Origin of the sequence: Facklamia sp. P13069 (assembly GCF_050409405.1) — a bacterium.
In the GTDB taxonomy this organism is placed as follows: domain Bacteria; phylum Bacillota; class Bacilli; order Lactobacillales; family Aerococcaceae; genus Facklamia.
On sequence record NZ_JBNUPN010000016.1, the window covers coordinates 1 to 44,310 of the forward strand.

At 33.3% G+C, this 44,310-nt stretch carries 42 protein-coding genes, 1 other RNA gene and 3 pseudogenes; 8 read left to right on the forward strand and 38 right to left on the reverse strand.

Annotated elements, in window-relative coordinates; all coding sequences use genetic code 11:
- A pseudogene (locus ACQV2T_RS05870) lies at positions 1-267 on the forward strand (hypothetical protein); the annotation flags it as partial.
- Positions 268-820: 553 nt separating this feature from the next.
- Here ACQV2T_RS05870 and ACQV2T_RS05875 read toward each other — a convergent pair.
- Positions 821-991 (reverse strand): hypothetical protein, encoded by a 171-nt coding sequence (locus ACQV2T_RS05875; RefSeq protein WP_428893351.1) that lies wholly within the window; start codon positions 989-991, stop codon positions 821-823.
- Between the two features lie 908 nt (positions 992-1,899).
- Between ACQV2T_RS05875 and ACQV2T_RS05880 the strand changes: the two genes are divergently transcribed.
- The gene (locus ACQV2T_RS05880) at positions 1,900-2,283 is read left to right on the forward strand and encodes a hypothetical protein (RefSeq protein ID WP_428893352.1); all 384 of its coding nucleotides are present in this window, start codon (positions 1,900-1,902) and stop codon (positions 2,281-2,283) included.
- An 859-nt stretch (positions 2,284-3,142) separates the two neighbouring features.
- Here ACQV2T_RS05880 and ACQV2T_RS05885 read toward each other — a convergent pair.
- The 11 genes and pseudogenes from ACQV2T_RS05885 to ACQV2T_RS05935 all read right to left on the reverse strand — a co-directional run bounded on the left by ACQV2T_RS05885 (position 3,143) and on the right by ACQV2T_RS05935 (position 12,158).
- Positions 3,143-3,502, reverse strand: a complete 360-nt coding sequence (locus tag ACQV2T_RS05885) for a helix-turn-helix domain-containing protein (protein ID WP_428893353.1) — start codon at positions 3,500-3,502, stop codon at positions 3,143-3,145.
- Between the two features lie 317 nt (positions 3,503-3,819).
- Positions 3,820-4,158: a nucleotide pyrophosphohydrolase gene (locus tag ACQV2T_RS05890; protein WP_428893354.1), complete on the reverse strand. Its 339-nt coding sequence runs from the start codon at positions 4,156-4,158 to the stop codon at positions 3,820-3,822.
- Positions 4,151-5,917, reverse strand: a complete 1,767-nt coding sequence (locus ACQV2T_RS05895; protein WP_428893355.1) for a DUF2075 domain-containing protein — start codon at positions 5,915-5,917, stop codon at positions 4,151-4,153. Before ACQV2T_RS05895 ends, ACQV2T_RS05890 begins: the two co-directional genes overlap by 8 nt.
- 244 nt (positions 5,918-6,161) lie before the next feature.
- On the reverse strand, positions 6,162-6,362 hold the full coding sequence (locus ACQV2T_RS05900) for an N-6 DNA methylase (RefSeq protein ID WP_428874564.1): 201 nt from the start codon (positions 6,360-6,362) through the stop codon (positions 6,162-6,164).
- A gap of 40 nt (positions 6,363-6,402) precedes the next feature.
- Complete coding sequence (locus ACQV2T_RS05905) at positions 6,403-6,519, reverse strand: hypothetical protein (RefSeq protein WP_428874563.1); 117 nt, start codon at positions 6,517-6,519, stop codon at positions 6,403-6,405.
- A gap of 32 nt (positions 6,520-6,551) precedes the next feature.
- Positions 6,552-6,716: pseudogene (locus tag ACQV2T_RS05910) on the reverse strand (N-6 DNA methylase); the annotation flags it as partial.
- 66 nt (positions 6,717-6,782) lie between these two features.
- A complete protein-coding gene (locus ACQV2T_RS05915; RefSeq protein WP_428893356.1) occupies positions 6,783-8,378 on the reverse strand; it encodes an ATP-binding cassette domain-containing protein in 1,596 nt (531 codons plus the stop codon).
- Positions 8,379-8,528: 150 nt separating this feature from the next.
- Positions 8,529-8,801 carry a CD3324 family protein gene (locus tag ACQV2T_RS05920; RefSeq protein ID WP_428893357.1) on the reverse strand — a complete coding sequence of 91 codons (273 nt, stop codon included), beginning with the start codon at positions 8,799-8,801 and terminating at the stop codon, positions 8,529-8,531.
- Between the two features lie 409 nt (positions 8,802-9,210).
- Positions 9,211-9,735: a helix-turn-helix domain-containing protein gene (locus ACQV2T_RS05925; protein ID WP_428874578.1), complete on the reverse strand. Its 525-nt coding sequence runs from the start codon at positions 9,733-9,735 to the stop codon at positions 9,211-9,213.
- A 289-nt stretch (positions 9,736-10,024) separates the two neighbouring features.
- The gene (locus tag ACQV2T_RS05930) at positions 10,025-10,348 is read right to left on the reverse strand and encodes a hypothetical protein (RefSeq protein WP_428893358.1); all 324 of its coding nucleotides are present in this window, start codon (positions 10,346-10,348) and stop codon (positions 10,025-10,027) included.
- A 478-nt stretch (positions 10,349-10,826) separates the two neighbouring features.
- Positions 10,827-12,158, reverse strand: a complete 1,332-nt coding sequence (locus ACQV2T_RS05935; RefSeq protein WP_428893359.1) for a sodium-dependent transporter — start codon at positions 12,156-12,158, stop codon at positions 10,827-10,829.
- Positions 12,159-13,345: 1,187 nt separating this feature from the next.
- On the opposite strand from ACQV2T_RS05935, the gene ACQV2T_RS05940 reads away from it, so the two are divergent.
- From ACQV2T_RS05940 to ACQV2T_RS05950, 3 genes are all read left to right on the forward strand, one after another.
- A complete protein-coding gene (locus ACQV2T_RS05940; RefSeq protein ID WP_428874231.1) occupies positions 13,346-13,468 on the forward strand; it encodes a hypothetical protein in 123 nt (40 codons plus the stop codon).
- A gap of 64 nt (positions 13,469-13,532) precedes the next feature.
- Positions 13,533-15,893, forward strand: a complete 2,361-nt coding sequence (locus tag ACQV2T_RS05945; protein WP_428874233.1) for a ThiF family adenylyltransferase — start codon at positions 13,533-13,535, stop codon at positions 15,891-15,893.
- A gap of 37 nt (positions 15,894-15,930) precedes the next feature.
- Positions 15,931-17,160: an MFS transporter gene (locus tag ACQV2T_RS05950; RefSeq protein WP_428874234.1), complete on the forward strand. Its 1,230-nt coding sequence runs from the start codon at positions 15,931-15,933 to the stop codon at positions 17,158-17,160.
- 848 nt (positions 17,161-18,008) lie between these two features.
- On the opposite strand, the gene ACQV2T_RS05955 is transcribed toward ACQV2T_RS05950, so the two are convergent.
- The 9 genes and pseudogenes from ACQV2T_RS05955 to ACQV2T_RS05995 form a co-directional block, all read right to left on the reverse strand.
- Positions 18,009-18,218 (reverse strand): hypothetical protein, encoded by a 210-nt coding sequence (locus tag ACQV2T_RS05955; protein ID WP_428874235.1) that lies wholly within the window; start codon positions 18,216-18,218, stop codon positions 18,009-18,011.
- A 383-nt stretch (positions 18,219-18,601) separates the two neighbouring features.
- Positions 18,602-18,748 (reverse strand): annotated as a pseudogene (locus ACQV2T_RS05960) (transposase); the annotation flags it as partial.
- A gap of 260 nt (positions 18,749-19,008) precedes the next feature.
- Positions 19,009-19,389, reverse strand: a complete 381-nt coding sequence (locus tag ACQV2T_RS05965; RefSeq protein ID WP_428874236.1) for a helix-turn-helix domain-containing protein — start codon at positions 19,387-19,389, stop codon at positions 19,009-19,011.
- A 408-nt stretch (positions 19,390-19,797) separates the two neighbouring features.
- Positions 19,798-20,277: a cupin domain-containing protein gene (locus tag ACQV2T_RS05970; RefSeq protein WP_428874237.1), complete on the reverse strand. Its 480-nt coding sequence runs from the start codon at positions 20,275-20,277 to the stop codon at positions 19,798-19,800.
- A gap of 121 nt (positions 20,278-20,398) precedes the next feature.
- Positions 20,399-20,902, reverse strand: coding sequence for a GNAT family N-acetyltransferase (locus tag ACQV2T_RS05975; RefSeq protein WP_428876315.1), 504 nt, complete (start codon positions 20,900-20,902; stop codon positions 20,399-20,401).
- Positions 20,903-21,459: 557 nt separating this feature from the next.
- Complete coding sequence (locus ACQV2T_RS05980; RefSeq protein WP_428874239.1) at positions 21,460-22,830, reverse strand: aldehyde dehydrogenase; 1,371 nt, start codon at positions 22,828-22,830, stop codon at positions 21,460-21,462.
- Positions 22,831-22,847: 17 nt separating this feature from the next.
- Positions 22,848-24,041, reverse strand: coding sequence for an iron-containing alcohol dehydrogenase (locus tag ACQV2T_RS05985; protein ID WP_428874240.1), 1,194 nt, complete (start codon positions 24,039-24,041; stop codon positions 22,848-22,850).
- 11 nt (positions 24,042-24,052) lie between these two features.
- A complete protein-coding gene (locus ACQV2T_RS05990; protein WP_428874241.1) occupies positions 24,053-24,517 on the reverse strand; it encodes a hypothetical protein in 465 nt (154 codons plus the stop codon).
- Positions 24,518-24,550: 33 nt separating this feature from the next.
- Positions 24,551-25,123, reverse strand: a complete 573-nt coding sequence (locus tag ACQV2T_RS05995) for a TetR/AcrR family transcriptional regulator (protein ID WP_428876312.1) — start codon at positions 25,121-25,123, stop codon at positions 24,551-24,553.
- Positions 25,124-25,406: 283 nt separating this feature from the next.
- On the opposite strand from ACQV2T_RS05995, the gene ACQV2T_RS06000 reads away from it, so the two are divergent.
- The gene (locus ACQV2T_RS06000) at positions 25,407-25,571 is read left to right on the forward strand and encodes a hypothetical protein (protein WP_428874243.1); all 165 of its coding nucleotides are present in this window, start codon (positions 25,407-25,409) and stop codon (positions 25,569-25,571) included.
- Positions 25,572-25,978: 407 nt separating this feature from the next.
- On the opposite strand, the gene ssrA is transcribed toward ACQV2T_RS06000, so the two are convergent.
- From ssrA to alaS, 13 genes are all read right to left on the reverse strand, one after another.
- Positions 25,979-26,341: a transfer-messenger RNA gene (gene ssrA, locus ACQV2T_RS06005) on the reverse strand.
- Between the two features lie 91 nt (positions 26,342-26,432).
- Positions 26,433-27,035, reverse strand: a complete 603-nt coding sequence (locus tag ACQV2T_RS06010) for an ECF transporter S component (protein ID WP_428874244.1) — start codon at positions 27,033-27,035, stop codon at positions 26,433-26,435.
- A 15-nt stretch (positions 27,036-27,050) separates the two neighbouring features.
- Entirely contained in the window at positions 27,051-27,386 is a 336-nt protein-coding gene (locus tag ACQV2T_RS06015; RefSeq protein WP_428874245.1) for a HesB/YadR/YfhF family protein, read from the reverse strand.
- Positions 27,387-27,451: 65 nt separating this feature from the next.
- The gene (locus ACQV2T_RS06020) at positions 27,452-28,084 is read right to left on the reverse strand and encodes a response regulator (RefSeq protein ID WP_428874246.1); all 633 of its coding nucleotides are present in this window, start codon (positions 28,082-28,084) and stop codon (positions 27,452-27,454) included.
- Between the two features lie 25 nt (positions 28,085-28,109).
- A complete protein-coding gene (locus tag ACQV2T_RS06025; protein WP_428874247.1) occupies positions 28,110-29,171 on the reverse strand; it encodes a sensor histidine kinase in 1,062 nt (353 codons plus the stop codon).
- Positions 29,168-29,923: a cell wall-active antibiotics response protein LiaF gene (gene liaF, locus ACQV2T_RS06030; RefSeq protein WP_428893360.1), complete on the reverse strand. Its 756-nt coding sequence runs from the start codon at positions 29,921-29,923 to the stop codon at positions 29,168-29,170. The genes ACQV2T_RS06025 and liaF overlap by 4 nt, the downstream gene beginning before the upstream one ends.
- A gap of 156 nt (positions 29,924-30,079) precedes the next feature.
- Complete coding sequence (gene greA, locus ACQV2T_RS06035; protein ID WP_428874250.1) at positions 30,080-30,559, reverse strand: transcription elongation factor GreA; 480 nt, start codon at positions 30,557-30,559, stop codon at positions 30,080-30,082.
- Positions 30,560-30,578: 19 nt separating this feature from the next.
- The gene (udk, locus tag ACQV2T_RS06040) at positions 30,579-31,199 is read right to left on the reverse strand and encodes a uridine kinase (RefSeq protein WP_428893361.1); all 621 of its coding nucleotides are present in this window, start codon (positions 31,197-31,199) and stop codon (positions 30,579-30,581) included.
- A gap of 193 nt (positions 31,200-31,392) precedes the next feature.
- Entirely contained in the window at positions 31,393-32,583 is a 1,191-nt protein-coding gene (mltG, locus tag ACQV2T_RS06045) for an endolytic transglycosylase MltG (protein ID WP_428874252.1), read from the reverse strand.
- A gap of 167 nt (positions 32,584-32,750) precedes the next feature.
- A complete protein-coding gene (locus tag ACQV2T_RS06050) occupies positions 32,751-33,056 on the reverse strand; it encodes a DUF1292 domain-containing protein (RefSeq protein ID WP_428874253.1) in 306 nt (101 codons plus the stop codon).
- Positions 33,057-33,066: 10 nt separating this feature from the next.
- Entirely contained in the window at positions 33,067-33,501 is a 435-nt protein-coding gene (gene ruvX, locus ACQV2T_RS06055) for a Holliday junction resolvase RuvX (RefSeq protein ID WP_428874254.1), read from the reverse strand.
- Positions 33,502-33,504: 3 nt separating this feature from the next.
- A complete protein-coding gene (locus ACQV2T_RS06060) occupies positions 33,505-33,765 on the reverse strand; it encodes an IreB family regulatory phosphoprotein (RefSeq protein ID WP_428874262.1) in 261 nt (86 codons plus the stop codon).
- A 153-nt stretch (positions 33,766-33,918) separates the two neighbouring features.
- Positions 33,919-36,567, reverse strand: a complete 2,649-nt coding sequence (gene alaS, locus ACQV2T_RS06065; RefSeq protein ID WP_428893362.1) for an alanine--tRNA ligase — start codon at positions 36,565-36,567, stop codon at positions 33,919-33,921.
- A gap of 487 nt (positions 36,568-37,054) precedes the next feature.
- Between alaS and ACQV2T_RS06070 the strand changes: the two genes are divergently transcribed.
- Positions 37,055-37,363 carry a hypothetical protein gene (locus tag ACQV2T_RS06070; RefSeq protein ID WP_428874256.1) on the forward strand — a complete coding sequence of 103 codons (309 nt, stop codon included), beginning with the start codon at positions 37,055-37,057 and terminating at the stop codon, positions 37,361-37,363.
- 96 nt (positions 37,364-37,459) lie between these two features.
- Here ACQV2T_RS06070 and recD2 read toward each other — a convergent pair whose 3' ends face one another.
- From recD2 to ACQV2T_RS06090, 4 genes are all read right to left on the reverse strand, one after another.
- Positions 37,460-39,874, reverse strand: a complete 2,415-nt coding sequence (recD2, locus tag ACQV2T_RS06075) for an SF1B family DNA helicase RecD2 (RefSeq protein ID WP_428874257.1) — start codon at positions 39,872-39,874, stop codon at positions 37,460-37,462.
- A gap of 135 nt (positions 39,875-40,009) precedes the next feature.
- Entirely contained in the window at positions 40,010-41,152 is a 1,143-nt protein-coding gene (gene mnmA, locus ACQV2T_RS06080) for a tRNA 2-thiouridine(34) synthase MnmA (protein ID WP_428875423.1), read from the reverse strand.
- Between the two features lie 91 nt (positions 41,153-41,243).
- Complete coding sequence (locus tag ACQV2T_RS06085; RefSeq protein ID WP_428874259.1) at positions 41,244-41,582, reverse strand: cysteine desulfurase; 339 nt, start codon at positions 41,580-41,582, stop codon at positions 41,244-41,246.
- A 14-nt stretch (positions 41,583-41,596) separates the two neighbouring features.
- Positions 41,597-42,739: a cysteine desulfurase family protein gene (locus ACQV2T_RS06090; protein WP_428875424.1), complete on the reverse strand. Its 1,143-nt coding sequence runs from the start codon at positions 42,737-42,739 to the stop codon at positions 41,597-41,599.
- A 142-nt stretch (positions 42,740-42,881) separates the two neighbouring features.
- On the opposite strand from ACQV2T_RS06090, the gene ACQV2T_RS06095 reads away from it, so the two are divergent.
- On the forward strand, positions 42,882-44,153 hold the full coding sequence (locus ACQV2T_RS06095) for a replication-associated recombination protein A (RefSeq protein ID WP_428875425.1): 1,272 nt from the start codon (positions 42,882-42,884) through the stop codon (positions 44,151-44,153).
- The last annotated feature ends 157 nt before the right edge of the window (positions 44,154-44,310 follow it).

The window sequence follows — 44,310 nt, forward strand, 5'->3', positions numbered from 1 at the left end:
GAACGTCACTCACGCTTTGAGTGGCTGATTTTGATTAAGAATCAGACAAGTCAGGCCGTTCATCAAGCGATCACTCAACTCATGAACTCCCTAGGAGATAAAGCTGAGCGACTCTTTAAGACTCTTACAAGTGATAACGGTTTAGAGTTCAGTTCACTCACAAAAGCCGTCTCCTCTGTAACTGAGGTTTACTTCGCTCACCCTTACTCATCTTGGGAGCGAGAACTAAGATGTTCTAGGTGGCTAAGTTCTATTTGCAATTTATAAAAATTTTTCTATTTATAATAATTTCGTCTTTAGTTTTCTCCAAAAAAGACATGCTCAGTCTTGCTTTTTAGTCTTCCATTAAATTTTCATATCAATCCATATAAACCGAAATACTACTTAATAACTCCTTTAACTTATCACTTATTAAATTCAAAATGTTAATAAATTGAGTATTGCTCTCATTATTATTAAAATACTCAAACAATTCCTCACTAATAAAACCTATGTATTGTGGGATTTCATAAATAATATTGTTAACTTGACCTTGAATTATTACATTTTTATGTACCAATTTTTCATAATCAGATGATTTAAACAAAAAATCTCTGAGTCTATCTGAAATGAATATTATGCTACGTCATGACTTTATATTTCTGTTTTCTATAAAAGAAAAAATTGATTCACTAATATTTTATATAACTTTTCAATTTCTAAACAACTTACTAACTCTTGATTAACTGTTTCTAATAACACTCTAGTTTCTTTTTCCAATTTACTTATATTTTCAGAAAGTTCTTTCTCTAAATTTTCAAGTTTTCTATTGTGCTCTGCATTAATAATTTTTTAATTTAGCTTTGTTCAAAATCAAAAATGCAGATACTCCAAATACAACAGTAACTATTAATCCAATAACTGTCCACGTTTGATTAGGTAATTGTTGATTCTGATTAGTTAACTTGCCTACTACATTTTCAAGCATCTTTATTTTCTCTATATTCGTCATAACTTTCTCCAATAAATAAGCCGAAGAATGGCTCAAAGTCGCCCAGCTTTTTTAATAGTATTTTGTATTTTCACTAATCCACTCTTCAACTTATTTCAATGGAAACTTTCTTCTTTTACCAACTTAGATGTAAGGAAAACCAAATCGTTCCTCCTCTTTTAATTATTTACATTAACAAGAGCAAAACACTTCACACTTGTTATTAATTGTTATCATTAAAGCTGTCGTCCATTTTTGAGCAATAGCTATCTAAAATACAGTGAAAGACAATTTTGTCCGTTACTTCTCTAGGATGACCCAAATTTGTCCTACCCTTCAATAAACAAAAATACCGCTGTTCCGATTTATGGACAATGATATATATAATATTGATTTTAACTGAAATGATATTATTATATAATTAAATAAATTAGGAGGATTCAAATGGATAGAATAAAATATTGAGGATCAAGTGATTATGCAACTTATTATTATGCAAATAATTTAGAAGATCGAATTAACGCTCTACTGACCACTATATAACCTTCAATCATTGACATATTAGAAGCAGTTAATATCACCAAGTATCTTTTAGATAAAACAATTAACGCCCAATTAAAGCTCACTGTAAATGATTGTAAACCGAAACTTTTCAAACCTATCGATAAATACATAACTACTATGACTTCGAATAATATTGCAAATGATATTAAAAAATTATTCAGTGACGATGATAAAAATTCAAATATTTTCTATCACTCTGATTATTTTGAATTATTTGAAAAAAACAATTTCATAAGTTAATTAATGAGTTAGATTTTGAAAAATCGATTATAAATAACCATGTTCCGTTATATCTCTTATTAGAAACTAACTACTATAACAATTACTATCCAAACCTTACCAAGCGACTATTCTTATCCAATCCGGTGCATATCCAGCTATTAATTAATAAATATACAGATACAAAGCAGTCATATCATATCCCCCTCAATTGCACATCAAAAGAATTGTATTTTTTATGTACCCAATATATAGATAGTGAGGATAGTAATCTGAATTATGTAGATCTCATTTCCGATGGCATCAGTGAACTTAAAGAGTTTGAAATTGATGCTAAATTAAAGTTAAAGGCAAAAGAAAAGAGTTCAAATCAAAAAGCTCATCTCTTCTCAAATGGTGGCTTAAAATTAGAACTTCTCATCCACTCTTCTAAAAAACTAAAAGATCTTCCAGAAAATTGGACAAATAATACATTTACTAAACGAATTTTTATAGATAAAGATTGGTTGATTGATAATAATGATCTTTAATCTGTATTAAATTTTACTCTTTATTTAGATGACATTATGAGTAACAATATGATTTATCGATTCTGTAGCTTTTCCAACATTGAATCTTCTGTATTGGAAAGTATTTCAGGAATTAAAAGTTCAAGAAATTATCCTACGTATATGTACTTTCATTTTAAACAAACTATCCTTTTGACTTTACTGAAATTTATTCATAGCACCCTAAACAAAACACCTCAAAATAATTTCGAAAACATTTTTCAGGTTTTCTATTTGAATGCTGTTTAAACGAATATAATATAAAGTTTGTTCCATTCAAATTTGCTTCAAACCAAGAACCCTTCAACATAAAAACCAAAATTAATTTATCTAACGAAGAGACCTTAAGAAAACAATGGAAGTTGTTTGTAGAAGATTTTGAGATCAATCCGAAATTATTGGCTTTTGAAACTTCTCCTCGTATTGAGTCAATACCTAGTTTATTAAATAAAAAGTATATTTATCTAAATCCTAAAATAAAAAAATCCAAAGCATTGTTCACGCTTTATTCTCTAGTCAAAGTCATATTATTTACCTATCTAAAGAAAAACATGAAGATAGTTTCCTTAACTTGATTATTAAACATTCTGTCAATCTAACAGAATATCCAGAATACTATCATTCTCAAATCCTTAAATTAGTTCACGAAGACTTTATCTCATTAGATGATGAACAAAATATTTTCATTACTGATATTCAATTTTATAGAATAATAATTCTTCAATCATTGTATTCGTTTGAAGTAATCCACTTTTATAGAGGAATATTATCTAAAATAACCCCTAATAATATTCTAAAAATATTTCAAGATGAAATAGATATTATGATTGGAAAAGAATATCTAATTTCCGAATCCACTTTGTTTGTTCAAACCTGAGAAACCTTCTTTTTGATAAATTCGATTCCAATTACCTACCAGCGATCCGTTAGGCAAATCGAATTTTTCAGCAGCTTCTCGATAGCAACATTCATGTATTTGCCTATATTTTATGACAGACAACTTAAATTCGCCACTATATTCTATTTTATTGAGCTTTTTATTAAATCCTTCGAACCCATGGTTTTCATACATCTCTATCCAATTTCTAACTGTAGAAGATGGAATTCCATACTTTTCTGCAATTAAATCACGACCACCGGTCGTTCCATCAAGATATTCATTCACTATGTTGATTTTAAATCCTTTTGAATATTTAGACATAAAAAGAACCCCTAAATCCGGTCCGGATTTAGGGGTTCAGTACATAGTCTGCTGGCTAAAAAATTTACCCAAGAAAAATTTTAAATTGCTTAACTTCTATGGACTATTTTTATTAAAATAATGGAATAAATTTTACTTGTAGAATAAGTAGCCTATTTTTATATCCCATAGAATGATAAACCCATAACCTAGTTTTTATTCATTTTGGTTGAAAGATGACTAAATTTTGTAGCAATTTAAAAACCTGAAATTTATATGAAACTTTTATCTAATTCTAAAGAAATCATCTTTAACAATTATTAAAAATATTAAAAAGTTTACTCAATATCAATATCTGTATATTTTTTCTTAGTTCCTTTACTTTTAGACACGGGATATTTTTCGTCGTTTTTCTTTAACTTATTAATTATAATTTCTTTCATATCTAAATCTAAATTAGAGGCTAACATAATCGAATAAATTAATACATCAGCTAATTCGTCTTTTACAGCATCGAAATTCTTTTTTATTGTTTCCTCACTAGTATTCCATTGAAATAATTCAAGCAACTCCGAAGCTTCAATAGAGATAGATATGGCTAAATCTTTTTCGTTATGAAATTGTCGCCAATCCCTTTTATCTCTAAAATCATCAACTTCTTTTTTTAGTTTATCCATTTTCTAACTCTCCTTGTTGAGCCTTTAATAATACCTCTTGTAATTGGTCATCTACAGCATATAAATATAGCCCATGTATTCCTCTTGTTATTAATACATTTAACTCATTTTTCAATAAAAAATCTGCTAAGTACTCTTTACTTCCATCCTTTAATGTTCTTTGCTGTTTAGCTTTTCTATTTTGACTCGCTTCCCTATCAAAAATTATCTTTCCATCTCTATATTTTACTGAAGGACCAATGATCACGCCAACATAGTTCAAATCAAATCCTTGAACTGTGTATGTTGAGCCCGCCTCATTTATAGTGTGAGGTTGTTCAGCCCAAGAAACATCTTTATACTTTATACTTTTATTAGTTGGTTTTAACTGATAATTCCACGGAATTTCAAAGTTCTTGTCTTTTACCATCCAATATTCTTCATTCTCAGGTTTACGTTTATCGACATATTCCCAGTCAAATGTTGCAACTATTCTTGAAATGCCTTTTTCCTGATCTTTTGATTTTTCTTTAATCGCAGCATGCATTTTTTCAGTATCTTCAAAAATTTTAATTTCATAACCTTTATCATCATTAGGAATATTTAATACTATTTGATTATCAACTAGATTTCTAATCCAATCTACCGTTTGTTCTTCTGCATCGATTCTCATTTGATTTGTTAAAAAAATGTAATTATCATTTTTCTTAGACATTGATTTAATTTTTTCAAATTCATCTTTTTCCCAAAACTGTTCAGTTGTTAAGATTTGATTCGCATCAAATACTGCTATAACCACTCTTGCTCTTTTCAATAAATCATGTAATTGATTCTTACCTCTGTAAGCTTGTTTGCCTTGAGTCCACAGCAAGTGAGCTTCGTCTACTATCACAACATCAGCAGGTTCATTAATTTGAATATTATTGATGAAACGCGTTGGTTTTAAAACTGTTTCTAAGCTTTCATTTGATGTTAAATCTAATTTTTTGGCAATTTGTTTGTACACATTGATTAAAGCATCATGATTAACGAGCATATAGACTTCAACTTCTTCTTTGCTTTGGATTTTTTTAGCTAATTCCTTTTTCAAATCATAAAACAAATTACTCATTAAGACAGTCTTGCCCGATCCAGCTTCTCCAGATACTAGAATTAATTCTCCAATTTTATCGTCTTCTAAAGATTTAACTACCCTAGAATAAATTCTATTTTTAGCAGAAATTTGTTCAGACGTTAATTTATGAAAAGGAGAGGCCTTAAATAGTGCAGAATCTTCAATTATACTTTTTAATGGAAAAAGTGTTTTATTTTTATTTCTTAATTCTTTCCAAACTTCTGAAAAAATGTCTTCAAAGTACTCTGAGGTATAGTATTTATTTTGTTGATTAGTCCGTCTGTTATATATTTTATCTACTTCATCAATCGAGGATAAATAATGCATTAATTTGTTTTCTATATCTAAAGTTAAAGATTTATTAAAATATTCATGTCCGACCACAAACATTGAAGCCGAGTTAATATTTTCTAATTCAGCCAGTTCTTTATTGATTTCGTTACTAATTAAGTGTTGATTTGTTCTAACTATGATATTAGAAGTCTCTCCAATATATACACTATATATATCATTTTTTACTTTATTATTAATGATATAAACTGTCGGGTAATCTAATAAATATTTTCTTATATCTTTATTGAAATTTACTGAATTTTCTGCAAATCTTTTTAGTCCATCAGCTGTATATTCTATTTCATTTATAACTGGTTTAGATATTTTCGTCATTATGGTTCACTCCATCATCTTACATTAAAGAAAGCCAATTTTGTATGAATTAAATATGTTTACATGTTTTTATAGTTAGTATTCCTTTTAATTATAGTTAGTTCGCTCTTCTTATTCAAATGAGTTATAAATTAAATTTAAAAAAATACCAATTTATCATTTTATCTTCGTTCTGTTTGCCAATCCAAAAATGATTGGATTAATGAATTATCATCTACTGCTCATCGAGTGTACCATTTTAATTTTAAAAGATGACCATGACAGGAATACCCGTGTTCGTGAATAAACTGGCTGATAAACTAATCACCGTATCGATATAATTTTTCTCAACTAAGCGCTGACAGATTTCACCTTTTGTTCCTATATGGAATAAGACACCGTGGACAAGACAATGACCATCCTTTCTTCTTGTCCCAATGAAAGACTCTTTGGAGTAAGAAGACAAAGTCTCCTTTACTTGCGGGCGACTTCAAACCGTGGGTCACTCACTGGTAAGTAAAACGATTCCACCCCTTTACAGAATAGGGTGGATTCATAACAACAGCATCAAACTGAACTCCTTCATTGAGTCGTTCGGGGTCCTCGGGCCACTCTTCAGCCAATGTATCTCCATTTTTAATAGTATCTTTTCTGGATGAATTCCTTGTAAGAGTAAATTCATACGGGTCAAGTTATAACTAGTGGTGTTCTTTTTTTGCTCATAGTAAGCTAAATTTTTCTGTTGATGCGCATCTAAATGCTTAGCAACAGTTAACAGTAAAGAGCCAGAACGAGACAAACAGTCACAACTAAGTATCAACCTTTGTATGGCTAATAACAGGATTGAGCTGGTGATTTATTGGTCATTATAAATTCTTTATTTCCACTATATTATTTGTCCATCTTCTAGGTAAATTATCTTATCAAAAAATGTTTTATCTTTGAAACGATGATCTACCATGATTATTGTTTTATCTGATAGATTGTTTTTTATATAATGTAGGGTTTTTTCTAAATTCTCATCATCTAAAGAATTACTGAGTTCATCAAATATATATATTGGTGCTTTTCTCAAAAAGGTTCTAAGCAAGCCAATTCTTTTATTTTCTCCTCCCGAACTAAAAGTAACTGGGTCTTCCAGATTTTCTATTGATAAGACCTTATTCAATTCTAATTGATTTATTAATCGACCAAGGTCATCAGTCTCTACTTTGTCAACATACAACTCTAAATTTGCTAGTAATGAATCCGGTACTATTATACACTCTTGAGTTAATACGGAAAAATTATTTGTAACATCCAATTCATTGGTCACAGAATTACCATCAAAAAGAACCTCTCCTTTGGTAGGTTGAATCAAACCTAATATCATTCTTAAAATAGTAGACTTTCCTGATCCACTCTTACCTATAATAGCTACTTTATCCCCTCTCTTAATTTCAAAACTGATATTATCAAGTATTTTCTTCTCATTATCTAAAAAGGATACCTTTTGAAAAGTAATTTTATTTTTAAATGTAAGTTCTTTTCTATTAGAGTAAACTTCGTTCTTTGGAATTTTATCCAACCTCTTTAGAGAGACTATAACACGCCTCCATTCTTTAATTGCTTTTGAAAAATCAATTAGAGGATCAATTAATATTGAGTTATACATCATAATTGCTACCATACCACCTATAGTCATTTGGTTAAAATAAACTAAAATAGAAGTAATAATATAAAGTATCCCTATTGTACTCATAAAAATTATCGTATCAACAACATAAATTTTTTGTGTAAATCGAGTTTCTTCAAAATGATGTTTCTTGAATAAATCACTTTCTTCTTCTGTAAGTTTTTCAAATCTTTGCACTCTATTATTAGTTAGAATTTCTTCAAAATATAAATTTATATCATTAAATAATTTCCAGATTCGATCAGATGATATCCTTGATTCATCTATTAGCTGTTCATATCTCTTCATAAACCAATTATTTACGTATATAGAAATAAGTCCCACTAACAGTAAGACTAACATAATATACGGGCTAATTGAAAATACTAAAATAACACTTATAACAAATGAACTAATTGATCCTATCAAATCACTAAGTGGTTTTATAGATGAATCGGATACAATTTTTACATCTTCTAAAATTGAAGCACTTTGTGTTTCTGTTCTGTAAGTCTTTTGCTGTTGGAAGCTTAAATTCAAAAATCGTTTTAAGATGTCTTTTCGAAGTTGATTACTAAAATTTAAGCTTAATCCTTCCGCATAAACATTCTTATAAGCTTCAATAATTGCTGATAAAAAAAAGACTACTAGCAAGATAACGCCAGATAAAATAACCTGTTTTAAGTCAGTATTAATTGAATCAATCATATGTTCTACTAACTTGATAGGTGCCAAAGATAATAAAGCCATAACTACTGACAGTATGAGTATGTTTATAAAATTTTTAGGTTTTAATCTTATTATCAATGAGTGGAATTCTGGGTTCATATTATCTCCTTAAAAATTCTTGATCGCTTCTTTAGCTTATCTTAAATAACACGTATTTCACTATATAAAGTTTATGATTTAAAACCTTTTCAAACAATCTCGAGATTCATTTTAAAAAAAATTAAGCCACTAGAATCTAGTGGCCTAAAATCATTTGCTTCTTTCTTGACGAATTATTCTCCAAATACTTTTAGCTGACAAGTAGTACTTTTCTGCCAGTGCATCTACATTTTCTCCATTTTTATAGTCAAGATAAATATTATAATTTCTACGATCTATCTTTTTTCTTGTTTTATTTTTACTTCCCCATTGTGCTCTTGATTCTTTCTTTTTAGGAATATAAATTAATTTTCCTTCAGCATATTCTTGTATTTTAAGAAAGAGCTCTTTAGGAAAAACTTCATCTGCTTTTATGTAGTCCATAATGCCTCCATAACCCTTTTATTGAAAGCATTGACTATTATTTAGGGTCGCATAATATTTAACAGTCAATACTATGCGACTAATACTTGTCTTCTCATATCTTCCTCCTCTGATACTCTATTGTTTTTAACTAGATTTGTAAAATAAATCATCTAGAATTTTTAATTATCTTATTGCTAGCTATAATTATATACTAATCTTTCATTGTTTCTCTAGTATAGGGCTTGAAACCCAGTCACTATCGTTACTATTTGCAGTTATCATAATTATAACACGAGACCCGCTTGTAAAATCGTTCAGAAACATCAATACATCTATATACAACTCTACCATTTATCAAGCAGATTGTTATTACTTTAAACTGAATTAATTATTCTAAAGAATTTTAATTTAAATATTTAACATAATTTTATTTCTTCATATGGTTCACGAATAATTCATGTTTTTTTCGTCTTAAGCTAATCTCATGATTATTATCATAAAGGCCCGCAATCTCAAAAAATATCCCTATACTTGTCATTACCCCTGCTACAAAATCATCTATAGGATGATTAAAAATTATTGACAATACTCCAAATTGGTGATTAAGGATAACTAATAAAAGACATACTCCTCCAATAATAAAGTTTCTATTCAACTTATTCTTTTTAGCATCTTTTTCCTTTTCAGTATATTCAACTACTTTCAATAGAGTTTCTTTTGTTTCTTCATTCATATTCTCATTTTTCCTTTCTCCATCAATAATCTCTCTGAGATCTACATCATAGAAATCAGCTAAGAATAGTAACATGCTAATATCCGGAATGTTGCTGCCTGTCTCCCATCGAGAAATAGTTCTCTGGGATACATACAATCTATTAGCAAGCTGTTCTTGAGTAAGTTGTTTTTCATTTCTCAATTTCTTTAGAAAACAGCCTATCTTTTTTTGGTCCATATATTTTCCTCCTCTTAATGATATAATATCTGCTTTGACAATTAAAATAAACGACACAAAGTGAGTAAATACCATTTCTAAACGATCAGACATCAAATGTCTACATAATTAGACCCCTTTTGTTTCTCCAACAGTATTTATAAAAACTATTATTCATCGTCACTTTTGTCATTGTCATAATTATGATACGAGACTGATAGAAAAAATCTTCTAGCAACTCTAATAATTCTAGCTATTTATTTTCGCTTGATTTAAAAGGATGTTAACAACTACAGACTGGAATTTCCTTTTAAACCTTCTTTTTCTTATAAAGTAAACTTCCCAAAAAACTTCCAAGCACTGAAATAACGCCATAGATTAAAGAATAAATACTTGCACTCTCATTATAAAAAATAAATAGGGTAGGAATAAATAGCAAGACAACAAGCATTGGAAAAATCCAGTTAAATGAGTGCTTCATTCCATAGATTAGCGATGATATAAAACATGTCATTGGGACAGCCAATAGTAAAATCAACATCCCACTTCCTGTATTTTTAATGAAAAATGGCAAAAGATAAAAGGCAAAAGCTATTACGATCAAATATACCAGCATTTTTCTAACTTTTTCCATTTCCAACTCCTTCACAAATTCACATTTTTTTACTTCTTTACTTTATTAGAGCAATCTTATTCAATATTCACTCTAACAGCCCACCAACCAATCGTTTAATTTTAAAATAGAATGCTTGAAAACCGGTCATTCTCCTAATTATTGGCTATTATCATCATTATAACAAGACTCCTAGCAATCAGCTCATAAATAGAACACTATTTGATTATTCTGCAATTATTTTACCTATTCTACTTCAACAAAATACCAAATAATCCATTGATATTTCTTTATACAAAACAATTTAATACTACCCAAAACTTTGACAGTGATTAATTGTTTGAACTTAAAATGACTAAGAGATTGACTCAACTCTGTTTGCTCAACATTAATAATCTTAGACTAAGGATAGTCGTTTAGCTTAAATTTAATGCTTCTATGTCTTTTTTTAAATTATAGGATTATCCATATTAGCAACCATCTGAATGCACTAAACGATTTAACCGATCCCACCATAAAATATTCCCATAATATATATCAAAATCGTCAACCCTACAAAGACATATCTGCCCATTGGCTCAAACCATGGCCCCAGAGTCTTATTGTAGCCCAATTGTACTTGCTTTCTAGCAAAGTCCGGTCCACATACCCAATAAAACATAATTCCAGCCAACAAAGCGCCTAATGGAATCACATAGATACTCACAATATCCATCCAACTTTCTAAAATAGCGCCATTTTCAACAAATATTCCGATGGCTATCGCTATACTCGCTACGATTCCTACCGCTTTTGCTCTTGAAAGATGGAACTTTTCTTGAAGCGCTTCGATTGGAGCTTCAAATAAATTGATCAAGGAGCTGATCCCTGCAAACAGTACTGCAATAAAGAAAAGAATGGCAAATAAGTTACCGGCTGGCATTTGTTTAAAAATCGCTGGCATGGTGATAAAGATCAAAGGAGGGCCCGCGGTTGGGTTCATATTAAAAGCAAACACAGATGGAATAACAACGAGAGCAGCCAATATAGCTGCTATTAAATCACTTACTGCAATATAGGTCGCAGAAGTAACCACATCTTCCTTTTCACTTAAATAACTCCCATACACCAATGTTCCCGAACCAGCTAAGGACAAGGAGAAGAAAGCTTGGCCTAATGCATAGACCCATGTTTGTGGTTTTTTTAGCGCTTCCCATTCAGGTTGAAACAAATAGGCATACCCTAGACTTGCTCCCGGTAAGAAGATCACGCGAATACTTAAAAGCAGGAACATTATAAAAAATCCGGGCATGAGCACTTTATTTATTCTTTCAATCCCCTTTGAAATGCCCACTCGCATAATCCCAAAAGTTAGGATGAGTGCAGCTAGATGCCAGCCAATACTTCCAAAATTCCCAGCAATCTTTTCAAAATAAGCTGAACTATCTGCCGCTTGAATCATCGAACCTGAGATTGCCCCAAAGGTGAACCTTAAAATCCAGCCAATGACAACCGAGTAGCCAATCGCGATCCCTAAAGACCCGATGGTGGGAATTAAGCCAAGCCATTCGCCATACGGCTTGCCTCTTTTAGCCATCGCCTTCTTAAAGGCAGCCAGAGGACCTGCTTTCATCGCTCTTCCCAACGCGATCTCACCAATTACTCCCGTAAAACCAATGACAATCACAAAAAGAATATAGGGGATTAAAAAAGCCGCTCCTCCAAATTGACCGACACGATAAGGGAATAACCATATATTTCCCATCCCTACCGCTGAACCCACTGATGCTAGAATAAAACCTAGCCTACTTTGAAAACCATCTCTTTCTCCTATTATTTTTTTGTCTTTCAATTTTTTCACTCCTCGTTTCCTTTGTTTAGAAATGCTACTAGCTAATCCTTTAACCCTATTTTTCAGCGGAAATGGAGCTCATATCAATATAAAGACACAAAAAGACACTGCGTCATCAATTTTAAATTGATCTATGCAGTGTCTTTTAAACAACTATCTATTAAAAATCACACTGGCATAGGCTCCATTTATACATGAAAAATAAAGTGAGCCTAGCCTTCTTACTTCAGAAGTTAGACCACTCAACTATGCCAAGCCTGCCATGAATGAATGTTGAATTTCATTTGTGTGATTTCCTTTCTCTTTTTTTATTTAACTAATTATCTAATAGGCTTGATAGAAAGTCAAATGAGTATTTTTTATCCAAGTGATATCTTAGGTGAAAATGTAATTAGTCATGTAAAGTTCTAGGTAGTTTTATTTCTTGAAGTATTCTATCGTAGGAAGAAAAATGACATTTTTTTCTTTTAAAAATTTTAAAAGATTTAATGCACTTAAAAGCACGAACCTTGATATCATTTTCAATTAGAAACCCTTTTAAATATGTCTTTAATGAATTTGAGTTATAATTAATGTTAATTAAAATAAAAGTATTAAATTAGAGTTATAGAAACAGAAATACAGGAAGCGTTATGGTCAATTAATAGTTCAAATATTGATAAACTAAAGATTCTAATATCTTTACCCTTGCGGAGCTCCTTTAGTAAATGCTAAATTCTTTAATAAATAGCTGAAAAAAAATTATGAAAATATATCTCAGTGGTAATAGGGGAGCTTTTCAGCTTCTTTAAATACCTTTATTAAAGAATACATCCCAATAGAAATTATAATAGCATTTAATTCAGACCATATTTTTAAGAATACACCTTTCATCAAGAGAATTTAAACAAGTTTTCAGAATCTGCGGAGATAGTTGTGTATATTATTGTTTAGCTATCACATAACCAACCTTAAGACCAGATGTATTCGCAAGTTTGACTATATGTTCTAATACGTAAAGACAGCGAATTCTATATTATTAAGTGAGTAAATCACATAATAAATAAAAATTAAATAAAAACTTGACAAATGACTTTGGGAACATTATTATGAACGTATAGATTGTATGCGTTTTCTTATTTTGTTAGTTTCTTGTTATGTTATTTTATAAGTTAAGCATACAATCAAAAAAAGGAAGGAGAATTGTGATGAATGAAAGTAATTCAAAAGAACAAATTCAATTAGATTCAGAAAAAGAACAAATTTTGATTGAAAAGATTGAACAAAATTCTAGTACACCATCATGGTGCATCTGTTATAAAAAATGTTAGAAATATAGATTTTGAAATAGACTAAAGAAAGATTCTTTAGTCTATTTTTTAGGGGGGAAATAGTTTGTATTGCACAAATAAATATATAAACTTAACTATTACAGATGATAAAGAAATTACATATTTTGATGGTTTTGAAAAATCTATTAACTCTCAAAATAATGACATAATAATTCAAATATTAAAATGGTTTGAATTTCCACGTGATAAAAATGATCTTCCAATAATTAAAAATATACCTAATGAAAGAATAGAAAACTATTTAAAAGAGTTAATTAAATCTAATATCATTATAAATGATAAAAAAAATCTGACTAAACGGAATGAGTTCTTTTATGAAACATATTCAAGTACCTTAGATATCAAACATCTTGTAAACCGAAAAAGAATACTTATTATAGGATGCGGAACTATTGGGACTAATGTTGCAGTTTCTTTAGTTAAAATGGGTTTTAAGAATATTATATTAATTGATGACGACGTAATAACGCTCCATTCCCTAGACTCCCAAATTGTTTATACTGGATTAGATAAAGGAAAATTAAAAGGTGTAGTTTTAAAAAATCATCTTGAAAAAATTTCACAAACAGCCAAAATTAAATATATGAATTGTAAAATAGAAAATATTAGAAATTTATCAAATTTATTTATGGAAGAAAAGTTTGATATTATTATAGATTGCTTTGATGAAAAAAGCACAAATCTTCAATTGGACTTGATAGATTTTTCTAAAAATATGAATATTAATTATATAACAACAGGTTATTATCAAAATTTATTATTTGTTTGGGACATAGCAAGTGAATTCAATAAAGTTAAAAATTATTTTTTAGAAAATTCTTATGAATCTGAAAAAAGAAAAGTTTTTTCTTTAAATAAAGGGGTAATTGTAGATTCACAGATTATTTCTGGATTAATTACTAATCAAATATTAAACAGAATTATATATAACGATAATGATAATAAATTTTTGTGCTTTGATAAAAAAAATAATGTTTTAACAGATTATGGAAGATATATAAAGTCAGAGTATCAAAATTTTTTAGAACTATTAGAAAAAAAAATAAATGACTTAATATCTCAAAATGAAATAGAATTGTCTCTAAAAAAAATTAAACTAAATGAAAATATTGGATATAAGAAATATGATGTGATTCAATTTCTTAAATTTGTTGAATTAATTCAATATACTCAAAAATTTGAATTTGATATTAATAAGAATATTTCAAACACTTTAAATGTTTCAAATACATCAAAGAATTTTATGAAAAAAATGGATGTTTTCCAATCAATAACAAATCATATGTATCAATTATCTGATTGTTCTATTTCCGACAATTTACTTAGTGATATTGATTTAGTAAGTGTATATTCAATAAAAAAAATTCAGCATAATATTCATAACTTTATCTCAGAAAATAAAGATAAGTTTTTTCAAGTGTATAACACAAGAGATAGTAAAATTTCTAATGATTTCTATCTTATACAAGGTATATCCGAAAAAATATTTATCAAACTGAAGAAAGAAATAAAAAATATATCTAAAGATGAGTATTTTTTACTAAAATCACAAGTATTAAATAATAAGAGAGTAAATAAAAATAATATTAAAGAAAAAGATTTTTTTGATTTCAGGAGACAAGATAGTTATTACTTTGGTAGCAAGAACAAGGCTATCGATTTTATTTATCTCTTATTAAATTCTATTAGAAATGATTTGGGTGACAAATTTCTTAATGCGTATAAAAATAATGACATTATAGTTGATAATTATGCTGATGGTAGTGTTGGAAAATGTATTTATTTAACAAACACAAAGAAAACTCTAGTTTATTCTACATTTGACGGGACATATGAATCAGTTATAAGACTACTTCATGAAATTGGACATTTTTTTTCTAATGATGAAATGAAAACATCTTATTTTTATGAAGAACTTTCTATAATTAAAAATGAAATTTTAGCAGAATCTATATTTATTAATATTTTAAAAATTAAAAATATTGATAAATTCCCAACTGAATTAAATAAATTGCAAGAAGTAATTAGATATAAATTTGAAAGGGATTTACTATACATTTTAGATTTAGCCATATTTAAAGAAAGATTAGATTGTGAAACTAATTCAAAAAAACCTCTAACAACTGATATATATAAACAAGTATTTGATTCTTTGGATAATTTGGATCCAGAGTATGTAGAAATGAAAAATAGAGAATATTTTGTTTATAACTATTTAGCTAATTACAGTTTGTATTTACCAATAGAATTTATAATCAGTGATTTAATTGTATCCATTGTATCCATTAAGTATGGAGAAAAAATTTTTAAAGATATAGTTAATGGGGTAATCATTAGCAATGATTGGATAGAAAATGTTTTTTCAATTGAAAGTATTATAGATTTAATGAAAATTAGTTTTTAATAATGTATATATTAATAAATGATCGGAAGGTACTATATTGAAAAAAAATAGATTTAAACTAACGATACTACTCACACTAACCCAATTAGGTAGTGGAACTTTATCTTTTATACTATCCTTAAAGATACTGCAGCAAAATAAAAGCGCAACTGACTTTGGAATAGTAGTTATGGTTAGTGCTATATTTAGTATTTTAACATCTTTAATATCTGGTAAATATATTGATCGCTTCCCTAAAAAAAACATGATGATCGTTGCTCAATTTCTGAGTATAGTAGGATTAATCCTTTTTATTTTCGGAACAGGATTTAGCGACAAAATTAATTTATATTGGGTGATCGCTCTTTCAATAATCCTTCAAGTGAGTGATTCAATTTTTACCACTACTTTAATGACAAGTGCTGTCAATATTGTAAATAAGGAAGAAGAGTTAGATGAATTCAATTCAATTGTTGAATCAATAAATGGGATCTGTGCCTTAATAGCACCGTTTATTGCATCCTCTATCTTTATTTTCCTAAAAATAGATAGCTTCATATTTTTAGAAATATTTTTTGAGCTATTTGCCGTATTACTAATACTTAATTTACCGCTGCATGATTCCTTAATTGAAGAAAACTATGATGATCGTGATAGCGATTATAGTTTAAACTACGTACTAAAGTATGCTTGGAAAAATAAACTTATTCTAATACTAAGTTTAAGTATGTTAAGCATCAATTTACTTTTAGGATCACTTTCAATAGGCCTACCCTACTTAATATTGTCTTACTTTGAGAGTAAAACAATATTTATCGGTATCTTTCAAATAACATTACCAGTTGGAATGATGCTGGGAGCTATCATTTATCCTAAATTAAATTTTAAAAAACCCTTCTATAACCCAATTATAAAATCGTGGTTCCTATTAGCTCTATCTGTTATTCTACTAGGATTTACCATACTTATTTTTTCAAACCATTTTTGGGCATTATCAATTATATCCTTCATTCTTATTACTATCGCTGGTTTCAGTATATCAATAGGAAAAATACCCTTATTAGGATATTTTCAAAAAACAGTTCCTCAAAAAATTCAGGGGCGCTTATTTAGTTTGCTAGATGTCATGATAGAGTCGAGTATTCCTTTAGGGGCGGGTATATATGGACTATTATTCGACAACTTTAATATATATACAATATTTATCTTTTCTGGATTAATTTTAATTATTTTTATTAAAATATCAGAAAAAAAATTGAGAAAGCTAACTATAAGCATGAATGATTAATTAAAGAATAATTAATCTTTAATCACTTACAGAATAGTAATCATCATTTCAATACTGTTATAAGAGAAGGTTCGTTTAAGTATTATTTGAGCGACGCCCACTATTTGGATTGCAACTTATTGTGAAAGATCAACTATGAATGTTATTTATAAATTTAATTCAATCAAGAGCTGAGTCAGTAGCTTGACTGATTTACTATTTAGATAATATCTTTTAAAGCAATTAAGTTGAATTTAAACAATAAATCTCTTTGTCCAATGTAGTCTTACTAAGGAAAAATTAAAAATAATGAATTTGATAATTTTTACTCTAATTAACAAACTTTTAAAATAGTAAATTCTGTAATAAGAATTGAATTTTTTAGGGGATACTCATTCTTACTCTCGTATTCTTTCGAAGTATGATTCCCCTTTCCACTTTCTAATTTTTCGAATTAATTTTATTTGAAATCAATCCGATGTTCTACTAATAATCGTAATTTATATACTATTTTATTCGACATTATTATTTCGGATTTTCTTTGTTATACATGGATTACTTAAACTAAGTAAGTTCTCTAAAGATTATGCAAGTATCGAATTAACTCTCTCTTGGATGATATGAAGGACCATCCTTCAGACGTATACTTACCCTCTGACTTAGACACTTCAGACTCATTGTTATTTTCTTCAATCGCATAGCTGCAGCTCAAAGCCTCTGTATAGAGTGATAAGATATTAAAAAATTGTCCTATGCAATTTTTTTAGATAAATAGTGTTTAATTCATGTGGATATATCTTTGATTCTTTAAATAATTAAAAGGCCCCCGTTATGAGGCCTTCAAATTTCAATATTGTTTACCTATGGGTTTACTTTACGAATCTTGCATAATTAACTTTTGAAAAATCAACAACAATTTGATTACCATTGATATCTTTTATAATATCTGGTTGTTTAGAAATAATAAGTTTCATTATTTTTCGAAGAGCACGTTCATCATCAGATCTTGATTCGAGTTCCATCATGACTGTTAAACTAGAACCATGATTGAAAAAGAGTTCAATTTTTCTATTTTTCACTCTTTCATCTCCTCTCCTATTTAATGTCTCTACTATACCAATCTCCACCTCTTTCGTATAGGGTAGATAAGAAAGGAGATACTCATGGTATTGCGAGACAATAAATTAATCATACCCCTCTATTAGCCAAACTCTTTAAACTAAGAACATTACTAACATTATATATAATTTATTAAGCCCAGTTGAGTATAGATTTCACCTTACTTTAAGAAAAAAATAATTTTTAGGTTTTCTCTTAAAAAGTTAGAGCTATCAAAACATCGTTCTCTTAGTAATTTAACTTTATTCGTTTGGTTTTTTTGATTTAATGGAATTAATAAATTTTTTTCAAAAGTCAAGTCCATAATATTGTGTAAAATAACTTAGTACAATGTTCATCACCATTAAAGCCTCATATAAGCCCTTGAAGAAGTAATCCATTCTTCGTGGATGTGCATTAATACAGAGCCAATTAATCGATTAGCTGAGTCGACATTTGGAAAGATTCGTACCACTTTCTTTCTACGACGTACTTCTTGATTCAATCGTTCTTCAATCTTACAAATATCAGATAACAATATTTCTCTTCCAAATTCTAGAACGATCTTCTTTTGATCAGATGACTCAATAGAGGTTTTAAGAAAATCCTCATTTCTAAAATCAACAAAACCTAGTAAACTACGTTTCATGGTGACTTTAATTGAAACGGGCTTTCTATAAAAATCTCCTAATCTCTTTTGAATGAGATCTTCCTTTTCTAGCTCAAACTGTTTTGAAGTTTGGCTAATATCCACTATATGTTTCTTGCCTATTAGACCGTGTGTTTTAATGTTTTGTCTTTAAGCAAATAAAAAATAAAGTTTTCATCTTCATTTAAAATATAAGCGTTAAATACACCATCATTCCAACCCACTAAATCAATATCATAAAAACCACCTATATAAGAAGAATCAAGCTCTGGTTTATTTTGATCAAGGGAAATATCTTCTAATTCGTTTGTATAGTCTATTAATGTATCCACACTCATTGCAAAAAGTTCAGAAAGCTTTTTAAGATTTGTAATATCCGGTATGCCATTATTACTTTCCCACTTAGCTACTGCTGAACGTGAAACATTTATTTTTTCAGCCAATTCCTCCTGACTGTATTCTTTTTTTCTTCGTAATTCTTTTATTTTATCGCCTAGTTGCATCTTATCACTCCTATTGATCTTTTATAGTTATAGTCAATCATAAAAACTCGCATTATCAAATATACTATCAAGAACTTTAGTGTTACTTTGAGTAACAAGTCCTTATACTTATTAAGATATAGTATAACTCTTCAGTATATCAGCATTTCTTGGAAGTTGTTTTTAGCTAAGAAGGAGCCTGTGATAAAATACGAACTCCTTTCCTCTTTTCTTAAAAATAATTATACGAAAATTATTCTATACATAAAACTACCACCCGTGAAATGATACCAAGAATCCGTCATGTAACTCTAATTTTTGAAAGTACTCAAAAGATAGAAAGCCTAATTTTTATTTCAAAAAGCTAATTCAAATAAAAAAGAATGGTATTAAAAAAGGGGAAGAAACGCTAAGTTTCTCCCCCTTTCATTATTTACTCAATAATTGGATCATTTCTTCATACTCTGGGTACTGTTCGATCAGTTCATGGTAACGAAACAACTCAAAATCCTCAAACTCAAATCCTGGTGAAACCATACACGATACGAGCGAAAACCCATCTTCAACGGTTGAGCCAAAGATTGTCCCTTTAGGAACACGATATTGTAGTACTTGACCTTGCGCAACAGCTAGTCCTAAAGTAACATTTGTATAATCGCCATCTGGAGAAATCATATGCACGGTCAATGGCTGTCCGTAATGATAGTACCATATTTCATCAGCAGTTAAACGATGAAAATGTGAGGGGTTTTCTTTTTCCAATAGAAAATAGATACTAGTGAACAGAGAACGTTCTTTCCCATTTATTTTTAGTTTGTCTTGTGATCTTTCAACTTCGCAATAATAGCCACCTTCCGGATGAGCTTCCATATCCAAAGCTTTTATCCATTCTTCCATTGATTGATTCATAATAATCTCCTAACATTTTATACTATTTTAGCATAGGGAGTGTAAGGGTCTAAAATTCTTATCCACTTTAAGCAGCCTTGTAATTAGTAAACTTTCTCGATTTTGCTAGCATCTTACCGGATTACTTAATCTCATTCGAATAAACGACCCGATACAAAGCTTCTTTAACCTTATTGAATTGCTCTTGATCCATTGCTTCTGGATAAGTCATCAATAAAAGCGGAATCGCATTTTTCCCTTCTTCTAATGGAGGTTGCGTGTAGTCATAAGCATTCAACTTAAAATCTAAACGCTGATAAAAATTTATTCTTCGTTTAGTGATATTGTCTTCAGGCTTTTCTACCTCTAAGACTATTTTTTTATCAGCTTCATTTAAGAAAGTATTCAAAAATTTACTGCCATAATTTCTACCTCGGAAACTGTCATCTATGGCAAAATGTTCAATAAATACATATTCTCCAATATCCCAAAAAGATATAAAACCTACTACTCTACCGTCATCTTTTAAGGCTTTCATTTGATAATTAGGATTTTTCAATATTTCTAATTGTAAGTTTAAACTTCTTTTTTCATCTTCAGGAAAAGAGCTTTCATAGATATTCCAGATTGCAGTAAAATTTTCCACTATAAATCCTCCGTCAATTTCGTAACTATTTTTTTCGTATTATTACAAGCATAGCAAAGTTTACAAAACTTTTCATAGGCTATCAAACCATAAAACAAATTCTTCCTTAAATAAAAATAGTGATTTCCATAAGCTAAATCTTTAGGCAATCTTCTAGAAGTTAAAAAACTTTGTCATAGCTATTAGTTTATACTTTACTTAGTCAACATCTATTTTAAGTTAGCAAATAAAAACACTGTCCTGATCGAGCTGTTTTAGTCTTAGGTTCCACTCATGAAGAGCTATAGTTTTTTTAGTGAGCCCATTCAATGCTAGGTCTTTATACTTCCTTAAAAGGCTACTTGCATTTAATTTATTGCTATTAAAATAATCAGCTACTCTAATATAACCCCCAAAAGTGAGTTTGATAGCTCTATCTTTGGGGGGCATCTCTCCTATAAAGATCTTTATATTATTAATTTTATCGATTTCTTATACTAGTTTCTCTTTAAACAAAACTTAAAGTATGCTGAACATTTACTTGCTAGTCAACTGCTTATTGCTAGCTAAAAAACATCTCATTTCATAATCTTTTTGATCCATTTTATACTTGTCTTATAAGGTGGATAACGGAAAGGAAGATCAAGCCAATTACTTTTTTTCAAGATGCTTTTACTATGAGAAAAGGTGTCAATGCTGTTTTTGCCATTATAGCTGCCCATTCCGCTTTCTCCCACTCCACCAAAGCCCATATAAGGAGTCGCTAGGTGGGTTACTGTCTCATTTATTGCTCCCCCTCCGAAGGAAACCTCCGTTAAAACCTTTCGCTCAATATCTTTCTCTTTTGTAAATAAATACAAAGCTAAAGGCTTTGGACGTGCCTTAATATGATCCATCGCTTCATCTATAGTCTTATAGGTGATTATGGGTAATATCGGACCAAATATCTCTTCTTGCATAATTGGATCTTTCCAAGAAACATCCTCCATTAATGTGATATTTATTTGGTGTGTTTCATCATTTTTTTGACCCCCGTAAATCACTTTGCCTGTCTCTAGCAGATTAAGTAATCGCTGATAATGCCTATCACTGATTATTTTGGGATATTCAGGATTTGTTTCTGCGTGCTTGCCAAAAAAACCTTCCAGAGTCTTCATTAATTCCTCTGTTAGTTTTTCTTTCACATCTTCTTGAACAAGTAAATAATCTGGAGCCACACAGGTTTGTCCTGCATTTAAAGCTTTGCCCCAAGCAATTCGCTTAGCAGCTATTTTTATATCGGCTGATTTGTCAACAATGGCTGGACTTTTCCCACCTAATTCTAAGACGACTGGCGTCAAATGCTGAGCTGCTTTTTCCATTACAATTTTCCCCACCTGTTTGCTTCCTGTGAAAAAAATTAAGTCAAAATCTTTACTTAACAAAGACTGATTAACTTCAACAGCCCCTTCCACCACCGTCACATAAGCCGGATCAAAGGTATCTGCGATCATTTTTTTAATAATAGCAGACGTAGCCGGTGCAAATTCAGAGGGTTTGATAACAGCAGTATTTCCGGCCGCTAAGGCACCAACAAGTGGCGATAAAGTCAGCAAAAATGGATAATTCCAAGGGGCAATAATCAACACCTGCCCATAAGGCTCTTTATAGACACGACTGACTGATGGAAACTGAGAGATTGGTGTTCGTACACGCTTAGGTTTGAGTAATCTCTTCATGTTTTTTAACATATAAGTGATCTCTTCTAAAACCAATCCAATCTCACTAACATAGCCTTCAAATCCTGCTTTATTTAAATCACTTCTTAAGGCTTCTAATATTTCAAGCTCATAGTCTTCAATCGCTTGATACAATTTTTTCAGCTTAGCAATTCGAAAATCAATTGCTTTGGTCTCTCCACTTGCAAAATATTCTTTTTGTTTTTCTAATACACCACTTGTCTCTTCCATTTTTATCATGCTCCTTCTTAATAAGCTGCTTCTAAAATATCCATAATCCGTTCAGTAGTAACTTGCACTGGGTTCACAATTGTAGCCCCATCATTCATGGCTGTCTTGGCAATCTGTTTAAAATCCTCTTTTTTAACATCGACATCTCGCAAACGGGTCGGTAAACCCGCTATTTTATGCAATTCATTAAGTAAATCTCTGATAGCATTTATTGTACGAGCGGCTCTTTGATCTTTGGGTGTCTGGCTGTATACTTCTGGTCCAGAGAAAGCCAATAAAATTCTAGCATACTCCTCTTTACAAGATTGTGAATGCTTTAAATTCATTTCCATAGCATATGGAAGTAAAATCGCCATCGCATCTCCATGGGCAATTTTACTGATTGATCCACAAGCGTGACCTATCGCATGAACAATGCCTACCATTGAGTTAGAAAAGGATATACCTGCCATTAAGGACGCATTCGCCATGGCTATGCGAGCTTCTTTATTTTTACCATTTTGGACCGCTTCTTTAAGGTGCTTCCCAATTAATTCTATGGCAGCTAAGGCATAAGCAGAGCTAAGTGGATTTTTTTGACAACCCGTTAAGGCCTCAATACTGTGTGTTAAGGCATCGATTCCAGTTGATGCAGTTATTTTCGCTGGAAGTGACGCTGTCATTCGATAATCTAAAACAGCCACATCTGGTAAAAGACTGTATGAAATAAACTCCAACTTTACCTTACGGCTCGTGTCCGCAATCACTGAGACTAAGGTTGCCTCCGAGCCTGTGCCTGCAGTACTTGGCACGACTATCAAAGGATTTAACTTACCACCGACTAGCTCTAACCCCATGAGTTCATTTAAGTCTTTGACTTTTTTAGAAACTAAAACATTTACTCCTTTAGCAGTATCAATAACTGATCCACCGCCAATAGCGATGATACTATCACATTGATGTGTTTGATAGACGTCACTGATTTCCTGGACCACATTTAATGATGAGTCTTGTGGAATCTCTTTGAAGATAGCAGCGATTTCAATATTGGCATCTTCTAAAGCCTCTGTAATAATTTGCACTTGTCCATGCTTTATCAATGACTCATCTGTTAAAATCAAAGGCCTCTGGGCCTCTAAATTCAATAATTCAAATGGGATGTTTTCTAAAGCGCCTTTGCCAGATAAAATCTTGACTGAATTCATAAATTCATAATATTCTGGTATTTTCATACTAATCCTCCTTAAAACACTAAATGAAAGTAGGCTTTGCCTTTGCTGGCTGAAAGCACTGGTTGTTCTTTTAAAATATTTTTGCTAATAAAATTTGGGAAAAGATAAGCTTCTACATAATATAAAATTCGAACGAGAGGCATAGCTTTTAGGAAATCACCTTTAACAATAAAACGATGTTGAGCATAGCCCTGGTGCAGACCTATTTGACCAAGAATTAACATTTGTGCAGCCCGATAACTTTTAAAAATAATCGACAGATCAGCTGGGGCATCCACATGCTTTCCTAAATAATTAAAGCCATCATTTCTTTTTTCAAAGAATACTTTTGTACTAGTGTTTAAAACTGTCAATTCAAACAAGAAACCATCCGCATAGTGTCCTAACTCTTTCTGAATTGCAGGCTCTACTTTAGCAGCAGCTATTAATCCTCTTACTAAAAATTTTAAACCAATTTCTACCATTAATTTTTTCATAACATGCAACCGCCTTTTATAAATTTTGCTTAATTAAATAAGCAATTTAACAATCTGATTCACAGGTATTTCTTCCGTAGCAAATTTCTGTTGAATAATTAAGCCATCTAACAAAGCTAAAATAAGATAAGAGAGGGCGTGATAATCTCTTCCCTGTCGCTTTAATCCTTTTATTAAACTTTTTCGAATGGTCTCTCGCCAGGACTGATAGCGTGTTTCAAACTTTTTAGCCAAGGATTGATTATTAGTAATCGCATCGCTTAAAAGATAAAGATGTAAGGAGCCTCTAGTATCCGCATAGATAATTTTATTAAATAAAGTCTTCAATATTTCTTCTGCATCAATCTCCTCATCAGACTCTTCAATGAATAAAAGTAAGTCTTCTGTCATCATTTCTAAATTTTTTTCTGCCAATTCATAAATGATCGCTTGTTTGGCAGGATAATAATAATAAAGCGTTCCTTTACTAATACCCGCTGCTTCAGCAATTTTACGCAAAGTTGTTTCTTCAATGCCTAATTCACTAATTAAAACTGATGCAATCTCAAGTATATAAGATCGCATATCTTGATTAGAGTTCCCATCACTAATAGATATTTTTGTCATTTATCCACCCATTTCCCGTTCGGTCGACTGACCGATTAATTAGTTTAAGTTTAATTCAACCAGCTTTTAGTGTCAAATATGCTTATTTTAAAGCTACTATGATTAAGAAAAAAGAAGTTATTAAAAGGGAGAGATCCCACAATATAATAACCTTCTAATATAGATAATTACGCTTTTCTTCAGAGCGTAAAATATTTTGTGTAAGCTCCGAATCTTTGTAGAAAAGAGACCTCTCTTATGTAAGATTGTAAAATCAAATAAGCAATCACACAGGAGGTCCCTTATGGAAGTCGTTAGCACAAAATTATTCACAGCACTAGCAGAAGATAAATCTGTTCAAGACCTATTTCGTCAAAACTTAGAAGAAGCGATTAACTTATTACCTGTATGCGAAAGGACAGTCTTTCTTAATTACGAAAAATCGGAAGTCAAAGGCTGCAATGGTTAAGGAACAATTTCCCATGAGAGATCTTTAGAAAAGTATCTATATACCTATGTTTCAAAATTCAATACGAAGTTTTCTTCTAGAATCCATAAGGGATTTGGTCAAGCACAATAGGAACTAAATAAAATGCTAGATGAAATACAAGGAAAAGGTCAAAGCAAAAAAATTCATCCCCTATAGGGGATGACGTATAATGCCTATAATATTATCTAGTTAGAAGATTTTTACTTAATCTTACATTAGCTTACACAATTTATTTGACACTGCCCTATATTTACTACCATACAAAAAAGAATATAGATTTATTTTATCTCAATATAAGACCTACTAAGCATTTCGAACCATAACTTTATTTAAGTTCAACTACTTATGTCTTAAAATACTGATAAATCTATATTCTTATTAAAATACAATGGAGATGAGGGGAGTCGAACCCCTGTCCAAATGTCTCGCCACCAAAGAATCTACGTCAATAGTTGCGTCTATTATTATTTAGCTCCCACATAGCCGACCAACAGGCATTTGTGTTTGCGAGTCTGCTTATCTCTTCTAAGGCTTACAGACGGAAAGACTTAGCGTATCCCACTAATTTGAGACCAGGAACTAACACATGGGCGATGCTAGGCTGATCTTAGCCAGCTGTTTTTAGGCAGCTAAAGCTAAATTGTTATTATTGTTTGCAGTTATATTTAACTGTAGCGTTGGTGAGGTAGTCGCTGCCTACCTGACGCATCCAAGGTTCGAACAACACCTGTCGAAACCATGACACCCCCAATTAAAGGTATAAATACATACTAGCATCTCCATGAGGAAATGTCAAAGAAGGTCAGTCAGCTTTTAGACGAATTATCTTGGACTTCCTACTTAAAGAGTTTGAGGTAATTTTTTGACGGCATTCAGTAAAATTGGCGTCACTAAAATTGAAAAGATCATCTCAGGTACACCATTCACTAACACAATACCACCGAGCACCTGCCATAAACTATCGAGATTGGCTCCACTAATTTGTGAATACTCTGCCTGTTTAAAGAGGCCAATTGCCCCTAAGACGAAAACTGTATTTAAGATTGAACCTAAGGCCCCTGCTATCATATAGCGCAAGCGATCTTGAATTTTATCTTGAGCTTGGTGGGCAAACCATCCAACAATCAAAGGCATAATCATCCGTGGTAAAAGTGAGACTAATGGTGAAGAAAAGACATAAACATACATGGGCGATGTTGGCATAACATAAGCACGAATCAAGGAGTTCAAGCCCCAAAATGCTCCGATAATAAAACCATCTTTAGTGCCTAACCATAAGGTCGCTACAATTACCGTTACATGAATAATAGTAATATTTAATGGGGGTATGGCTATATAGCCTAGAAAAGGTACCCAAGTTTGTAATAAGATAATAGCCATGAAGATACTTAAAATAACTAAGCGTTTAGTTTTCATAGCGTTTTGATTTTGTAATGCTGACACAAACATCCTCCTCATTTAATGAATGGAATGACCATTCTTAATGTAATTGTAAGTGGGTTCACAGAGTCTTTCATCAAGAGTTACCTCTAAATCATATTCATCAAAAAACCATTCGTCATCTTGTTCAATAAAGAAGAGGACCCCATTGGGCGCTTGATAAGTGACTAAAGGGTCTTCTGGCTGAACAGAATCAATGGCAATCCCAAAACCATTGTCAAAAGGGCTCGATCCATAAATTTTTGTTTTAAAGCGAACACCAGCACCTTGGCTAAATCCTATTTCTTCCTTAAACCAATCTGCTGCTTTATTTGTTACTGTTAGTTTCATATGCTTTGTTGCAATCAAATGCAACAACTCCCTCCTCTATAAACTGAATCTATCATATAGCAATTTTTTTATCTGAGCGAGTTTTTTGCTTAATCCACCAAATTATGTTGGAAAGCATATATCGTCGCTTGTGTGCGATCATCCACTTCTAATTTTGATAGGATATTAGAAACGTGGGTTTTTACCGTCTTTAAAGTGATAAACAACTCTTCTGCAATCGCTTGATTGGAATACCCTCTAGCAATCAATCCTAAGACTTCACGCTCACGATTGGTCAAATCATCATGCAGATGGACTTGCCTTTCTTCGGTTTCGCGATTTAGCATCTTTTGCGTAACTTCATCCTGCATCACGCTCTTACCTTGGTAGGTTGAGCGAATAGCCTCGGCGATTTCTTTAGCTGATGAAGTTTTTAGGATATATGATTGAGCTCCTGCTTCAATAGCTGGATATACTTTTTCGTCATCTAAGAAAGATGTCACGATAATAATTTTAGCTTCGGGCCACTCTTGCATAATTTTTTGCGTAGCTTCAATTCCGTCCATGGTATCCATGACTAAGTCCATCAAAATAACATCCGGTCGTAAATCCAGGGCACGATGATAACCTACTAAGCCATTATTAGCTTCTCCCACCACTTCCATATCTTCTTGAATACTTAGATAAGACGAAACACCTAGCCTGACCATTTCGTGGTCATCAACTAATAATACTTTTATCATACACTGACTCCTTTATTTTATAATTTTATTTTTTAAGTTTATAAGGCAACTTAATATCGACAACCGTTCCCTGCCCTGGAGAAGAAATTATCGAAACCGCCCCTCCCATCCCCTTCACTCTTTCTTGGATATTGGTTAAACCATAAGAGCCTGACTTTTTCGATTGAACAGGATCAAAGCCACGTCCATCATCAACAATGCGAATATTTATCATATCCATTGTTTCTCTTAGATAAACATCTAATTTATTTGCTCGAGCATGTCGCATAGTATTCGACACCGCTTCTTGAATAATCCGAAAGAGATGGTCTTCGATTCCCGTTTCTAGTCTAGGATCATCTAATTCCCAAGTCAGTTCTAGAGGTATTTTGGCTTGTAGTTCTAATAGCAAATTATTAATTCCTTGTTGCAGTGATTTTCCTTGTAAGTCAACCGGTCGTAAATGTAAGAGCAAGGCTCGCATTTCAGTTTGAGCATTTCCAATGACCGATTCAATTTTTTCAAGCTTAGCACTTAATTTAGGGTTTTCCTCTTCAGGATAGGATTCAGTAATAGCTGACAACATCATCATAGCAGCAAATAATTGTTGGGATACCGAATCATGAAGTTCACGTGCTATGCGACTACGCTCATGTTCGATAATTTCTTCCTTAGTCTCTTCACCGACAAAGACCGGAGCAGCTGTAAATTCTTGTAAGTCTTCAGTCAAATCAACCAAGCGATTGCGCAGGCGGTTAATATCTTGGGCCAAGCTATAATCTTGTGTATAGAGACTGGATTTACGGTTGGTTTTATTGAAGATCGGATGGTGATATTTGCCTAACAATAACCAATTGATTTTTGCTCGAATCAGTTCATAAGAATCATTTAGTGAAAAGGTAAGATATAAACTATAGATGACTGAGAAGGCAATAATAATAGCTACTACCCAGATAAATAATCGAACGTCCCAGATCTTAATTATAAAAAGGTCTTCAATATTAAAAGCTGGTAGTTGCCATGCACAAAGACCAACCACAAAAAAACAGATCAGCAATGTAATAATTAATTGATTGAGTAAGATACGAATCCATAACCGTAAATTCATAAAATAATCACCTCTACATCTCCTATAAAGCTTGAAATAATAACATTTAATTTGCGGTTAGCCTGTTGATAATCGGGACTACGCCATTTAAAGTTTTCCAATGTTAATACATAGTCTTGAGATTCAAATAAAACATTGCCACTAATTAAAGATATATTCATTTTCAAGCCAATATCCCTCGGAATGATTAAACGAACACGGCCAAACATTTTTCGAATGACTACCGTATGCTCACCTGCTGGAATGAGGGTATTCCCTAAATCAATAATAGAATTTCCACCAAAATATACAAGATTAATATCATCCCACTCATATGAAGTCTTGGTTCCTTCTTCTCGCATATCAAAAAGAGAGCGATATTCTAAGATTGTTCGCTGCTGGTCTTGTGGTTGAAGCAGTTTAATCCCGTAATAACTCTCAGACTCTTTAGGGGCTGGATGTAAAACACTCTCCGAAAGATTACCCATTTCATGGATATGCTCTTTTTTAAAGACAATTAAAGCGAAAAAGATGGTTAAAAGAAATAGCCAGAATGATTTGGTTAAAACAATCGTCATAATAACCAAAATCAAACCCAATCCTAAAATCAATCGGTTCAACCAATAGCGCTCTATATAAAGGCTCAAACTGATGAGCAAAAATCCTCCTGCAAATATTCCAAGAAAATGCCAATCTGTAAGTAATTCTAATATAATTAAAAAGATACAAAGAATCATCGTGAGAAAAATACGTTTGCGAAAGAAGTCTTTCATTGGAATACCTCCCTTCTGTTAAGTCATTGCTATTATTGCATAAAAGATAAACTGAAAAAAGATAATACTTTGCTTATCTTCCATCTATTATAGCAAACAAATCCTAGAAAAAGGCATAAAAAAAGACCCCCAAAAGGAGTCTAACTGTTGGATAAATTATGCCTTAGCCACCTTAGTAATTTCCACATCAAATGAGCCGCCCGGTGTTTCAATAGTTACTTTATCACCCACTTTATGGCCTAATAGAGCTTTGGCCATTGGCGAATCGTTAGAAATCTTATATTCCATTGGGTCTGCTTCAGCAGAGCCAACAATGGTATATGCTTCTTCAGGACCATCAGGCAATTCGTTAAAAGTCACGGTACGACCCAATGTTACTTCATTAGCCGCAACATTTTTATCATCAATAATTTCAGCAAAGCGCATCATATTTTCTAATGTTGAAATACGTCCTTCAACGAAAGCTTGTTCATCTTTTGCTGATTCATATTCTGAGTTTTCAGAAAGATCACCAAAAGACCGGGCTACTTTAATGCGTTCAATAATTTCAGCTCGTTTATTTACTTTTAAATCTTCTAATTCAGCTTCAATTTTTTTCTTACCTTCTAGGGTCATTGGATATGTTTTATCTGCCATCTGTTAATACTCCTTCAAATTAATTAATAATTGTGTTAATTTTAGTAACTAATAAATCTATGGCCACATGATTATGGCCGCCTTCCGGGACAATAATATCTGCATAGCGTTTAGTTGGCTCAGTAAATTGATGATGCATCGGCTTGACAACTGTTTCGTACTGTTCAAGAACAGATTTTACAGAACGTCCTCTTTTAATGACATCGCGTTTAATTCTTCTAGAAAGGCGAATATCATCTTCCGTATCGACATATATTTTAATATCACATAAGTCACGAATCATTTTATCTTCAAAAATTAAAATCCCTTCTAAGATTAGCACGTCACGTGAAGCTTCTCTACGTGTTTCAAGTGAACGCGTGTAGTTCACAAAATCATAAATAGGGACTTCAATTGTTTCACCTCTTATAAAAGCTTGGATATGTTCAAAAAATAAATCATTGTCAAAAGCAAAGGGATGGTCGTAATTCGTCTTTAATCTTTCCTCAAATGTCAGATGGCTTTGGTCTTTATAATAATTATCTTGTGCTAAGACCAAAACGGACATCTCAGTAAACTGTTCTAATATTCGCTTGCTAACACTTGATTTACCAGAACCTGATCCACCAGTGACACCGATGATGATGGGTCTATCCCCCATTACTTCACTCCCTTAATTGACAAATACATAAAGAAAGCAACCACCCAATAAGAGGTGATTACTTGCTTTCTATTGAACTTGCTCAAAACTATACTTAAGAAAATAACATATAAATTAGCTGAATGCAAGCCATTTCATATTATTTCTTTTTTAGTATTCAAATGCTTGTTAAAAGTTTCATTTGTTGTTCTTGCTATTCTTCTTCTAATTCTGCATTTTCTTGACTCGCTTCTTTTTTTGCTTCATCAAAGAATGGTTGAACGTATTGTTCTACTAAGGCACTATGCTCAGCTTCTGTTGCAGAATAATAGATTTTGCCTGTATTCATATCTGCGACAAAGTAATAGTTATCTGAATAAGTTGGATATATAGTCGCCATAATCGATGATAGAGAAGGACTATTAATCGGTCCTACTGGCAACCCGCTATGTTGATACGTATTATAAGGCGAATCTACTTCTAAATCTTCATAAGTAACCAGCTCTTTATGCTTGCCAAGTGCATAAATAACCGTAATATCACTTTGTAGAGCCATTTCAATGTTTAGACGGTTGAAGAAAACTCCTGCAACTAAGGCGCGATCTTCATCAGTCGATGCTTCTCGTTCAACAACCGAAGCCAGACTCAACAACTGGTGATAGTTTAACCAAGTATTGCTAAGGTCTTCTTGCAATTTCTGAAATTCAATATTAGCTTTTCCAACCATATTAATGATTAAATCATCAGCCGTCATGCCAGCAATATAATCATAAGTAGCTGGGAAAAGATAACCTTCTAAACGATATTTTAAGCCTTCAATCTCAGATAGTGGTTGAATCAAGCTTGGAAAACGCCTTAACAAGTCTTCAAACAGCTCTTCACTTTGAACACGATCAATAAAAGTATCAGCTTCAATTGGTGTTTGTTCAGCCACTACTTGTGCAATATCAGTTATTTGCATGCCTTCCACAACAGTCAGTGTGGTATCAATATCTTCTTGGATTGGTTCGCCACCTTCCTTTAAAGTTGCAATCAACTCTTCTGCATTCATATTAGGCTTTAATTGATAATAGCCTGCTTGAAAGTCACTAGCTCCTTTAAATTTCATAAACAAATTAAAAATTTGACTATTGTTAACCAGTTTTTCATCTTCTAAAATTTGTGCAATATCACTAGAAGTCGACCCGATGGGAATCGTCACTTCGATTGCCTCAGAACTATTGGCATCCACCGGCCCTAAATCTTTATCCAGTTTCCAATAAATGAATAAGGTGCCTACTACGATAATAATCAAAAATATCCAAAGAATGATTTTAATTACTCGATTGGTCCAAAGTAATTCTTTAACATGCATGGTTTCATTTACTTTTGCATCTTCTTGTATTCTATTCCAATCTATCTTCATACTTCCTCCTAATAGCCTAATGTTGTAAGCATTATAGCAAATAACACAGTAAATAACTATCCTGACCTAATTAATGAATGATTAAATTAATGTTTCAAGCTTCATGATTTTATAAGAGAAAAAGCTCTTGCCGATTTCATCAATCGGAAAGAGCTTAGCTTTCTTAACTATTCTTCTTCATCTGCCAAAAATGTATTTAATACTTCGTCAATCATGTTCCATTCTTCTTCAGTTTCGATCGCTTGTAAATCACCAGAAGTCCCATCTGGATTTTCTTTATAGGAGTAAGCTTGAATTTCTACTTCTTCTTCTTCATTTGCTCCAGCTGGATAAATAAGGACATAGGATTTATTATAGTCTTGTGAATCAAAGGTGAATAGAATTTCATATAACGATTCGTTGCCTTCTTCATCGACAACAGTAATGTAGTCAATTTCTTTTTCTGCGTGTTCATGATTATGTTCTTCTACCATCTTAACACCCCTATTTCTTATAATCTAAGTAATTTTGTAAAATCATCACTGCCGCTAATTTATCAATTACTTTTTTGCGTTTTTTACGTGAGACATTCCCTTCTTCAATCAGCATCCGTTCTGCTTGAGAAGTAGTCAATCGCTCATCTTGATAAATAATTTGACAGTCTGGGACAATTTTATGCAGTTTTTCACCAAATTTTTGGGAAGCCTCTGCTCTTGGTCCTAATGTATTGTTCATATTTTTTGGCAAGCCAATAATGACTTTATCTACTTTATACTCTTCGATGAGTTCTTGAAGACGTTGATAACCAAAGTTATCCGATTCTTCATCAATCGGTATAGTTTCGATTCCTTGGGCTGTCCAACCCATTAAGTCACTAATAGCAACCCCTACCGTTTTAGAACCCACATCTAAGCCCATGCTGCGATTTCCAATTGGCATGAACTAAGACTCCTTCTTAGTTAGATAATACTTGACTAATTTTTCGACAATTTCATCGCGTTCATGACGACGAATGAGGTTACGCGCATCATTGTGACGTGGAATATAAGCCGGGTCACCTGATAAGAGATAGCCCACAATTTGATTGACTGGATCATACCCCTTCTCCTCCAATGCGCGATAGACAATCTCTAAGCTCTCGCGAACTGTATGTTGGTTTAAATCATCTAACTTAAAGAGTATTGTTTCATCTAATGATTGCATAGATGTATTCACCGAACCTTTCTTAATCTCATCAACTTAATACATCCCTAGTTGATTTGTTAGCTATTATCTCCAGTTTACCATAAACCCCTATAAAAAGGCTCTTATTGTGCTTTATTTATAGCTTTTTCACTATTAAAATTGTGTTTCAGGCTAGATCAGTCTATTCTCAATCTCTTGCGGCACTGCTTCTAATAACTGAGGAATAGCCGCTGGATTTTTACCCCCTGCTTGCGCCATAGTCAAACGACCTCCTCCACCACCTTTAATATGTTTTGCTAATGGTTTTATTAAATCTCCCGCATTAATGCCCTTAGCCACTGTTTCTTGATCGACTAAAACTAACAGATTAGCTTTTCCCTCATGAGAAGTGGCTAAAACAAGGATATTAGAAGCAGCTTTTTCTCGCCATGTATCGCCTAAAGATCTTAAAGAATCCATATTTTGATTGTCTACGCTGGCTGCAATAAAGCTAATGTCTTTAACTGTTTGAACATCATCAAAGATTTCATCTGAAGCTTCCTGCATTAAGCGTGCAGTCAAGGAGTCGATTTCAGATTGCTGTACTTTAAGATCCTGTTGTAACTGTTCAATCTTGCTTAACAGTTGATCACTTTGGCTAACTTTCAATTGATTTTGAACTTCTTTTAGTAGCGATTCGTTCTTTTGATAGTTGGCGATAGCTGCTTGACCTGTTAAGGCTTCAATGCGGCGCAATCCTGCTCCTATACCACTTTCAGCCATTAATTTAAAGGTTCCAATCTCATTAGTATTGTTAACGTGAGTTCCTCCACACAATTCGATGGATTCATTGCCTACATTAACTACGCGAACAATTGACCCATATTTTTCACCAAAGAGTGCCATGGCTCCCATTGCTTTTGCTTCATCAATTGGCATTTCACTTATGTCAACATTAATAGCGTTTTCAACCATAAAGTTTACATAGGATTCCACTTGTTTAAGTTCTTCGGCTGACATTTTACCAAAATGTGAAAAGTCAAAACGTAAGCGATCTGGCCCCACATACGATCCTTTTTGATTAGCGTGGTCCCCTAAAACTTCTTTTAAGGCCTTATGTAATAAGTGAGTAGCTGTATGGTTTTGATTGGTCCTCATTCTGGCTTGACGGTCAACTGTCAAAGTATAAGACTGTTCGCGATTTAACGGCATTTCCAATGTTTTCACCTTATGCATAAATTGACCATGAGGACTCTTTTGAACATCTAGGACCTCTGCCAGCATTTGATCGCCATCAAAAACCCCTCCTAAATCGGCTACTTGTCCCCCCATTTCGGCATAAAAAGGTGAGCGGTTAAAGAATACAATCCCTTCACTATTAGCTGGTAATTGGTCCACTTCTTGGTCATCGACGACAATATATTTCAATGTCGCATCTGAACTTAATTGTTCATAACCCACAAAATCAAACTCATAGTCAATAGCTTGTAGAGTTGTCGATTGGATCGCCATCGATCCTTCATCTGTACGTGCGGCACGGGCTCTTTCTCTTTGTTCTTCCATGGCTGTCTCAAAACCTTCAATGTCTACTGTTAGCCCTTCTTCATCAGCCATTTCTTGCGTCAATTCAAGTGGGAAACCGAAGGTGTCATATAAATGAAAAGCCCTGTCTCCATTAATAACCGTTTGGCCTGCTTGACGAACCGCATTGATCACTTGATGAAGTTGGACTTCGCCTTCTTCAATTGTTTCATGGAAACGTTGTTCTTCTTTTAAAAGTACTTCTTTAACAAAGTTTTCTTTTTCGATGAGCTCTTTATAAGGATCACCCATCATAGCCACAATAATTGGCACTAAATCTGAAATAAACAGATGATTAATTCCTAATTTACGACCATGCATAACTGCACGACGGATTAAGCGTCTTAAGATATAGCCGCGTCCTTCGTTAGAAGGTAAAGCTCCATCAGCAATAGCAAAGGATACCGCACGGATATGATCAGCAATAACTTTAAAAGAGGTATCTGTTTTTACATCATCACCATAATTGACAGTTGTCAATCTACCAATTGCTTCAATGATCGGCATAAATAAATCTGTTTCGAAATTTGTCGGAACATCTTGCATGACCGAGGCCATCCGTTCTAAGCCCATACCTGTATCAACGTTCTTGTTAGGCAAGGGTTGGTAGCTTCCATCTGGCATATGATTGTATTGTGAGAATACTAGATTCCAAATTTCTAAGTAACGTTCATTTTCTCCTCCTGGGTACATTTCAGGGTCATCAGCTGAAAGGTTTTGATAATTTTCCCCTCGGTCGTAGAAGATCTCTGAATCGGGACCACATGGTCCGGCACCAATATCCCAGAAATTATCAGCCACAGCCACAATATGATCTTCATCTAAACCACATTTTTCTATCCAAATCTGCTTAGTTTCTTCATCTTCGGGATAATAGGTAACATATAGGCGGTTGGGATCAAAATTCAACCATTTTTCTGAAGTTAAAAATTCCCACGCCCATTGAATGGCTTCTTCTTTAAAGTAATCCCCTATGGACCAGTTACCTAGCATTTCAAATAAAGTATGGTGTCGTGCAGTCACACCAACGTTTTCAATATCGTTGGTACGAATACACTTTTGAACATTGGCAATCTTGGGATTGTCAGGAACTTCAGTTCCATCCATGTATTTCTTCAAAGCAGCAACCCCTGAGTTAATCCATAACAGCGTTGGATCGTTAATTGGAATGAGGTTAGCTGAGGGAACGATTTGATGATTTTTCTCTGCAAAAAAATCTAAAAACATCTGACGTATTTCTTTACTCTTTAATGGTTTCATGCCGCATTCTCCTTCAATAAAAATAAAGAGTCATTATATGCAAGGGCGCTTAACCACGGTACCACCTTGCTTATAATAACTCTTGGTTATCTTCTTAAGTGACTGTTAACGCCAGCAAAACGCCAATCTTTCGAATGGTCCGTATGAGGGAGCATCAATGTCTTGATTACTTGCACCAAATGTAATCTCTCTAGAATGACCTGACATGTCCTCTACCTTTAGTAATATAGCAATTTTTATAAAAAAGGTCAATCCTGAATAAAAAAATCTTGCCAGTTAGTATATAATCATTAATAGAAAGTTTTTCATTGAAAAGTAGGTGATCGTACGATAAATTCTTTAGTAAAAGCCTAGGCATCCATAACACCTTTAGAAAATCAAGGAATTGAAGAAAGATAGAAGTTGTAACAAGTTATATAATTAATCTTGAGGACCAGTTATTAAATTAAAATTAGCTAAATAATATTTATAAAAGGTGGTGAAACTTATGAATAAAGATAATCACAAGAAAGATTTAAAAATTGAAAACATTTTGAAAATCTTTCCAATTATAGGCATGATTGGCGTAATCATAATTATATCCGTCTTGCTATCAGGCTTGCCTAAGTCTAATCCACTTTTTTCGATTGGATTGTCCTTAGGGTTAGCTTTACTTTTTATTTCAACAGTAGTGTATATTGCCACATGGCTGATGGAAATAAATTTAGCTTATAGTAGAAAACAATATTCTCTGATGGCCATCTTGATAATCGTCGGCATCCTTTCTGTTTTATTTGAAATTATAATCAATAGATAATGCGATTGAAGTTTTAATTATCAAAACCCCCTAAAGAAACATTCTTTAGGAGGTTTTGCTAGTTACTATTAAAATCACACTAAGAAAGCTTTATTACTATACAAAATCTTCCGGCTTGAGTCCTTCCATGCCAATCATGGGATCGACTTGCCAGATGGTTTGGTCATTTAAGACAAAGCTTGCTTTTGACATTTTGCTTTCTGCTACTTGAGTAACACTTGCTGTATCATCCTCTTGCTTTTTGCTTTTTGTCAGCTCTCGCTTCTTTGCTTGCTCAGTCAAGTTTAATTGTAAGTATTCAGCTAATTTGGTTTTGCGTTCTATTTGAACTTGTGAAACCGCCTTATTAAAACTTTGAGGGTTCCCTACCATGACTAAGGATTTGACCGCCCTTGTCACAGCAGTATAGATGATGTCCCTTCTTAACATGCGTGAATAGCGATCAACCAATGGTAAGATGACTAAGTCATATTCTGATCCTTGTGCCTTATGAATGGAACAACAATAAGCCAGAGTCAGCTGATCCAGTTCATTTTTTCGATAATGGATTTCATTGTCATCAAAATCAACAATCACTTCTTCCACATTATTTGAACTTTCTTTTGCCGTTAAGATAGCAGTTATCTTGCCAATATCCCCATTGTAAACACCCTCTTCTGTATTATTTACCAGTTGAAGAACCTTGTCTCCTATACGGTAGACTTGGTCAAAATGTTTTATCTCACGTTTTTTTGAACTAGCAGGATTCAACATTTCTTGCATCAAGTCATTGATCTGATTGATGCCACCTGGTCCCTTATACATAGGGGCTAGGACTTGTAGCGTTTGGCTATTAAAGCCTTTTTTAATTGCTGCTGCTACAATCTGTCCAACCACATCACTGACTTGCTGAGCAGAGCAAGGGATAAATGAACGGTCATTATGCTTGGCTAAAAAATCCTCTGGCAGATAGCCTTGACGTATATGGTGAGCTAAATGAACGATGGATGAATCATCGGACTGACGATAAATTTTGGATAGCGAAACAGTTGGAATCAGACCCGAATCAATCATATCTGAAAAAACTTTACCTGGTCCTACTGAGGGCAGTTGGTCCTTATCCCCGACAAAGACTACTTGCATTTCATAGGGAATGGCTTGTAGCAACCAATTCATTAACCACACATCAACCATTGACATTTCGTCGATAATTAAAAGGCTGCCATCAATTATCATCGGTTCAAAGTCTCTTAGCGTCGACTCACGATTATAACCAATTAAGCGGTGAATGGTAGAAGCTGGCAAATGAGAAGTTTCTTGCATCCGTTTAGCCGCCCTGCCTGTCGGAGCCGCCAAACGGATTGGAGAATCAAAATTATCCTCATTTAGATCGGCCAGATCATAGCCATGTAAGATAGCATGTAAATAAATGAGTCCTTGTACCAAGGTTGTTTTTCCGGTTCCTGGACCTCCTGTAATAATAGAGAGAGGGGATTGAATGGCTAATTTTAATGCCTGCTGTTGCTCTTGATCATAGTCAATTTTAATTAAGGCCATAACATCCTCAATGGCTTGATCAATCTCTTCTGCTTCAAATCGCTTAACTTGTTCAGCCATCAGATAGTCGTGAATCTTTTTACTACTTCCGTACTCTGCGTAGAAAATTGAGGGAATGACAAGATCTTCTCCTAGCACTAACAGCTGGTCTTGAATAATTGCAAGATCCAACCCCTTGGTCAATAAATCATCCTCAATCAAAAAGGGGCGACTTTTTTCTAGGAGGTCGCGTGCAGTTCTCAACGAATCCGGTATCGGTACATAGGTATCTCCTTGATCGGTAGAAATTTGTGCCACCGCCATGGTAATAGCTGAAGCAATTCGTTCAGCGGCGTCGGGTTGAATGCCTAATTGTTCTGCTAACTTATCGGCCTTAGTGAATCCGATTCCTTCAATCTCTATTACTAATTGATAGGGATTTTCTTTTATTTGTTCCAGTGTATTCGATTGGAATTTCTTATAGATTCTATCTGCTAAATTAGGACCAAAGCCCCATTCACTTAACTGCATAAAAATACGTTCTGTTCCTTGAAATTTTAAAAGACTGGCCCTTAATTGATTGGCAACTTTAGCTGTTAAACCACTCACTTTGTCTAAAGCATTGGGATCATCAAGGATTTGATCAATTGCCGTTTCCCCTAATGACTCTACGATTTTTGTGGCTGTTTTAGGACCTACTCCTTTGAAACGATTGCTGGACAAATAATCAATTAAGCCCCTGCGTGAAGTCGGCATCAATTGCTGGTAGCGAGTGACTGAAAATTGCTGTCCAAAACGTGGGTGGTGGACTAATTTTCCAAAAAATTGATAGGGCGTATCGTAATGGATCGTAGTAAATTGACCCGTAATAACCAATTCTTCGTCTACCAAGAGACTCGTTTGATCTAAATCTACACTAATGCGCAAGACCTTATAAAAATTTTGGTCATTTTCGAAGATGGTACTTTCCACGCTACCTACTATTAATTCTTCCATCCACTCTCACCTCACTTGTATGTCTTATTATATCAATCTTTTTTATTAAGAACTAGAGCTTGCCATTCAAAGCTTGCCTAAGACTCTTAATATGTCCATAAAAAAATCACCCTAAATGCTCAGGGTGACTTACATTTAAATATATTGCCGCATTTGATTATCTTTATAGGCCGCATCAATAATGCCACCTCCTAGACACTCTTGGTCTTGGTAGAAAACTACCGCTTGTCCAGGCGTAATGGCTCGTGCTGGTTCATCAAAAACCACTCGTGCTTTTTTCCCTTGGTCATAAATCGTCACTTCTGCTGGAACATCTTCTTGACGGTAACGAAATTTAATAGTGCATCTAAAAGTCCGATCACTCTTATCACCATCTGTAAAAGAAAGATCCGAAGCTTCTAAGTAATCAGCATATAAATGCGGATGGTGGAAGCCTTGGCCTACATAAAGTGTTTGAGTAGCCATGTCCTTGCCAATCACAAACCAAGGCTCATTGGAGCCATTCGATCCAGTAGATCCGCCTATACCTAAACCATGTCTTTGCCCAATTGTATAGTACATCAATCCCATATGGTCGCCTTTCACTTCACCATCTAAAGTTTTCATTTTACCCGGTTGGTTGGGTAAATAATTAGATAGAAATTGGTTAAAATCTCTCTCTCCAATAAAACATACCCCAGTAGAATCTTTCTTCTTAGCGGTTGCTAAGCCTGCTTCTGCAGCAATTTCACGCACTTGTGTTTTTTCCAAGTGTCCAAGTGGGAATAAAGCTTTTTGTAATTGCTGTTGAGATAATTGATTAAGGAAATAAGTCTGGTCTTTCCTTTGATCCGATGCACGCAACAAATGAACCTGTCCTTTGTCATCTCTTGCTGCTTGGGCATAATGACCCATGGCAATATAATCCGCCCCTAATTCGGTGGCATAATCTAAGAAGGCCTTGAATTTGACTTCTTTATTACACATAACATCCGGATTGGGTGTTCGTCCCTTGCGATATTCACTTAAAAAATATTCAAAAACGCGATCCCAATATTCTTTTTCAAAATTAACTGAATAATAGGGAATACCAATTTGTTCAGCGACTAAGGCAACATCTTCATAATCTTTGGTAGCCGTACAAACACCATTTTCATCCGTATCATCCCAGTTCTTCATGAACAGACCGACCACGTCATAGCCTTCTTCCTTTAGTAATAAGGCGGCTACCGAAGAATCGACACCTCCTGACATACCTATCACTACTCGCGTTTGTGCTTTATCTTTTGTTGGAGTCATTGGGTCTTCCTTTCTTTTAATATTTATATAAAGATTAAAAACGAACTCACCTTGAATGGAAAGTCCGTTTAGATACATTCAAAACTATTTTCTATTTTACTTCAACTAGAACGTTTCGGTCAACAAATCCGTCGAAAATGAAATTTATTTTTTCAATTACCATCTCGTTGTTGGCCAGGCTGAACACATTAACCGCCTGCAAACCGTTAGAATTTACGGTTGAAATTTTTAACCCATTTAAATCAGCATTAACAGTTACCTTTAAAACTAAACCTGTACGATGTGTCGAATCTAATTCTCGTTTGTATAAGTAGTTACCTCCACGTGTTTCATTGAAGCCATTATCTCTTAAAGTATAAGGTCTACATTCTGGACTGACTTCAAAAGTTCGATTGAATCCTAATAATTTTGCTTCTGGTGTAAATGCCATTGTTCTACTCCTTACTATTTATTTATTTTTATAATTGCTTCAATTAATTGATCAATCTCATTTTTAGTCGTATAACGACCAAATGAAATTCGAACACTCTCTTGCCAACGCGCTGGGTTATCTGGGTAATAAGCAGTTAGAATGCGACTGGGTTTTACTGAACCGGCTGAACAAGCGGATCCTGCTGAAAGATAAATGTCTTGCATGTCCATTTGAATAATCAACTGGCTAGCTAATTTTCCTTTAAACCAAATACTGTGTATGCGGTTATTATGATGATTAAGATCACCATTTCTTTGATAGTTAATGCTCGCTTCATCTAATCGTTGAAAAAAATATGCTGTTAGTTCTTTAAAATTTCCTTGTAGTTCTTCATACCCCTGATACATCAACTCCAAGGCCTCCACCATACCTAAAATATAAGGAAGGTTTTCAGTTCCTGAACGCTTAGTATATTCTTGATCACCACCTAATAATAAAGGATCTAAGGTCATTTCTTTGTTCCAAGCCTGATAGACCAGAAAACCAATTCCTTTTGGTGCATAAAATTTATGACCTGACCCGTTGAAAGAGCTACAAGGGAAATTTTGTGGGTTAATCGGTTGATAACCAACAGCTTGAGTGGCATCAACATGGAACCAATAGCCCTTTTGCTTAGCATATTGACCTAGGTCTTGGATAGGAAGTTGAGAACCCACTTCATTATTTACTGCCATAGCTGTCCAACCGATGGTCGTTTCTTTACTGGCTTCAATAAATTGCTGTAGTGTGAATTGTTGGTTAGAGTCCGGCTGAATTCGGCTCACTTCAAACCCTCTGTTTTCTAAATCAAGAAGAACCTTATCCACTGCTGAATGTTCAATTGTTGTGGTAACAATATGATTACCTAGACCTAAATCACGTGCTCGAACAGCTTGTGATCGCAGTGCCCAATTGATGGCCTCTGTTGCACCGGAAGTGAAGTACAAATCAGCGTTTTCATCTAATTTTAACAACTCTTTTAAGCGTCGACGCGCTAAGGTCAACTTATTTTTACTTGCCTTTCCTAGCTTATATGTAGCAGAAGGATTTCCAAAAGATTCTGCTAAAGCATGAGAAATTCGTGCTTGAACACGGAGGTCGACTGGGGTTGTCGCTGCATAATCAAAATATATCATTGCCTCACCTTTTCATTCCTAATACAACTATTATAACGTATTTTAATGATTTTGAAAGTGTTTACTTATAGAAATAAAAGGCGTATATTAATCAAAAAGAGCCTTTTGTGGTAAACTATACACATTATAAGGAGGTTTCCTAATGCAACAACCTTTAGCTTATCGCATGCGGCCGCAGCACATTGATCAAATCTTGGGACAAACTCACCTTGTAGGATCTGGCAAAATTATCCGTCGAATGGTTGAGGCCAAACGTCTTTCTTCTATGATTCTATATGGTCCACCAGGTACCGGAAAAACTTCGATTGCTGCTGCTATTGCTGGTACTACGGAATATGCTTTTCGTCATTTAAATGCAGCAACTGATGCAAAAAAAGATTTAGAAGTTGTCGTCACTGAAGCCAAAATGTCAGGTACCTTGATATTACTATTAGATGAAATTCACCGTTTGAACAAGCTTAAGCAAGACTACTTGTTGCCTCATTTAGAAAACGGACGGATTATTTTAATAGGTGCGACTACTGAGAATCCTTACATTTCGATTAATCCTGCCATTCGCTCACGTACTCAAATTTTTGAAGTCAAACCTCTATCCAGTCAAGAGATTCAAGAGGGGTTACAAAGAGCGATTAAGGATGTTGATCATGGCTTGGGCAAGTATCCAGTTGAAATTACCAAAGACACCCTTGAACATTTTTCATCTGTAACAAATGGCGACATTCGTTCAGCCCTCAACGCATTAGAGTTGGCCGTTCTTTCTACAGCTGAAAACGATCAGGGTAAGATTGTAATCACGCCAGAAATTGCTGAAGAATGTTTACAGCGTAAACGATTAAGCCATGACAAAGATGGTGACAATCACTATGATGTCATCTCTGCTTTTCAAAAGTCAATCAGAGGATCAGATGTGGATGCGGCTATGTATTACTTAGCTATTCTTTTAGAAGCTGGTGAATTAGTCATCGTTTGCCGACGTTTGTTAGTTATTGCCTATGAAGATATTGGTTTTGGCAATCCGCAAGCTACTCAACGAACAGTAGCAGCTGTTGAAGCTGCTGAAAAGTTGGGCCTACCAGAAGCACGCATACCTTTGGCTTTCGCTGTGGCAGATTTAGCCTTAAGTCCTAAATCCAACACCTCCTACCGTGCCATTAATGCGGCCCTGGCGGATATTGAAGCTGGACACACAGGCCCAGTACCAGACAGCTTAAAAGATGGACATTATGCGGGAGCAAAAAAATTAGGTCGCTCCATCGGCTATCAAAACCCTCACGATTATCCCAATCATTTTATCCGTCAACAATATCTTCCCGATCCCCTTAAAAATAAGCAATACTTCAAAGCCGAACCAACAGGAAAATACGAAGCTGCTATTAACCAATACTATCAAGAAATAAAAAAACAGCAGAATTAGCTTTACATGAAGGTTTAGTTATGAGTTTCGATTTTTCTTTCTCAATACAATAAGCTACTAACGACCAATATTGTAAATGCTTTCATTTTTTCAAACAAAACTATGTCAACCGTAAATGAAAATGTCCTGAAATTTTAAAAATTTGCGGGATAAAACT

Excerpts from the sequence above, each read along its gene's own strand:
- ACQV2T_RS05925 (WP_428874578.1), bottom strand. The coding sequence starts at position 9,735 with ATGGACCAAAAAAAGATAGGCTGTTTTCTAAAGAAATTGAGAAATGAA.
- ACQV2T_RS06000 (WP_428874243.1), top strand. The coding sequence starts at position 25,407 with ATGGAAGTCGTTAGCACAAAATTATTCACAGCACTAGCAGAAGATAAA.
- alaS (WP_428893362.1), bottom strand. The coding sequence starts at position 36,567 with ATGAAACCATTAAAGAGTAAAGAAATACGTCAGATGTTTTTAGATTTT.
- ACQV2T_RS05885 (WP_428893353.1), bottom strand. The coding sequence starts at position 3,502 with ATGTCTAAATATTCAAAAGGATTTAAAATCAACATAGTGAATGAATAT.
- ACQV2T_RS06025 (WP_428874247.1), bottom strand. The coding sequence starts at position 29,171 with ATGAATTTACGGTTATGGATTCGTATCTTACTCAATCAATTAATTATT.
- ACQV2T_RS05970 (WP_428874237.1), bottom strand. The coding sequence starts at position 20,277 with ATGAATCAATCAATGGAAGAATGGATAAAAGCTTTGGATATGGAAGCT.
- ACQV2T_RS05890 (WP_428893354.1), bottom strand. The coding sequence starts at position 4,158 with ATGGATAAACTAAAAAAAGAAGTTGATGATTTTAGAGATAAAAGGGAT.
- ACQV2T_RS05895 (WP_428893355.1), bottom strand. The coding sequence starts at position 5,917 with ATGACGAAAATATCTAAACCAGTTATAAATGAAATAGAATATACAGCT.
- recD2 (WP_428874257.1), bottom strand. The coding sequence starts at position 39,874 with ATGGAAGAATTAATAGTAGGTAGCGTGGAAAGTACCATCTTCGAAAAT.
- ACQV2T_RS05980 (WP_428874239.1), bottom strand. The coding sequence starts at position 22,830 with ATGGAAGAGACAAGTGGTGTATTAGAAAAACAAAAAGAATATTTTGCA.
- ACQV2T_RS05990 (WP_428874241.1), bottom strand. The coding sequence starts at position 24,517 with ATGAAAAAATTAATGGTAGAAATTGGTTTAAAATTTTTAGTAAGAGGA.
- mnmA (WP_428875423.1), bottom strand. The coding sequence starts at position 41,152 with ATGACTCCAACAAAAGATAAAGCACAAACGCGAGTAGTGATAGGTATG.
- ACQV2T_RS05965 (WP_428874236.1), bottom strand. The coding sequence starts at position 19,389 with ATGCAACTAGGCGATAAAATAAAAGAATTACGAAGAAAAAAAGAATAC.
- ACQV2T_RS05940 (WP_428874231.1), top strand. The coding sequence starts at position 13,346 with ATGAATGAAAGTAATTCAAAAGAACAAATTCAATTAGATTCAGAAAAA.
- ACQV2T_RS06060 (WP_428874262.1), bottom strand. The coding sequence starts at position 33,765 with ATGCAATCATTAGATGAAACAATACTCTTTAAGTTAGATGATTTAAAC.
- ACQV2T_RS05915 (WP_428893356.1), bottom strand. The coding sequence starts at position 8,378 with ATGAACCCAGAATTCCACTCATTGATAATAAGATTAAAACCTAAAAAT.
- ACQV2T_RS05930 (WP_428893358.1), bottom strand. The coding sequence starts at position 10,348 with ATGGAAAAAGTTAGAAAAATGCTGGTATATTTGATCGTAATAGCTTTT.
- udk (WP_428893361.1), bottom strand. The coding sequence starts at position 31,199 with ATGGGGGATAGACCCATCATCATCGGTGTCACTGGTGGATCAGGTTCT.
- ACQV2T_RS06020 (WP_428874246.1), bottom strand. The coding sequence starts at position 28,084 with ATGATAAAAGTATTATTAGTTGATGACCACGAAATGGTCAGGCTAGGT.
- liaF (WP_428893360.1), bottom strand. The coding sequence starts at position 29,923 with ATGAAAGACTTCTTTCGCAAACGTATTTTTCTCACGATGATTCTTTGT.
- ruvX (WP_428874254.1), bottom strand. The coding sequence starts at position 33,501 with ATGCCAATTGGAAATCGCAGCATGGGCTTAGATGTGGGTTCTAAAACG.
- ACQV2T_RS05875 (WP_428893351.1), bottom strand. The coding sequence starts at position 991 with ATGACGAATATAGAGAAAATAAAGATGCTTGAAAATGTAGTAGGCAAG.
- greA (WP_428874250.1), bottom strand. The coding sequence starts at position 30,559 with ATGGCAGATAAAACATATCCAATGACCCTAGAAGGTAAGAAAAAAATT.
- ACQV2T_RS05920 (WP_428893357.1), bottom strand. The coding sequence starts at position 8,801 with ATGGACTACATAAAAGCAGATGAAGTTTTTCCTAAAGAGCTCTTTCTT.
- ACQV2T_RS05985 (WP_428874240.1), bottom strand. The coding sequence starts at position 24,041 with ATGAAAATACCAGAATATTATGAATTTATGAATTCAGTCAAGATTTTA.
- ACQV2T_RS06095 (WP_428875425.1), top strand. The coding sequence starts at position 42,882 with ATGCAACAACCTTTAGCTTATCGCATGCGGCCGCAGCACATTGATCAA.
- ACQV2T_RS06070 (WP_428874256.1), top strand. The coding sequence starts at position 37,055 with ATGAATAAAGATAATCACAAGAAAGATTTAAAAATTGAAAACATTTTG.
- ACQV2T_RS06085 (WP_428874259.1), bottom strand. The coding sequence starts at position 41,582 with ATGGCATTTACACCAGAAGCAAAATTATTAGGATTCAATCGAACTTTT.
- mltG (WP_428874252.1), bottom strand. The coding sequence starts at position 32,583 with ATGAAGATAGATTGGAATAGAATACAAGAAGATGCAAAAGTAAATGAA.
- ACQV2T_RS06090 (WP_428875424.1), bottom strand. The coding sequence starts at position 42,739 with ATGATATATTTTGATTATGCAGCGACAACCCCAGTCGACCTCCGTGTT.
- ACQV2T_RS05995 (WP_428876312.1), bottom strand. The coding sequence starts at position 25,123 with ATGACAAAAATATCTATTAGTGATGGGAACTCTAATCAAGATATGCGA.
- ACQV2T_RS06050 (WP_428874253.1), bottom strand. The coding sequence starts at position 33,056 with ATGGTAGAAGAACATAATCATGAACACGCAGAAAAAGAAATTGACTAC.